This is a genomic window from Mycobacterium sp. GA-2829, assembly GCF_001499965.1.
Classification (GTDB): domain Bacteria; phylum Actinomycetota; class Actinomycetes; order Mycobacteriales; family Mycobacteriaceae; genus Mycobacterium.
Map to the genome: position 1 here is coordinate 286,753 of NZ_LQIT01000001.1, position 57,500 is coordinate 344,252.

General features: G+C 69.5%; 52 protein-coding genes, 1 tRNA gene and 1 pseudogene (2 of these 54 only partly in view). 41 read left to right on the top strand and 13 right to left on the bottom strand.

Translation table 11 applies throughout. The annotated features are described in order from the left end of the window. The 8 genes in view from hisD to hisI are tightly spaced (at most 31 nt apart) and all read left to right on the top strand, a layout consistent with a single transcriptional unit that may run on beyond the window. A protein-coding gene (gene hisD, locus AU194_RS01315) for a histidinol dehydrogenase (RefSeq protein WP_197417484.1) crosses the window boundary here: on the top strand, positions 1 to 615 show its end. Its footprint begins 708 nt before the window's first position; 615 of the gene's 1,323 nt are visible here — the last part of the coding sequence; its start codon lies off the left edge, out of view; the stop codon is at positions 613 to 615. Then, positions 612 to 1,745, top strand: a complete 1,134-nt coding sequence (locus AU194_RS01320; RefSeq protein ID WP_059087397.1) for a histidinol-phosphate transaminase — start codon at positions 612 to 614, stop codon at positions 1,743 to 1,745. The genes hisD and AU194_RS01320 overlap by 4 nt, the downstream gene beginning before the upstream one ends. Further along, a complete protein-coding gene (gene hisB, locus AU194_RS01325; RefSeq protein WP_059087398.1) occupies positions 1,742 to 2,368 on the top strand; it encodes an imidazoleglycerol-phosphate dehydratase HisB in 627 nt (208 codons plus the stop codon). The genes AU194_RS01320 and hisB overlap by 4 nt, the downstream gene beginning before the upstream one ends. Next, positions 2,365 to 2,982, top strand: coding sequence for an imidazole glycerol phosphate synthase subunit HisH (gene hisH / locus AU194_RS01330; RefSeq protein WP_059087399.1), 618 nt, complete (start codon positions 2,365 to 2,367; stop codon positions 2,980 to 2,982). Before hisB ends, hisH begins: the two co-directional genes overlap by 4 nt. A gap of 31 nt (positions 2,983 to 3,013) precedes the next feature. Then, on the top strand, positions 3,014 to 3,757 hold the full coding sequence (gene priA, locus AU194_RS01335) for a bifunctional 1-(5-phosphoribosyl)-5-((5-phosphoribosylamino)methylideneamino)imidazole-4-carboxamide isomerase/phosphoribosylanthranilate isomerase PriA (RefSeq protein ID WP_059087521.1): 744 nt from the start codon (positions 3,014 to 3,016) through the stop codon (positions 3,755 to 3,757). Positions 3,758 to 3,764: 7 nt separating this feature from the next. Beyond that, entirely contained in the window at positions 3,765 to 4,580 is an 816-nt protein-coding gene (locus AU194_RS01340; RefSeq protein ID WP_059087400.1) for an inositol monophosphatase, read from the top strand. A gap of 2 nt (positions 4,581 to 4,582) precedes the next feature. Beyond that, positions 4,583 to 5,368: an imidazole glycerol phosphate synthase subunit HisF gene (gene hisF, locus AU194_RS01345; protein ID WP_059087401.1), complete on the top strand. Its 786-nt coding sequence runs from the start codon at positions 4,583 to 4,585 to the stop codon at positions 5,366 to 5,368. Continuing rightward, entirely contained in the window at positions 5,365 to 5,712 is a 348-nt protein-coding gene (gene hisI / locus AU194_RS01350; protein WP_059087402.1) for a phosphoribosyl-AMP cyclohydrolase, read from the top strand. Before hisF ends, hisI begins: the two co-directional genes overlap by 4 nt. Here the strand turns inward: hisI and AU194_RS01355 are convergent. Then, a complete protein-coding gene (locus AU194_RS01355) occupies positions 5,709 to 6,173 on the bottom strand; it encodes a peroxiredoxin (protein WP_059087403.1) in 465 nt (154 codons plus the stop codon). The two genes, hisI and AU194_RS01355, sit on opposite strands and share 4 nt — an antisense overlap. A gap of 62 nt (positions 6,174 to 6,235) precedes the next feature. Between AU194_RS01355 and AU194_RS01360 the strand changes: the two genes are divergently transcribed. From AU194_RS01360 to AU194_RS01420, 13 genes are all read left to right on the top strand, one after another. After that, entirely contained in the window at positions 6,236 to 7,774 is a 1,539-nt protein-coding gene (locus AU194_RS01360) for an anthranilate synthase component I (RefSeq protein WP_059087404.1), read from the top strand. Next, positions 7,771 to 8,373, top strand: a complete 603-nt coding sequence (locus AU194_RS01365) for a TIGR02234 family membrane protein (protein ID WP_059087405.1) — start codon at positions 7,771 to 7,773, stop codon at positions 8,371 to 8,373. Before AU194_RS01360 ends, AU194_RS01365 begins: the two co-directional genes overlap by 4 nt. 83 nt (positions 8,374 to 8,456) lie before the next feature. Continuing rightward, complete coding sequence (trpC, locus tag AU194_RS01370) at positions 8,457 to 9,272, top strand: indole-3-glycerol phosphate synthase TrpC (protein WP_059087406.1); 816 nt, start codon at positions 8,457 to 8,459, stop codon at positions 9,270 to 9,272. Positions 9,273 to 9,274: 2 nt separating this feature from the next. Beyond that, positions 9,275 to 10,537 carry a tryptophan synthase subunit beta gene (gene trpB / locus AU194_RS01375; RefSeq protein WP_059087407.1) on the top strand — a complete coding sequence of 421 codons (1,263 nt, stop codon included), beginning with the start codon at positions 9,275 to 9,277 and terminating at the stop codon, positions 10,535 to 10,537. Then, positions 10,534 to 11,322, top strand: a complete 789-nt coding sequence (gene trpA / locus AU194_RS01380) for a tryptophan synthase subunit alpha (RefSeq protein WP_059087408.1) — start codon at positions 10,534 to 10,536, stop codon at positions 11,320 to 11,322. Before trpB ends, trpA begins: the two co-directional genes overlap by 4 nt. Then, positions 11,319 to 14,036 (top strand): prolipoprotein diacylglyceryl transferase, encoded by a 2,718-nt coding sequence (lgt, locus tag AU194_RS01385; RefSeq protein WP_059087409.1) that lies wholly within the window; start codon positions 11,319 to 11,321, stop codon positions 14,034 to 14,036. The genes trpA and lgt overlap by 4 nt, the downstream gene beginning before the upstream one ends. Positions 14,037 to 14,093: 57 nt before the next feature. Then, the gene (locus tag AU194_RS01390; RefSeq protein WP_059087410.1) at positions 14,094 to 15,536 is read left to right on the top strand and encodes an HNH endonuclease signature motif containing protein; all 1,443 of its coding nucleotides are present in this window, start codon (positions 14,094 to 14,096) and stop codon (positions 15,534 to 15,536) included. Positions 15,537 to 15,573: 37 nt separating this feature from the next. Continuing rightward, a complete protein-coding gene (locus AU194_RS01395; RefSeq protein ID WP_059087522.1) occupies positions 15,574 to 15,966 on the top strand; it encodes an NINE protein in 393 nt (130 codons plus the stop codon). Then, on the top strand, positions 15,956 to 16,375 hold the full coding sequence (locus AU194_RS01400; RefSeq protein WP_059087411.1) for a DUF2752 domain-containing protein: 420 nt from the start codon (positions 15,956 to 15,958) through the stop codon (positions 16,373 to 16,375). Before AU194_RS01395 ends, AU194_RS01400 begins: the two co-directional genes overlap by 11 nt. A gap of 84 nt (positions 16,376 to 16,459) precedes the next feature. Continuing rightward, positions 16,460 to 21,016, top strand: coding sequence for a glutamate synthase large subunit (gltB, locus tag AU194_RS01405; protein WP_059087523.1), 4,557 nt, complete (start codon positions 16,460 to 16,462; stop codon positions 21,014 to 21,016). Further along, a complete protein-coding gene (locus AU194_RS01410; RefSeq protein ID WP_059087412.1) occupies positions 21,009 to 22,517 on the top strand; it encodes a glutamate synthase subunit beta in 1,509 nt (502 codons plus the stop codon). Before gltB ends, AU194_RS01410 begins: the two co-directional genes overlap by 8 nt. Positions 22,518 to 22,568: 51 nt before the next feature. Further along, the gene (gene pyk / locus AU194_RS01415; protein ID WP_059087413.1) at positions 22,569 to 23,987 is read left to right on the top strand and encodes a pyruvate kinase; all 1,419 of its coding nucleotides are present in this window, start codon (positions 22,569 to 22,571) and stop codon (positions 23,985 to 23,987) included. Between the two features lie 11 nt (positions 23,988 to 23,998). Next, entirely contained in the window at positions 23,999 to 24,862 is an 864-nt protein-coding gene (locus AU194_RS01420; protein ID WP_059087414.1) for an acyl-CoA thioesterase II, read from the top strand. Here AU194_RS01420 and AU194_RS01425 read toward each other — a convergent pair. The 6 genes from AU194_RS01425 to AU194_RS01450 all read right to left on the bottom strand — a co-directional run bounded on the left by AU194_RS01425 (position 24,859) and on the right by AU194_RS01450 (position 31,619). After that, positions 24,859 to 25,374: a DUF4190 domain-containing protein gene (locus AU194_RS01425; RefSeq protein WP_059087415.1), complete on the bottom strand. Its 516-nt coding sequence runs from the start codon at positions 25,372 to 25,374 to the stop codon at positions 24,859 to 24,861. The two genes, AU194_RS01420 and AU194_RS01425, sit on opposite strands and share 4 nt — an antisense overlap. Positions 25,375 to 25,385: 11 nt before the next feature. Further along, on the bottom strand, positions 25,386 to 26,840 hold the full coding sequence (locus tag AU194_RS01430; RefSeq protein WP_059087524.1) for an ATP-binding cassette domain-containing protein: 1,455 nt from the start codon (positions 26,838 to 26,840) through the stop codon (positions 25,386 to 25,388). Positions 26,841 to 26,856: 16 nt separating this feature from the next. Next, entirely contained in the window at positions 26,857 to 28,419 is a 1,563-nt protein-coding gene (gene cydD, locus AU194_RS01435; RefSeq protein WP_059087525.1) for a thiol reductant ABC exporter subunit CydD, read from the bottom strand. A 23-nt stretch (positions 28,420 to 28,442) separates the two neighbouring features. Then, a complete protein-coding gene (gene cydB / locus AU194_RS01440; RefSeq protein ID WP_059087416.1) occupies positions 28,443 to 29,495 on the bottom strand; it encodes a cytochrome d ubiquinol oxidase subunit II in 1,053 nt (350 codons plus the stop codon). Positions 29,496 to 29,509: 14 nt separating this feature from the next. Beyond that, positions 29,510 to 30,979, bottom strand: coding sequence for a cytochrome ubiquinol oxidase subunit I (locus AU194_RS01445; RefSeq protein WP_059087417.1), 1,470 nt, complete (start codon positions 30,977 to 30,979; stop codon positions 29,510 to 29,512). A 79-nt stretch (positions 30,980 to 31,058) separates the two neighbouring features. Continuing rightward, positions 31,059 to 31,619 (bottom strand): HdeD family acid-resistance protein, encoded by a 561-nt coding sequence (locus AU194_RS01450; protein ID WP_059087418.1) that lies wholly within the window; start codon positions 31,617 to 31,619, stop codon positions 31,059 to 31,061. A 190-nt stretch (positions 31,620 to 31,809) separates the two neighbouring features. Between AU194_RS01450 and AU194_RS01455 the strand changes: the two genes are divergently transcribed. The 9 genes from AU194_RS01455 to AU194_RS01495 are packed head-to-tail and all read left to right on the top strand — an operon-like array spanning position 31,810 to position 40,536. Further along, positions 31,810 to 32,691, top strand: a complete 882-nt coding sequence (locus AU194_RS01455) for an ABC transporter substrate-binding protein (protein WP_059087419.1) — start codon at positions 31,810 to 31,812, stop codon at positions 32,689 to 32,691. Positions 32,692 to 32,695: 4 nt separating this feature from the next. Then, positions 32,696 to 33,631 carry an amino acid ABC transporter permease gene (locus AU194_RS01460; RefSeq protein ID WP_059087420.1) on the top strand — a complete coding sequence of 312 codons (936 nt, stop codon included), beginning with the start codon at positions 32,696 to 32,698 and terminating at the stop codon, positions 33,629 to 33,631. A gap of 5 nt (positions 33,632 to 33,636) precedes the next feature. Beyond that, on the top strand, positions 33,637 to 34,389 hold the full coding sequence (locus AU194_RS01465; RefSeq protein ID WP_059087526.1) for an amino acid ABC transporter ATP-binding protein: 753 nt from the start codon (positions 33,637 to 33,639) through the stop codon (positions 34,387 to 34,389). After that, entirely contained in the window at positions 34,390 to 35,529 is a 1,140-nt protein-coding gene (macS, locus tag AU194_RS01470) for a MacS family sensor histidine kinase (RefSeq protein ID WP_059087421.1), read from the top strand. Continuing rightward, positions 35,522 to 36,178, top strand: a complete 657-nt coding sequence (locus tag AU194_RS01475) for a response regulator transcription factor (protein ID WP_059087422.1) — start codon at positions 35,522 to 35,524, stop codon at positions 36,176 to 36,178. Before macS ends, AU194_RS01475 begins: the two co-directional genes overlap by 8 nt. Before the next feature lie 57 nt (positions 36,179 to 36,235). Beyond that, positions 36,236 to 37,924 (top strand): DUF2339 domain-containing protein, encoded by a 1,689-nt coding sequence (locus tag AU194_RS01480; protein ID WP_059087423.1) that lies wholly within the window; start codon positions 36,236 to 36,238, stop codon positions 37,922 to 37,924. A gap of 54 nt (positions 37,925 to 37,978) precedes the next feature. Further along, entirely contained in the window at positions 37,979 to 38,467 is a 489-nt protein-coding gene (locus AU194_RS01485; protein ID WP_059087424.1) for a Dps family protein, read from the top strand. 28 nt (positions 38,468 to 38,495) lie between these two features. Further along, on the top strand, positions 38,496 to 38,957 hold the full coding sequence (locus AU194_RS01490) for an SRPBCC family protein (RefSeq protein WP_059087425.1): 462 nt from the start codon (positions 38,496 to 38,498) through the stop codon (positions 38,955 to 38,957). Continuing rightward, positions 38,947 to 40,536, top strand: coding sequence for an NAD(P)/FAD-dependent oxidoreductase (locus AU194_RS01495; protein WP_059087426.1), 1,590 nt, complete (start codon positions 38,947 to 38,949; stop codon positions 40,534 to 40,536). The genes AU194_RS01490 and AU194_RS01495 overlap by 11 nt, the downstream gene beginning before the upstream one ends. Here AU194_RS01495 and AU194_RS01500 read toward each other — a convergent pair. Both AU194_RS01500 and AU194_RS01505 read right to left on the bottom strand, forming a co-directional pair. After that, complete coding sequence (locus AU194_RS01500; protein WP_059087427.1) at positions 40,502 to 41,782, bottom strand: adenylate/guanylate cyclase domain-containing protein; 1,281 nt, start codon at positions 41,780 to 41,782, stop codon at positions 40,502 to 40,504. The genes AU194_RS01495 and AU194_RS01500 overlap by 35 nt on opposite strands. 26 nt (positions 41,783 to 41,808) lie before the next feature. Next, positions 41,809 to 43,308 (bottom strand): PucR family transcriptional regulator ligand-binding domain-containing protein, encoded by a 1,500-nt coding sequence (locus AU194_RS01505; protein WP_059087428.1) that lies wholly within the window; start codon positions 43,306 to 43,308, stop codon positions 41,809 to 41,811. Positions 43,309 to 43,390: 82 nt separating this feature from the next. Between AU194_RS01505 and speB the strand changes: the two genes are divergently transcribed. The 4 genes and pseudogenes from speB (at position 43,391) to AU194_RS01525 (ending at position 48,719) form a co-directional block, all read left to right on the top strand. Further along, positions 43,391 to 44,332: an agmatinase gene (speB, locus tag AU194_RS01510; RefSeq protein WP_059087429.1), complete on the top strand. Its 942-nt coding sequence runs from the start codon at positions 43,391 to 43,393 to the stop codon at positions 44,330 to 44,332. Further along, positions 44,329 to 45,894 (top strand): thiamine pyrophosphate-binding protein, encoded by a 1,566-nt coding sequence (locus AU194_RS01515; RefSeq protein WP_059087430.1) that lies wholly within the window; start codon positions 44,329 to 44,331, stop codon positions 45,892 to 45,894. The genes speB and AU194_RS01515 overlap by 4 nt, the downstream gene beginning before the upstream one ends. Positions 45,895 to 45,904: 10 nt before the next feature. Beyond that, positions 45,905 to 47,344 carry a sodium:solute symporter gene (locus AU194_RS01520; RefSeq protein WP_059087431.1) on the top strand — a complete coding sequence of 480 codons (1,440 nt, stop codon included), beginning with the start codon at positions 45,905 to 45,907 and terminating at the stop codon, positions 47,342 to 47,344. A gap of 28 nt (positions 47,345 to 47,372) precedes the next feature. Further along, a pseudogene (locus AU194_RS01525) lies at positions 47,373 to 48,719 on the top strand (lipase family protein). A gap of 3 nt (positions 48,720 to 48,722) precedes the next feature. On the opposite strand, the gene AU194_RS01530 reads toward AU194_RS01525, so the two are convergent. Next, a tRNA-Leu gene (locus AU194_RS01530) sits at positions 48,723 to 48,799 on the bottom strand. A gap of 80 nt (positions 48,800 to 48,879) precedes the next feature. Between AU194_RS01530 and AU194_RS01535 the strand changes: the two genes are divergently transcribed. The 6 genes from AU194_RS01535 to AU194_RS01560 all read left to right on the top strand — a co-directional run bounded on the left by AU194_RS01535 (position 48,880) and on the right by AU194_RS01560 (position 54,814). Beyond that, positions 48,880 to 49,503 carry an ANTAR domain-containing response regulator gene (locus tag AU194_RS01535; RefSeq protein WP_157575845.1) on the top strand — a complete coding sequence of 208 codons (624 nt, stop codon included), beginning with the start codon at positions 48,880 to 48,882 and terminating at the stop codon, positions 49,501 to 49,503. Positions 49,504 to 49,635: 132 nt separating this feature from the next. Further along, positions 49,636 to 50,847: a branched-chain amino acid ABC transporter substrate-binding protein gene (locus AU194_RS01540; RefSeq protein ID WP_059087433.1), complete on the top strand. Its 1,212-nt coding sequence runs from the start codon at positions 49,636 to 49,638 to the stop codon at positions 50,845 to 50,847. A gap of 89 nt (positions 50,848 to 50,936) precedes the next feature. Next, entirely contained in the window at positions 50,937 to 51,974 is a 1,038-nt protein-coding gene (locus tag AU194_RS01545) for a branched-chain amino acid ABC transporter permease (RefSeq protein ID WP_059087434.1), read from the top strand. Positions 51,975 to 52,126: 152 nt separating this feature from the next. Then, positions 52,127 to 53,263 carry a branched-chain amino acid ABC transporter permease gene (locus AU194_RS01550; protein ID WP_157575852.1) on the top strand — a complete coding sequence of 379 codons (1,137 nt, stop codon included), beginning with the start codon at positions 52,127 to 52,129 and terminating at the stop codon, positions 53,261 to 53,263. Continuing rightward, positions 53,260 to 54,087 (top strand): ABC transporter ATP-binding protein, encoded by an 828-nt coding sequence (locus AU194_RS01555; RefSeq protein WP_059087435.1) that lies wholly within the window; start codon positions 53,260 to 53,262, stop codon positions 54,085 to 54,087. Before AU194_RS01550 ends, AU194_RS01555 begins: the two co-directional genes overlap by 4 nt. Next, positions 54,071 to 54,814, top strand: coding sequence for an ABC transporter ATP-binding protein (locus tag AU194_RS01560; RefSeq protein WP_059087436.1), 744 nt, complete (start codon positions 54,071 to 54,073; stop codon positions 54,812 to 54,814). Before AU194_RS01555 ends, AU194_RS01560 begins: the two co-directional genes overlap by 17 nt. Positions 54,815 to 54,833: 19 nt before the next feature. Here AU194_RS01560 and AU194_RS01565 read toward each other — a convergent pair whose 3' ends face one another. From AU194_RS01565 to AU194_RS01575, 3 genes are read right to left on the bottom strand one after another with little or no spacing between them, the layout of a single operon-like run. Next, positions 54,834 to 56,030, bottom strand: coding sequence for a lipid-transfer protein (locus AU194_RS01565; RefSeq protein WP_197417478.1), 1,197 nt, complete (start codon positions 56,028 to 56,030; stop codon positions 54,834 to 54,836). Then, positions 56,023 to 56,466 carry a Zn-ribbon domain-containing OB-fold protein gene (locus AU194_RS01570; protein ID WP_059087438.1) on the bottom strand — a complete coding sequence of 148 codons (444 nt, stop codon included), beginning with the start codon at positions 56,464 to 56,466 and terminating at the stop codon, positions 56,023 to 56,025. The genes AU194_RS01565 and AU194_RS01570 overlap by 8 nt, the downstream gene beginning before the upstream one ends. Before the next feature lie 46 nt (positions 56,467 to 56,512). Next, positions 56,513 to 57,184 (bottom strand): alpha/beta fold hydrolase, encoded by a 672-nt coding sequence (locus tag AU194_RS01575; RefSeq protein WP_059087528.1) that lies wholly within the window; start codon positions 57,182 to 57,184, stop codon positions 56,513 to 56,515. Between the two features lie 70 nt (positions 57,185 to 57,254). Between AU194_RS01575 and AU194_RS01580 the strand changes: the two genes are divergently transcribed. After that, positions 57,255 to 57,500, top strand: partial view of a LysR family transcriptional regulator gene (locus AU194_RS01580; RefSeq protein WP_059087439.1) — the 5' portion only. 645 nt of this gene lie beyond the right edge of the window; the window shows 246 of its 891 coding nt (coding positions 1-246); its start codon is at positions 57,255 to 57,257; its stop codon lies beyond the right edge, outside the window.

Here is a 57,500-nt window from a genome sequence, read left to right on the forward strand (position 1 = left end):
GTCGGCATCGACGCCGAGGCGGGGCCCACCGAGATCGCCATCCTCGCCGACCACACCGCCGATCCGGTGCACGTCGCGGCCGATCTGATCAGCCAGGCCGAACACGACGAGATGGCCGCCAGCGTGCTCGTCACCACCAGCACCGACCTCGCCGACGCCACCGACATCGAACTGCGGCGGCAGCTGGAGACCACGGTGCACCGCGAGCGGGTCAGCGCCGCGCTGACCGGTCAGCAGTCGGCGATCGTGCTGGTCGACGACCTCGACGCCGGCGTGCGGGTCGTCAACGCCTACGCGGCCGAACACCTCGAGATCCAGACCGCCGACGCCGCCGCCGTCGCGGGCCGGATCCGGTCGGCCGGTGCGATCTTCGTCGGCCCGTACGCCCCGGTCAGCCTCGGCGACTACTGCGCCGGCTCCAACCACGTGTTGCCGACCGCAGGCTGCGCGCGGCACTCCAGCGGGCTGTCGGTGCAGACCTTCCTGCGCGGCATCCACGTCGTCGACTACACCGAGGCGGCGCTCAAGGACGTCTCGGGTCACGTGATCACGCTGGCCAACGCCGAGAACCTGCCCGCGCACGGCGAAGCGGTGCGCCGGAGGTTCGAAAGGTGACCGTCGGAGGAAACATCACGCTCGCCGATCTGCCGCTGCGCGAGGACCTGCGCGGCAAATCGCCCTACGGCGCACCGCAACTACAGGTGCCGGTGCGGCTGAACACCAACGAGAACCCGCACCCGCCCAGCCGGGCGCTCGTCGACGACGTCACCCGCTCGGTGGCCGAGGCCGCCGCCGAACTGCACCGCTATCCCGACCGCGACGCCGTCGCGCTGCGGGCCGACCTCGCCGAGTACCTGAACCTGCGGACCGGTGTCGAGTTGACGGTCGAGAACCTCTGGGCGGCAAACGGTTCCAACGAGGTGCTGCAGCAGCTGCTGCAGGCGTTCGGAGGGCCCGGCCGCAGCGCGATCGGGTTCGTGCCGTCCTACTCGATGCACCCGATCATCGCCGACGCCACCCGCACCGAATGGCTGCAGGCGTTGCGCGCCGACGACTTCGGCCTCGACGTCGACATCGCCGTGCGGGAGATCGAGACGCACCGACCGGATCTGGTGTTCGTCACCAGCCCCAACAACCCGTCGGGACAGAGCGTTCCGCTCGACGATCTGCGGCGGTTGCTCGACGTGATGACCACCGGCGTGTTGATCCTCGACGAGGCCTACGGCGAGTTCTCCTCGCAGCCCAGCGGTGTCGCACTGATCGACGAGTACCCGACCAAGCTGGTGGTGAGCCGCACCATGAGCAAGGCGTTCGCGTTCGCGGGCGGGCGGCTCGGCTACCTGGTCGCCGCACCCGCGGTCATCGACGCGATGCTGCTGGTGCGGTTGCCCTACCACCTGTCGGTGCTGACCCAGGCCGCCGCCCGTGCCGCACTGCGCCACGCCGACGACACCCTGGCCAGCGTCGCCACCCTGGTCGCCGAACGCGAACGCGTCGCGAACACGTTGAGCCAGTTGGGTTTCCGCGTGGTGCCCAGCGATGCCAACTTCATCCTGTTCGGGGAGTTCGCGGACGCGCCCGCCACCTGGCAGCGCTACCTGGATGAGGGTGTGCTCATCCGCGACGTGGGCATCCCCGGATACCTGCGCACCACCATCGGGTTGGCCGAGGAGAACGACGCCCTGCTGGCGGCCTCCTCGCGACTCGTCGAGACCGAACTCGCCGCAAGATTAGGAGCCTCATGACCGACATGCTGACCGGCACCCGCCGTGCCCGCGTCGAACGCAGGACCAAGGAGTCCGACATCGTCGTCGAGCTCGATCTCGACGGCACCGGGATCGTCGACATCCGCACCGGCGTCCCGTTCTTCGACCACATGCTCACCTCGCTGGGCAGCCACGCCAGCTTCGACCTCACTGTGCACGCCACCGGCGACATCGAGATCGAGGGCCACCACACCGTCGAGGACACCGCGATCGTGCTGGGGCAGGCGCTCGGTCAGGCGCTCGGCGACAAGAAGGGCATCCGCCGCTTCGGCGACGCGTTCATCCCGATGGACGAGACCCTCGCCCACGCCGCCGTCGACGTGTCGGGGCGCCCGTACTTCGTGCACACCGGCGAACCGGACTACATGGTCGAGTTCACCATCGCGGGCTCGAGCGCGCCGTACCACACGGTGATCAACCGGCACGTGTTCGAGTCGCTGGCGTTCAACGCGCGCATCGCACTGCACGTGCGCACCATCTACGGCCGCGATCCGCACCACATCACCGAGGCGCAGTACAAGGCGGTGGCTCGCGCGCTGCGCCAGGCCGTCGAACTCGACCCGCGGGTGAGTGGTGTGCCGTCCACGAAAGGCTCGTTGTGAGCAAGAGAGTTGTCGTCCTCGACTACGGGTCGGGGAATCTGCGCTCGGCGCAGCGCGCGGTCGAGCGCACCGGAGCCGACGTCGAGGTCACCGCGGACGCCGATACCGCGCTGAACGCCGACGGGCTCGTGGTGCCGGGCGTCGGGGCGTTCGAGGCGTGTATGGCCGGGCTGCGGGAGATCGGCGGCGACAAGATCATCGCCGAACGGGTCGCCGCGGGCCGGCCGGTGCTCGGGGTGTGCGTAGGGATGCAGATCCTGTTTTCCCGCGGCGTCGAGTTCGGGACCGAAACCACCGGCTGCGGTCAGTGGCCCGGGTCGGTGGTGCGTCTGGACGCACCGGTGATCCCGCACATGGGCTGGAACGTCGTCGACGCCCCGGCCGAGACCACGCTGTTCCGGGGTCTGGACCCCGACACCCGCTTCTACTTCGTGCACTCGTACGCCGCGCAGAAGTGGGAGGGCAATCCGGACGCCCGTTTGACCTGGGCGACCCACCACGTGCCGTTCCTCGCCGCCGTCGAGGACGGACCGCTGTCGGCCACCCAATTCCACCCGGAGAAGAGCGGTGACGCCGGTGCGACGCTGCTGCGCAATTGGGTCGAGGGGCTCTGATCTAAGGTTGTCCGCCGTGTCCGAGAATTCCGTGTCTGAAAAGCCGTTGATCCTGCTGCCCGCCGTCGATGTCGTCGAGGGCCGTGCCGTCCGCCTGGTCCAGGGCAAGGCGGGCAGCGAGACCGAGTACGGGTCCGCGCTCGACGCCGCGCTCGGCTGGCAGCGCGACGGCGCGGAGTGGATTCACCTCGTCGACCTCGACGCCGCCTTCGGCCGGGGGTCCAACCGCGAACTGCTCGCCGACGTCGTCGGCCGGCTCGACGTGGCCGTGGAACTGTCCGGCGGTATCCGCGACGACGAATCGCTGGCGGCCGCACTGGCCACCGGATGCGCGCGGGTCAACATCGGCACCGCCGCGCTGGAGGATCCGCAGTGGTGCGCGCGGGCGATCGCCGAACACGGTGACCGGGTCGCGGTCGGGCTCGACGTGCTCATCGAGGGCGACAGGCAGCGCCTGCGCGGACGCGGTTGGGAGACCGACGGCGGTGACCTGTGGGAGGTGCTCGAACGCCTGGATTCCGAGGGCTGTTCGCGCTACGTCGTGACCGACGTGACGAAAGACGGCACGCTGGGCGGTCCGAACCTCGACCTGCTGGGCAGCGTCGCCGACCGCACCGATGCCCCGGTGATCGCCTCCGGCGGTGTGTCCAGCCTCGACGACCTGCGCGCGATCGGCACGTTGACCGGCCGCGGGGTCGAGGGCGCGATCGTCGGGAAAGCGTTGTACGCCGGGCGGTTCACGCTGCCCGAGGCGTTGACCGCGGTGGGGCAGTAGGGCGTCGATGGCACTGGACGGGACCGACCTGCAGGGTCTGGTCGACGCGGCCGCGGCGATCCTGGACACCGCGTCCGAACCCTTCATCAGCGGCCACCGCGCCGATTCCGCGGTGCAGAAGAAGGGCAACGACTTCGCCACCGAGGTGGACCTGAAGATCGAACGCCAGGTCGTCGAGGCGCTCACCTCGGCCACCGGTATCGAGGTGCACGGCGAGGAGTACGGCGGGGCCGACATCGACTCACCGATGGTGTGGGTGCTCGACCCGATCGACGGCACGTTCAACTACGCCGCCGGATTGCCCACCGCGGCGATCCTGCTGGGGCTGCTGCGCGACGGTGAGCCGGTCGCGGGGTTGACCTGGCTGCCGTTCATGAACCAGCGGTACACCGCCGTCGTCGGAAACCCGTTGTACGTCAACGGCGTTGCCCAACCCACGCTGGAGACCGGTGCACTGTCGGACTGTGTGATCGGCACGGGCACGTTCAACATCGACTCCCGCGGCCGGTTCCCCGGCCGCTGGCGGGTGGCGCTACTGGAGAACCTGAGCAGGCACTGCAACCGGATGCGGATGCACGGCGCGACCGGGCTGGACCTGGCCTACACCGCCGCCGGGGTGCTCGGCGCGTCGATCAGCTTCGGCCACCACATCTGGGACCACGCCGCCGGTGTCGCGCTGGTGCGGGCCGCGGGGGGAGTGGTCACCGACCTGAGCGGGGCGGAGTGGACGCCGAAGTCGAAGTCGGTGCTCGCCGCGTCGCCGCAGGTACACGGGGAGATGCTCGAGATCGTCGCGTCCGTCGGGGCGCCGGAGGAGTTCTGAACATGGCTGCCGACAGGGGACTCGCCGTCCGGGTGATCCCGTGCCTCGACGTCGACGCGGGCCGCGTGGTCAAGGGTGTGAACTTCGAGAACCTGCGTGACGCAGGCGATCCCGTAGAACTCGCCGCGGTCTACGACGCCGAGGGCGCCGACGAGCTGACGTTCCTCGACGTCACCGCGTCGTCGTCGGGCCGGTCCACGATGCTCGACGTGGTGCGCCGCACCGCCGAACAGGTCTTCATCCCGCTGACGGTGGGTGGCGGCGTGCGCGCGGTCGCCGACGTCGACGCGCTGCTGCGCGCCGGTGCGGACAAGGTGTCGGTGAACACCGCCGCGATCGCCCGGCCGGAACTGCTGGCCGAACTGGCCCGCCAATTCGGATCGCAGTGCATCGTGCTGTCGGTGGACGCCAGGACGGTGCCCGAGGGCCAGCCGCCGACCCCGTCGGGCTGGGAGGTCACCACGCACGGCGGCCGCCGCGGCACCGGGATCGACGCCGTCGAATGGGCAACGCGCGGAGCCGAACTCGGCGTCGGCGAGATCCTGCTCAACTCCATGGACTTCGACGGCACCAAGGCCGGATTCGACCTGCCGATGCTGCGCGCGGTGCGCGCCGCGGTCGGTGTGCCGGTGATCGCCAGCGGCGGGGCCGGTGCGGTCGAGCACTTCGCGCCCGCGGTGCACGCGGGCGCCGATGCGGTGTTGGCGGCCAGCGTCTTCCACTTCAAGGAGCTGACGATCGGCGAGGTCAAGGCGGCGATGGCGGCGGAAGGGATCACTGTCAGATGAGTCTCGATCCGGCGATCGCGTCACGGCTCAAGCGCAACGCCGACGGCCTGTTCGCCGCCGTCGCTCAGGAACGCGGCACCGGTCAGGTGCTGATGGTGGCGTGGATGGACGACATCGCGCTGGACCGCACCCTGCGCACCCGCAAGGCCACCTACTGGTCGCGCTCGCGCGGTGAGCACTGGGTCAAGGGCGAGACCTCGGGCCACACCCAGTACGTGCACTCGGTGCGGTTGGACTGCGACGGCGACACCGTGCTGCTCGAGGTGGACCAGACCGGCGCGGCCTGCCACACCGGTGAGCACACCTGCTTCGACGCCGATGTGCTGCTGGCCCCGGAGGCCTAGGCGGACTGGCGCTGCCGCAGCACCGTCAGCGCCTTGTCGGCGTGTGCCTCCATGTTGAGCTCACTGGAGATCACCTCGAGCACCGTGCGGTCGGTGTCGATGACGAACGTGGTCCGCTTGACCGGCATCAGCTTGCCCAGCAGGCCGCGCTTCACGCCGAACCGCTGCGCGACGGCGCCGTCGGCATCCGAGAGCAACGGGTAGTCGAACCGCTGCGTGTCGGCGAATCGGGCCTGTTTGTCGACGGCGTCGGTGCTGATCCCGACCCGCACGGCGCCGACGGCGGCGAACTCGGCGGCCAGGTCCCGGAAGTGGCACGCCTCCTTGGTGCAACCCGGGGTCATCGCCGCCGGATAGAAGAACAACACCACCGGTCCGTCGGCCAGCAGCGCCGACAACGTGCGCACCTCACCCGTCTGATCGGGCAGTTGGAAATCCTCGACTCGATCACCGCGTTTCATGAGGCGTGACGCTACGCCTCCTCGTGGCTCGCCGGCGGGCGCCGGTCTGGGAGAATCGTGGGGTGCAGACGACTACCGCCCCCGGCGCCTCGCTCGCGACGACGACCTCCCGCGAGGATTTCCGGGCGCTGGCCGCCGAGCACCGGGTGGTGCCGGTGGTTCGCAAGGTGCTCGCCGACAGTGAGACGCCGCTGTCGGCGTACCGCAAGCTCGCCGCCAACCGGCCCGGCACCTTCCTGCTGGAATCCGCCGAGAACGGCCGGTCCTGGTCGCGGTGGTCGTTCATCGGTGCGGGCGCACCGTCGGCGCTGACCGTCCGCGACGGCGAGGCGGTGTGGCTCGGGGTGACGCCGCAGGACGCGCCGACCGGGGGCGACCCGCTGACCGCGCTGCACACGACGTTGTCGCTGCTGGAGACCGCCCCGCTGCCGGGGTTGCCGCCACTGTCCAGCGGGCTCGTCGGCTTCTTCGCCTACGACATGGTCCGCCGGTTGGAGCGACTGCCCTCGCTGGCCACCGACGATCTCGGCCTGCCGGACATGCTGCTGCTGCTGGCCACCGACATCGCCGCCGTCGACCACCACGAGGGCACGATCACGTTGATCGCCAACGCGGTGAACTGGAACGGCACCGACGAGAACGTCGACGGGGCCTACGACGACGCCGTCGCGCGCCTGGACGTGATGACGGCGGCGCTGGGCCAGTCGCTGCCGTCGGCGGTCGCCACGTTCTCCCGGCCCGCGCCGGAGCACCGCTCGCAGCGCACGGTCGAGGAGTACACCGCGATCGTCGACAAGCTGGTCGGCGACATCGAGGCCGGTGAGGCCTTCCAGGTGGTGCCGTCGCAGCGGTTCGAGATGGACACCGCCGCTGATCCGCTTGATGTCTACCGGATGCTGCGGGTCACCAATCCGAGCCCGTACATGTACCTGCTCAACGTGCCGGACGCCGTCGGCGGGCTGGACTTCTCCATCGTCGGGTCGAGTCCGGAGGCGCTGGTGACCGTCGCCGACGGCAAGGCGACCACCCACCCGATCGCGGGAACCCGGTGGCGCGGTGACACCGAGGAGGAAGACGTCCTGCTCGAGAAGGAGCTGCTCGCCGACGAGAAGGAGCGCGCCGAGCACCTGATGCTGGTCGACCTGGGCCGCAACGATCTGGGCCGGGTGTGCGAACCGGGCACCGTCCGCGTCGAGGACTACAGCCACATCGAGCGCTACAGCCACGTCATGCACCTGGTGTCGACGGTGACCGGCCGGCTCGCCGAGGGCAAGACCGCACTGGACGCGGTGACGGCGTGTTTCCCGGCGGGCACGCTCTCGGGTGCCCCGAAGGTGCGGGCGATGGAGCTCATCGAGGAGGTGGAGCTCACCCGCCGCGGCCTCTACGGCGGGGTGCTGGGCTACCTCGACTTCGCGGGTAACGCCGACTTCGCGATCGCGATCCGCACCGCGCTGATGCGCAAGGGCACCGCCTACGTGCAGGCCGGCGGCGTCGTCGTCGCCGACTCCAACGGCCCCTACGAGTACAACGAGTCCGCGAACAAGGCCCGCGCCGTGCTGGCCGCGATCGCCGCGGCCGAGACGCTGAGCGAACCATGACCCGCATCGCCCAGCTCGTCCTGGTCCTCGGTGCCGCGGTGCTGTGGGTGGCGTCGCGGCTGACCTGGGTCGACGTGCACTCCTTCGACGGGCTGGGGCAGCCGAAGACCTCGACCCTGACGGGCTCCCAGTGGGCGGCGGCGCTGATCCCGCTCGCGCTGTTGGTGCTTGCGGCGGCCGTCGCGGTGCTCGCGGTGCGGGGCTGGGCGCTGCGGATCCTGGCGGTGCTGGTGGCCGCGGCGAGCGCGGGGATGGCGTATCTGGGGATCACGCTGTGGGTGACCGTCGATGTCGCCCCCCGCGCGGCCAACCTGGCCGAGGTCTCGATCATCGACCTGACCGGCACCGAGCGGCACTACACCGGAGCGGTGCTGACGCTGGTCGCCGCGGTACTGGTGCTTGCGGGCGCGGTGCTGCTGATGAGGTCGGCGGTGCGCGGGCGCGCCGCAGCCACCGCCGGCAGGTATGTCGCTCCCGCGGCACGTCGCGCCACCGCGGTCAAGCAGGAGGAAGAGGGGGAGCCGATGTCCGAACGCATGCTGTGGGACGCCCTCGACGAGGGGCACGATCCCACCGACCACGACACGAAGGGGCGGTGACGGGTGATGCAGCGACGGCGACTACCCTTCGTGGAGAACGATCCGGCAGCTGCCGGCGAAGTACCAGAGGGGGAGCGACGGCTATGACGGCCACCGTGCTCGACTCCATCATCGAAGGAGTCCGCGCTGACGTCGCAGCCCGTGAGGCCGTCGTCAGCCTCGCCGAGATCAAGGAACGCGCGCAGGCCGCCAAGCCTCCGCTCGACGTGTTCGCGGCGCTACGAGAAGACGGCATCGGCGTCATCGCCGAGGTCAAACGCGCCAGCCCGTCGAAGGGTGAACTCGCCTCGATCGGTGATCCCGCCGACCTGGCCCGCGCCTACGAGGACGGCGGCGCCCGCGTCATCAGCGTGCTGACCGAGGAGCGCCGGTTCCACGGATCGCTCGCCGACCTCGACGCCGTCCGTGCCGCGGTGTCCATCCCGGTGCTGCGCAAGGACTTCATCGTCCGGCCGTACCAGATCCACGAGGCCCGCGCCCACGGCGCCGACATGCTGCTGCTGATCGTGGCCGCCCTCGAGCAGCCCGCGCTGGAGTCGCTGCTGGAGCGCACCGAATCGCTCGGGATGACCGCGCTGGTCGAGGTGCACACCGAGGCCGAGGCCGACCGTGCGTTGCAGGCCGGAGCCCGCGTCATCGGCGTCAACGCCCGCAACCTCAAGACCCTCGAGGTGGATCGGAACTGCTTCGCGCGGATCGCGCCGGGGTTGCCGTCGAACGTGATCCGCGTGGCGGAGTCCGGGGTGCGCGGACCCGCCGACCTGCTGGCCTACGCCGGTGCGGGCGCCGATGCGGTGCTCGTCGGGGAAGGCGTCGTCACCGCCCGTGATCCCCGCAGCGCGGTGGCCGATCTGGTGACCGCCGGGACCCATCCTTCCTGCCCGAAACCGTCCCGGTAGTCGTGGCCGAGCTCCTCGATTCGGACCTGCCGCGCTCGAGCGCGGGGGTCGCCGAACCCACCAGTCACGACCCCGACGCCCGCGGTCACTTCGGCCCGTACGGCGGACGCCTCGTCGCCGAGGCGTTGATGGCGGTCATCGAAGAGGTCACCGCGGCATACGAAAAGGCGCGCGGCGACCAGACGTTCCTCGACGAACTCGACCGGCTGCAGAAGCACTACAGCGGGCGCCCGTCACCGCTGTACGAGGCCACCCGCCTCAGTGAGCACGCCGGCGGCGCCCGGCTGTTCCTCAAGCGAGAAGACCTGAATCACACCGGATCTCACAAGATCAACAACGTGCTGGGGCAGGCGCTGCTGGCGCGGCAGATGGGCAAGACCCGGGTCATCGCCGAGACGGGCGCGGGTCAGCACGGTGTTGCGACGGCCACCGCGTGCGCGCTGCTCGGTCTGGACTGCGTGATCTACATGGGCGCCGTCGACACCGCGCGGCAGGCGCTGAACGTCGCCCGGATGCGGCTGCTCGGCGCAGAGGTGGTGTCGGTCGAGGCGGGTTCGAAGACGCTGAAGGATGCGATCAACGAGGCGTTCCGCGACTGGGTCACCAACGCCGACGAGACCTACTACTGTTTCGGCACGGCCGCGGGACCGCATCCGTTCCCGTTGATGGTGCGCGACTTCCAGCGCGTCATCGGGCTCGAGGCGCGGGCCCAGATCCAGGCACAGGCCGGTCGGCTGCCCGATGCCGTGACGGCGTGCGTCGGCGGCGGATCCAATGCGATCGGCGTCTTCCACGCGTTCATCGACGATCCGGGTGTCCGGCTGGTCGGCTACGAGGCGGCCGGTGACGGCGTCGAAACCGGAAGGCACGCCGCGACTTTCACCGGCGGCACGCCCGGCGCGTTCCAGGGGTCGTTCTCCTACCTGCTGCAGGACGAGGACGGTCAGACCGTCGAATCGCATTCGATCTCAGCGGGTCTGGACTATCCGGGTGTCGGGCCCGAGCACGCGCTGCTCAAGGACGTCGGGCGGGCCGAGTACCGGCCGATCACCGACACCGAGGCGATGGACGCGTTCTCGCTGCTGTGCCGCACCGAGGGCATCATCCCGGCCATCGAGTCCGCGCACGCGGTCGCCGGTGCGCTCGAGCTCGGCAAGGAACTCGGTCCGGGTGCAGTGATCGTGGTCAATCTGTCGGGACGCGGCGACAAGGACGTCGAAACCGCGGCGAAGTGGTTCGGTCTGCTGGACAAAGGCGGTTCATGAGTCGGTTGGGTGATTTGTTCGACGCTTGTCGCGCGGAGCAGCGGGCGGCGCTGATCGGATACCTGCCGACCGGGTTCCCCGATGTGCCATCTTCGATCGAGGCGATGACGACGCTGGTCGAATCCGGTTCCGACATCATCGAAGTCGGCATTCCGTACTCCGATCCGGGGATGGACGGACCGGTCATCGCGGCGGCCACGGAGGTGGCATTGCAGGGCGGTGTGCGGGTCCGAGACACGCTCGCCGCCGTCGAGGCGATCAGCAACGCCGGGGGCCGCGCCGTCGTGATGACGTACTGGAATCCCGTGCTGCGGTGGGGGATCGACGCGTTCGCTCGCGATCTCGCGGCCGCGGGCGGTCTGGGACTGATCACGCCCGACCTGATCCCCGAAGAGGCCGACGAGTGGATGGCCGCGTCCGAGGCGCACGATCTGGATCGGATCTTCCTGGTCGCGCCGTCGTCGACCCCAGAGCGGCTGGCCAAGACCGTTGAGGCAACCCGCGGATTCGTCTACGCCGCATCGACGATGGGCGTCACCGGCGCCCGCGACGCAGTCTCCAGTGCGGCGCCCGAACTCGTGGCGCGCGTCAAGGAGGTGTCCGACATCCCGGTCGGAGTCGGCCTCGGCGTGCGGTCGCGGGAACAGGCCGCGCAGATCGGTGCGTACGCCGACGGGGTGATCGTCGGGTCGGCGCTGGTGTCGGCGCTCAAGGATGGTCTGCCCGCGGTGCGCGCGCTGACCGAGGAACTAGCTGAGGGAGTGCGCCAGAGGGTGACGGCGTGACCTCGACGCTGGCGTACCTTCCGAGCCCGCCCCAGGGCGTCTGGCAGTTGGGCCCGTTCCCGCTGCGGGCGTATGCGATCTGCATCATCGTCGGCATCATCGTGGCGCTGGTGCTGGGCGACCGTCGCTGGGCAGCGCGCGGTGGCGAGCGTGGCGTCATCTACGACATCGCGTTGTGGGCGGTGCCGTTCGGGTTGATCGGTGGTCGGCTGTACCACGTCATCACCGACTGGCGGACCTACTTCGGGCCTGATGGCGCGGGTCCGATCGCCGCGTTCCGGATCTGGGAAGGCGGCCTCGGCATCTGGGGCGCGGTCGCACTCGGTGCCGTTGGCGCGTGGATCGCGTGCCGACGGCGCAATATCCCGCTGCCCGCGTTCGGTGACGCCATCGCGCCGGGAATCATTCTGGCGCAGGCGATCGGCCGGCTCGGGAACTACTTCAACCAGGAGCTCTACGGCGGCCCGACGACGCTGCCGTGGGGTCTGGAGATCTACGAGCGGCTCGACGCCAACGGCCGCCCCAACGAACTCATCGGGGTGTCGACCGGGCGGGTGCTCGAAGTCGTCCACCCCACGTTCCTGTACGAACTGCTGTGGAACGTCCTGGTTTTCGCACTGCTGATCTGGGCGGACCGGCGCTTCAAGCTCGGTCACGGGCGGCTGTTCGCGCTGTATGTCGCGGGCTACTGCCTGGGTCGCTTCTGGATCGAGCTGATGCGCACCGATATGGCGACGCACATCGCGGGGATCCGGATCAACTCATTCACGTCGATGTTCGTGTTCATCGGGGCCATCGTGTATCTGATGGCGGCTCCGCGCGGCCGGGAGGATCCGGCGACGCTGCGGGGCGATGTCGATGAAGAGGTCGAGGCCGCGGCCGTCTCGCCCGACGATTTCGAGGCCGATGCCGTCGAACCCGTTGCCGATGAGGACGACGACGCCTCGACTGCAGAATTGCTCAAGGAGGTCGCGGCCGCGACGACCGGTGTGGGCATAGCGGCCAAGGTCGCGGGCGATGACGACGCTGACGAGCCTGCGGAGGAGCCTGCGGAGGCCGTCGTCGAGGCTGAACAGCTGGCTGAGGATGTGGAGTCGGCGTCGTCGGGGGACATTGCTGAGGCGGTGGCGTTCGCCGAAGCGGGTGAGGCTGCGGAGGAGTTGTCGCCGGAGGAGGTGCACGAGGCCGCGGTTGCGCAGGCCGTGGCGGGGGCGGACGAGTCCGAGGAGCCTGTGGAGGCCGTCGTCGAGGCTGAACAGTTGGCTGAGGATGTGGAGTCGGCGTCGTCGGGGGACATTGCTGAGGCGGTGGCGTTCGCCGAAGCGGGTGAGGCTGCGGAGGAGTTGTCGCCGGAGGAGGTGCACGAGGCCGCGGTTGCGCAGGCCGTGGCGGACGCGGACGAGTCCGAGGAGCGTGTGGAGGCCGTCGTCGAGGCTGAACAGTTGGCTGAGGATGTGGAGTCGGCGTCGTCGGGGGACATTGCTGAGGCGGTGGCGTTCGCCGAAGCGGGTGAGGCTGCGGAGGAGTTGTCGCCGGAGGAGGTGCACGAGGCCGCGGTTGCGCAGGCCGTGGAAGCTGGTGCTGGCGCCGGCACCGCGGAGGAGGGGCTTGGCTCAACGCCGAGTGTGAAACGTCGTCGAATTTTCGGCCGTTTGCTCGCAAAGGGTTCACACTCGGCGGAGCCACAGCCGCAGGCAGCCGGTGAGTCCCAAGCCGAGGCCGCCCCGTCGACCGTGGGTGCGGTTGAGGGTGAGGATGCGGTCGCGGCTGAGGAGTCTGCCGCGGAGGCGCACGCGGCTGCCGTCGAGCGTGCTGAGGAAGCTGAGGCTGTTGCGGATGAGGCCGCTGCCGACGAAGCCGTGGGTGAGGCCGCCGATCGCGAGCCGTTGACGACGAGCAGTGCAGCGGATGAAGCCGCTGATGCGGCGCCGTCGACTGTGGGTGCGGTCGAGGGTGAGGAAGCGGTCGCGGCTGAGGAGTCTGTCGAGGAGGCGCACGAGGCTGCCCTCGAGCGTGCTGAGGAAGCTGAGGCCGTGGAGGCCGCTGCCGAAGGCGAAGCCGTCATAGCGGTTCCGTCGACTGTGGGTGCGGTCGAGGGCGAGGACGCCGTTGCGGCTGAGGAGTCTGCCGTGGAGGCGCACGAAGCCGCGGTTGAGCGTGCTGAAGAAGCTGAGGCCGTGGGGGCCGCTGCCGAGGACGAAGCCGACATAGCGGCGCCGTCGACTGTTGGTGCGGTCGAGGGTGAGGATGCGGTCGCGGCTGAGGAGTCTGCCGCGGAGGCCCACGAGGCTGCGGTTGAGCGTGCTGAGGAAGCTGAGGCCGTGGGGGCCGCTGCCGAAGGCGAAGCCGTCATAGCGGCGCCGTCGACTGTTGGTGCGGTCGAGGGTGAGGACGCCGTTGCGGCTGAGGAGTCTGCCGTCGAGCGGGCCGAGGAAGCAGAGACCGCTGCCGACGAGCCCGAACCAGAGGACCTCGAAGCTGCCCAGGAGCGCGCGGACGAGGCAGAGTCCGTCGCCGAAGAGATCGCCGTGGCCGACGCCACGGGCGAGTTCGCCGACGAGGAACCCGTCGAAACCGAAACCGAATCCGACACCCAGGAAGAGACCGAGCCCGGAGACGACGCCGACGCAGGGGCCGACTCGGCCGCCTACCGGATCGTCACCGCGCCCGAACCCAGCCAACAGCGTCGCCGGTGGTGGCGTCGCCGCAACTAACCTGCGCCGACGTCCGACGGCTCATTCGTGTCAGACCCCCCAATTACAATCGAACACATGATCGAGGAGTCCGGAACGGCCGCCCGGTCCCTCGTGGACCGCGTCACCGCCTCGGCTCGCGCGTCCAACCAGGCGACGGCCCGCATGCTGGTCGCCATCGGCGATCTCTACCACCTCCGTCTCCGCGAGCTCGGCGACAAGGCGTACGCCGCGAGTGACACCTTCGACACGGTCACGGCCGAAGTCTCGGCGGCGCTGACCATCACCAAGGGGCTCGCCAAGAGCCACCTGCGCCATGCCCTTGCGCTCCAGGAACGCCTCCCGCAGGTTGGCGCAGTGTTCGTCGCGGGCGACATCGACTACTTCACCTTCCAGACGATCGTCACCCGCACCCTCCTGATCATCGACCGCGAAATCATGCAATGCGTCGACGGCCAGGTGGCGGCATGCATCCGGCGGTGGACCAAGCTATCCCAGAAGAAGATCGCCGCCCAGGTCGATCGGATCATCTCCCGCATCGATGCCGACGCGGTGCGCAGACGCCAGGAGGCCGCCGCGGATCGCGAGGTCTGGATCTCTGACCGCAAGGACGGGACGTCTCAGCTCGGCGGACAACTGAGCACTCCCATTGCGCATGCCTTCGACCAGCGCCTCGACGAGTTGGCGAAGACTGTGTGTGAATACGATCCGCGCACCCCCGACCAGCGCCGCGCCGACGCGGTCGAGGCGATGTCGGCCGGGGCCGATCGCATGTCCTGCCGTTGCGATCGGTCTGACTGCACGGCCGGGGGCCGGACCGCCGGCAATGGAGTCATCCACATGATCGCCGATCAAGCCACCGTCGAGGGGCGGGGCACCAACGAGGGTTCGCTGATCGACGGTGACGGCGTGCTGCCTCCGGAAGTCATTGCCGAACAGGCGAAGTCGTCAAAGATCCGCCCGCTCCACATCCCCACCAACGATCCGCCGGAACCGCATTACGCACCCTCTCGCGCACTGGCCGATTTCGTCCGGTGCCGCGACCTGACGTGCCGCTTCCCGGGATGCGACCGGCCGGCGATGTTCACCGACATCGACCACACCGTGCCGTGGCCGTGCGGTCCCACGCAGGCGTCCAACCTCAAATGCCTCTGCCGCACTCACCATCTGATCAAGACCTTCGGCGGCTGGAAGGACCAGCAGCTGCCCGACGGCACCGTGATCTGGGTGAGCCCGACGGGGGACACCTACGTGACGCTGCCGGGGAGCGCGTTGCTGTTCCCGCACCTGTGCGCACCGACCGCGCGCAGCAAGCCGAGGAAGGTGGCCGACGGCTCCGGCGGCGCCCGGCTCGCCAAGATGCCGCAACGCCGTCGCACCCGTGCGCAGAACCGGGCCGCGGCGATCACCCGGGAACGGGCCCAGAACCGGGCTGCGCGGGAATGCAAGCCCGACGACGCGTATGCCTTCCTCACCGGCAGCGGTTCGGAAGCTCCCGACGACGACCCGCCTCCGTTCTGACGCCGCGGACGGCGGGGCTTCTGGCATGCTGAATCACATGACCGATCCCTCGCAGTTCGGCAACAACCCCGACGGCACTCCGCCTCCGCCGCCCAGTGGCTACCCGCCGTCGTACCCGCCACCCCCGGGGAACTACCCGCCGCCCTACTACGATCCGTCGGCGCCGTACGGCCGGCATCCGATGACCGGAGAGCCCTACTCCGACAAGTCGAAGGTCGTTGCGGGCCTTCTGCAGCTCGTGGGGCTGCTCGGAATCGTCGGCATCGGCCGCATGTACCTCGGGCAGGTCGGCCTCGGTGTCGCCCAGCTCGTGGTCGGACTGGTCACCTGCGGCATCGGTGCGGTCATCTGGGGGATCGTCGACGCGGTCCTCATCTTCACCGACAAGGTCCGAGACCCGAACGGTCTCCCGCTCCGCGATGGCACCTGACGCGCCTGCCCCACCAACCCGCCGCGCGCCGCTCTACGTCACGCTCGGCACCGGCGCACTGTTCGCAACTGCGCTGGCCTACATCGGCACCGTCGACCCGCACCGGCCGGGCTTCTTCGCCCCACCCTGTCCGTTCAAACACATGACGGGATGGGACTGCCCGGGGTGCGGCGGCCTGCGCATGACCCATGACCTCCTGCACGGCGACCTCGCGGCCGCACTCACCGACAACGCCTTCATCCTCATCGGCCTGCCGCTGTTGGCGTTGTGGGTCTTCGTCCGACGACGCCAACACAAACCGGCCATGCCGATGCCCGCGATCGTCGTCATCGCAGTGGCCACAGTCACGTGGACGGTAGTCCGCAACCTCCCCGGATTTCCGCTGGTCCCGACGCTGCTGCCCGGGTAGGCCCCGACCTGGGCTGATACACTAGAACCTCGGGCCGTCGCAGTCCCGGTAGCGAATTCTTCCGGAACTGCGGAGGTGTACTCCATGCTCTACTCGGCCACGCCCGCCGCCCAGGGGCTCTACGACCCCGAACACGAGAAAGACTCGTGCGGTGTCGCCATGATCGCCGACATCCAGGGCAGGCGGTCACATTCGATCGTCGCCGACGGGCTGGTCGCACTCGAACACCTCGACCACCGCGGCGCGGCTGGCGCCGAGACCAACAGCGGCGACGGCGCCGGAATCCTGTTGCAACTGCCCGTCGAACTGTTCCGCGAGGTCCTCGACTTCGACCTCCCGCAGCCCACCGCCGACGGATGCAACACCTTCGCCGCGGGCATCTGCTTCCTCCCGCAGGACCGGACCGCCCGCAGCGAGGCCACCCGGCGTATCGAGGCGCTGGCCGCCGAGGAGAACCTCGACGTGCTCGGCTGGCGGGCCGTGCCCGTCGACCCCATCGGCGCCGACATCGGCTCGACCGCGCTCAACTGCATGCCCTACATGGCCCAACTGTTCGTCGCCGCACCGGAAGTCGACGGCCCCCGCCCCGGCGGCCTCGACCTCGACCGGCTGGTCTACCCGCTGCGCAAGCGCGCGGAGAACCCCGCCGACGTCTACTTCCCGTCGCTGTCCAGTCGCACCATCGCCTACAAGGGCATGCTCACCACTGTGCAGCTCCCGCTGTACTTCAGCGATCTGCGCGACGCCCGCTGCACCAGCGCCATCGCGATCGTCCACAGCCGCTTCTCCACCAACACGTTCCCGTCCTGGCCGCTGGCGCACCCGTTCCGTTTCGTCGCCCACAACGGCGAGATCAACACCGTCCGCGGCAACCGCAACCGCATGCACGCCCGCGAAGCCATGCTCGAGAGCGCCAACATCCCCGGCGACCTCAGCAGGCTCTCGCCGATCTGCACGGCCGACGCCTCCGACTCCGCGAGCTTCGACGAAGTCCTCGAACTGCTCCACCTCTCCGGCCGCAGCCTGCCCCACGCGGTGCTCATGATGATCCCCGAGGCGTGGGAGAACAACGCCTCGATGGACCCCGACGAGCGCGCCTTCTGGCAGTTCCACGCCTCCCTGATGGAACCGTGGGACGGTCCGGCCTGCGTCACCTTCACCGACGGCACGCTGGTCGGAGCGGTGTTGGACCGCAACGGTTTACGCCCCGGCCGCTGGTGGCGCACCCTCGACGACCGCATCATCCTCGCCAGCGAGGCCGGTGTGCTCGACGTGGCCCCCGACCAGATCGTCGCCAAGGGCCGCCTGCAGCCGGGCAAGATGCTGCTCATCGACACCGCGGCGGGCCGCATCGTCAGCGACGACGAGCTCAAACTCGAACTTTCGCGCGCCGAGGCCTACCGCGAATGGCTGCACGCCGGCCTGCTCGAACTCGCCACCCTGCCCGACCGCGCGCGGGTGCAGCCCAACCACGAATCGGTCGTCCGACGCCAGATCGCCTTCGGGTACACCGAAGAGGAACTGCGCATCCTGCTGACCCCGATGGCCGCCTCCGGCGCCGAACCCCTCGGCTCCATGGGCACCGACACCCCGCCGGCGGTGCTCTCCGACCGGTCCCGGCCGCTCTACGACTACTTCGTCGAACTCTTCGCCCAGGTCACCAACCCGCCGCTGGACGCGATCCGCGAAGAAGTGGTGACCAGCATGTCCCGCGTCATGGGTCCCGAGCAGAACCTGCTCGAACCGACCGCGGCCTCCTGTCGGCAGATCCTGCTGAAGTGGCCGGTGCTCGACAACGACGAACTCAACAAGATCGTCCACATCAACGCCGACGGGGAACACCCCGGCCTCAAGGCGACGGTCCTCAAGGCCCTGTACTACGTCGAACGCGGCGGCGAAGGTCTGGCTGAGGCCATCGACGACCTCCGGACCCGCGCCAGCGAGGCGATCGCGAAAGGCTCTCACACACTGGTCATCTCGGACCGCGACTCCGACCACACCCGCGCACCGATCCCGTCGCTGCTCGCCGTCTCCGCGGTCCACCACCACCTCGTGCGCACCAAACAACGCACCAAGGTGGCCCTGGTCGTGGAATCCGGCGACGCCCGCGAGGTGCACCACATCGCGATGCTCATCGGTTTCGGCGCCGCCGCGGTCAACCCGTATCTGGCCTTCGAATCGATCGAGGACCTGATCCGCGAGGGCGAACTCACCGGCATCGAACCCGCCGCCGCGGTCCGCAACTACCTCAAGGCCCTCGGCAAGGGCGTGACCAAGGTGATGAGCAAGATGGGCATCTCCACGGTCGCCTCCTACACCGCCGCGCAGGCGTTCGAGGCGGTCGGCATCGACCGCGACGTGATCGACGAGTACTTCACCGGGACGCCCACCCAGTTGGGCGGTATCGGCCTCGACGTCATCGCCGAGGAGGTCAGACTCCGGCACCGCCGCGCCTACCCCGAGAACCCGACCGAACGGGTGCACCGCAGGCTCGAGGTCGGCGGCGAGTACGCGTTCCGCCGCGAAGGCGAACTTCACCTGTTCACCCCCGAAGTCGTGTTCCTGCTCCAACATTCGACGCGCACCGGCCGCGAGGACGTCTTCCGCAAGTACTCCGCCGAGGTCGACCGGCTCTCCCGCGAAGGCGGCACCCTGCGCGGGCTCTTCGACTTCAAGAAAGACGGTCGGCCACCCGTGCCTCTCGACGAGGTGGAGCCCGCGAGCGAGATCGTCAAACGCTTCAACACCGGGGCGATGAGCTACGGCTCCATCAGCGCCGAGGCCCACGAGACCATGGCCATCGCGATGAACAACCTCGGCGGCCGGTCGAACAGCGGTGAGGGCGGCGAGGATGTCGACCGCCTCTACGACCCGCAGCGCCGCAGCGCGGTCAAACAGGTCGCCAGCGGTCGGTTCGGCGTCACCAGCGACTACCTGGTCAACGCCACCGACATCCAGATCAAGATGGCCCAGGGCGCCAAACCCGGTGAGGGCGGCCAACTCCCGGGCTACAAGGTGTACCCCAACATCGCCAAGACCCGGCACTCCACACCCGGCGTGGGGCTCATCTCGCCGCCGCCGCACCACGACATCTACTCCATCGAGGACCTCGCCCAGCTCATCCACGACCTCAAGAACGCCAACGACCAGGCCCGCGTTCACGTCAAACTGGTCAGCAGCGTCGGCGTGGGGACCGTCGCGGCCGGCGTCTCCAAGGCGCACGCCGACGTGGTGCTGATCTCCGGACACGACGGCGGCACCGGCGCCGCCCCGCTGACCAGCCTCAAACACGCCGGGGCGCCGTGGGAGATCGGGCTGGCCGACGCGCAGCAGACGTTGGTGCTCAACGGGCTTCGCGACCGCATCACCGTGCAGTGCGACGGCGGCATGCGCACCGCCCGCGACGTGATGGTCGCGATGCTGCTCGGCGCCGAGGAGTTCGGCTTCGCGACGGCGCCGCTCGTGGTCGCCGGCTGCATCATGATGCGGGTCTGCCACCTCGACACCTGCCCGGTCGGCGTCGCCACGCAGAACCCGGAACTGCGTGCCCGGTTCAACGGTAAGCCCGAATTCGTCGAGAACTTCTTCCGCTTCATCGCCGAGGACATCCGCCGCCATCTCGCCGAACTCGGCTTCCGCAGCGTCGACGAGGCCGTCGGCCACGCCGAACTCCTCGACACCGCAGGCGGAGTGGAGCACTGGAAGAGCAAGGGGCTGGACCTCACGCCCGTCTTCGCCGTCCACACCGACGCGCACAGCGGAAAACCCCAGCGCCGCAAGCTCAAAGACCAGTACCACGCGCTGGATCAGGCACTCGACCAGACCCTGATCCAGCTGTCCGAGGGCGCCCTGGAAGACGCCCACCCTGTCACGTTGGAACTGCCGGTGCGCAACGTCAACCGCACCGTGGGCACCATGCTCGGCGCCGAGGTCACCCGCCGCTACGGCGCCACCGGACTGCCCGACGACACGATCCGCGTCAAACTCACCGGTTCGGCGGGCCAGTCGATCGGCGCGTTCCTGCCGCCCGGCATCACCATCGAGCTGACCGGTGACGCCAACGATTATGTCGGCAAAGGCCTTTCGGGCGGCCGCGTCATCGTCAAACCCGACGACGACGTGCTGTTCCTGCCGGAGGACAACGTCATCGCCGGCAACACCCTGCTCTACGGGGCCACCTCCGGGGAGGTCTTCCTACGGGGCCGGGTGGGGGAGCGGTTCTGCGCCCGCAACTCCGGGGCGCTGGCCGTCGTCGAAGGCGTCGGCGACCACGCCTGCGAGTACATGACCGGCGGCCGCGTCGTCGTGCTCGGCCGCACCGGGCGCAACATGGCCGCGGGCATGTCGGGCGGTATCGCCTACGTGCTCGGGCTCAACCCGGCCAAGGTCAACACCGCGATGGTGGAGCTGCAGCGGCTTGACCCCGAAGATTTGACCTGGCTGCACGACGTGGTCACCCGGCACGCCCGCCACACCGGCAGCACCGTGGCCACCTCGGTGCTCTCGGACTGGCCGCGCCGCAGCGCCCAGTTCACGAAAGTCATGCCCCGCGACTACCAGCGCGTCCTCGAGGCCACCCGGATGGCCAAGGCCGAGGGACGCGACGTCGACACCGCGATCATGGAGGCCAGCCGTGGCTGATCCCACCGGATTTCTGAAGGTACCGAAGATCGAGGCCGCCAAGCGGCCCGTCGACGAACGCGTCGGCGACTGGCGCGAGGTGTACGAGCGCCAACCGCTGCCCCAACGCGCCGAGGAGGTCTCCCAGCAGGCCCGCCGCTGCATGGACTGCGGAATCCCGTTCTGCCACTCCGGATCCGCGGGCTGCCCGCTGGGCAACCTGATCCCGGAGTGGAACGATCTGGTGCGCCGCGGCCGCTGGGACGCCGCCAGCGAACGCCTGCACGCCACCAACAACTTCCCGGAGTTCACCGGTCGGCTGTGCCCGGCGCCGTGCGAGGCGGCGTGTGTGCTCTCGATCAGCGAGGACCACACCGGCGGCAGCGTCACGATCAAGCGCATCGAGAACACCATCGCCGACCAGGCCTGGGCGCTCGGGCTGGTCGAACCGCAACCCGCGTCGATCCGCACCGGTAAGCGGGTCGCGGTGGTCGGCTCGGGGCCCGCGGGATTGGCTGCGGCACAACAGCTCACGCGTGCCGGACACGACGTGACGGTCTTCGAGCGCGACAACCGCATCGGCGGCCTCATGCGTTACGGCATCCCCGAGTACAAGCTCGAGAAGAAGACCCTCGACCAGCGGCTGGCGCAGATGCGGGCCGAGGGCACCCGGTTCGTCACCGACACCGAGGTCGGCGTCGACGTCAGCGTCGAGCAGCTGCGGGAACGCTACGACGCGGTCGTGCTCGCCGTCGGTGCGCTGCGCGCCCGCGACAACGACGTCGAAGGCCGCGACCTCGAGGGTGTGCACCTGGCGATGGAGCACCTGGTGCCCGCCAACCGAGAATGCGAGGGCGACGGCCCGTCGCCGTTGTCCGCCCGCGACAAACACGTCGTGATCATCGGCGGCGGTGACACCGGCGCGGACTGTCTGGGCACCGCGCACCGGCAGGGTGCGGCGTCGGTCACCCAGCTCGACTACAACCCCGAACCGCCCGAAACGCGCGACGACACCCGTACGCCGTGGCCGACGTGGCCGCTGGTGCTGCGCACCCGCCTGTCCCCGGCGCACGCCGAGGGTGGGCACCGCCGCTACCAGGTGGCCGTGCAGCGCTTCCTCGGCGACGAGCGCGGGCACCTACGGGCGATGGAGATCGCCGAGGTTAAGGTCGAACGCGATGCCCATGGCCGCAGGCAGATCGTCCCGGTGGGCGAGACCCTCGAGATCCCGTGCGACATGGCGCTGCTCGCGATCGGCTTCGAGGGCGTCGAGCACATGCCGCTGCTCGACGGCCTCGGCCTGCAGTTGAACAACCGCGGTGCCCTGCCCTGCGGCAGCGACTGGCAGACCGACGCGCCCGGCGTGTTCGTCTGCGGTGACGCACATCGCGGTGCCTCGTTGATCGTGTGGGCGATCGCCGAAGGCCGCAGCGCCGCCCACGCCGTCGACGCCTATCTGATGGGGGAGTCGGACCTGCCCGCACCGGTGCGACCGGGCGCGCTTCCGCTCGCCGTCGTCTGAAGCACCGTCTGAATCGTCATCTGAATCGATCAACGACTACGATGAGTCAACGTGAATAGACGCGGGAAGATCGTCTGTACCCTCGGTCCGGCCACCGGCTCCGAAGAGGCAGTCCGAAAGCTGGTCGAGGCCGGAATGGATGTCGCCCGGCTCAACTTCAGCCACGGCGACTACCCCGACCACGAAGCGAACTACAAGCGCGTCCGTGCGGCCTCCGACCGCACGGGACACGCCGTCGGCATCCTCGCCGACCTGCAGGGCCCGAAGATCCGGCTGGGCCGTTTCGCCGACGGCCCGACGGAGTGGAAGGACGGCGAGACCGTCCGCATCACGGTCGACGACATCGAGGGCACCCACGACCGGGTGTCGACCACCTACAAGCGGCTCGCCGAGGACGCCACCGCCGGGGACCGCGTGCTGGTCGACGACGGCAACGTCGCGCTGGTGGTCACCGCGATCGAGGGCACCGACGTGATCTGTGAGGTCACCGAAGGCGGGCGGGTCAGCAACAACAAGGGCATGTCTCTGCCGGGGATGAACGTCTCCGCGCCCGCGCTGTCGGAGAAAGACATCGAGGACCTCGAATTCGCGCTGCGTCTGGGCGTCGACCTGATCGCGCTGTCGTTCGTGCGTTCACCCGCCGACATCGAACTCGTCCACGAGGTGATGGACCGGGTCGGCCGCCGCGTGCCCGTCATCGCCAAACTCGAAAAGCCTGAGGCGATCGACAACCTCGAGGCGATCGTGCTGGCGTTCGACGCGATCATGGTCGCCCGCGGTGACCTCGGCGTCGAACTGCCGCTGGAAGAGGTGCCGCTGGTGCAGAAACGCGCCATCCAGATGGCGCGCGAGAACGCCAAACCGGTCATCGTCGCCACGCAGATGCTCGAGTCCATGATCGAGAACTCCCGGCCCACCCGCGCGGAGGCCTCCGACGTCGCCAACGCGGTGCTCGACGGCGCCGACGCGGTGATGCTGTCGGGGGAGACGTCGGTCGGCAAGTACCCGCTCGAGGCGGTGCGCACGATGGCGCGCATCATCACCGCCGTCGAGGAGAACTCCGTCGTCGTCCCGCCGCTGACCCACGTGCCCCGCACCAAGCGCGGCGTGATCTCTTACGCCGCCCGCGATATCGGGGAACGGCTGGACGCCAAGGCGCTCGTCGCGTTCACCCAGTCCGGTGACACGGTGCGCCGCCTGGCGCGGTTGCACACCCCGCTGCCGGTGCTGGCGTTCACCGCACTGCCCGAGGTGCGCAGCCAGCTCGCCTTGACCTGGGGCACAGAGACTTTCATCGTGCCGCAGATCGGCACCACCGACGGCATGATCCGGCAGGTCGACAAGTCGCTGCTGGAACTGGGCCGCTACAAGCGCGGCGACCTGGTGGTCATCGTCGCGGGTGCGCCGCCCGGCACAGTAGGCTCCACGAATCTGATCCACGTGCACCGGATCGGGGAGGACGACGTCTAGGAGGACGGGTTTTGAGTTCCAGCGACTTCGAGGAGCTGCTGGCTCTCCTGGACCTCCGCGCGGCGGACGGCGACACGTTCATCGGATCGCATCCGAGCAAGAACCCGGTACGCACGTTCGGCGGCCAGATGATGGCGCAGGCGTTCGTCGCGGCCAGTCGCACCGTGGATCACCGTATCTCGCCGAGCGCGCTGTCGGCGCACTTCATCAACGGGGGTGACCCGGCCAGGGATCTCGAGTTCCGGGTGACCCGGCTGCGCGACGAACGGCGGTTCGCCAACCGCCGGATCGACGTGTGCCAGGGCGACGACCTGTTGACCACGGTGCTGGTGTCCTACATGAACGGTGGCCGCGGCCTCGAACACGGCGTCGCCGCGCCCGAGGTCCCCGGACCCGAGGAACTGCCCAAGATCGGTGAACTGCTCCGCGGGTACGAGGACACCGTCCCGCAGTTCGCGAACGCGTTGCGCCCCATCGAATGGCGCTACACCAACGACCCGGCGTGGGTGATGCGCGACAAGGGCGGCCGGCTCGACCACAACCGGGTGTGGCTCAAGACCGAGGGTGCGATGCCCGAGGATCCGGTGCTGCACACCGCGGCGCTGGTCTACTCGTCGGACACCACGGTGCTGGACTCGATCATCACCACCCACGGTCTGTCGTGGGGATACGACCGTATCTTCGCGGTGACGATGAACCATTCGCTGTGGTTCCACCGCCCGGTGCGCTTCGACGAGTGGGTGCTGTACTCGACGGCCTCACCGGCGGCCGCCGAATCCCGCGGGCTGGGCGCCGGTCACTTCTTCGACCGGTCCGGTGCGCTGCTCGCGACGGTCACCTCCGACGCGATCGTGAAGTACTTCCCCGGCCGTTAGGGCGACGGCGTCAGCGTCACGCTGAACTGGTCCTCGATCTTGCGCTGGAACTGGTCCTGGCACTGCTGCTGCGCCTCGGTGTCGTTACCGGCCTGCTGCAGGCACTCGAACAGATCGCCCGCGCCGACCTCCCGCGCGAACATGACCGTCAGCGCGATCGCGACGATAGACACGATGACCCCGAGTACGCCGAGCACGATGCCCGCCATCGCCACACCGCCGTTGGTGGCCTCACCGCGTTTGGCCCGGCCGCGTCCGATGACACCGAGGATCACCGCGACGATGCCGAGGACGAGGCCGCCGAACACCGACAGCAGGCCGATGATCGCGACGACCAGCGAGGCGATGCCGAGTCCGTTCTTCGGGGCGCTCTGCTGCGGGTAGCCGTAGCCGTACTGTCCCGGCGGCGGGGGATAGCCGCCCGGGTACGGGCCGTACTGGTACGGCTGCTGCTGCGGCGGGTACGGGGGCGGCGGCGTCGACGGCGGCGGGGTCTGCTCGGACTCGCTCATAGGAGGTGACGTTACCCGGTGGCGGCCAGATTCAGGCGTAGACAGTCAACGTCGTCGCCGGGCAGGTGGTGGGTGGCCACCACGACGGTGCGGTCGGCGGGGAAAAGCGCACCGGGAGTGAGGAGTTCGGTGAGCATGCGGGCGCCGTCGGCGGCGTCGAGGTGTTCGGTCGGCTCGTCGAGCAGGACGACAGGGAACGCCGAGACGAGCGCGCGGGCCAGCAGCAGCCTCCTGCGCTGACCGGCCGACACCGCCGCGGCGCCCCCGACGAGCATCGTCGACAACCCGTGGGGCAGTTCGTCGAGCCACCGTCCCAGCCCGACCGCGGCGAGTGCGCGGCGCAGTTCGTCGTCGTCGGCGTCGCCGCGGGCGACCAGCAGGTTGTCCCGGACCGTCGTGGAGAACAGATGGGCGTCCTCGGCGAAAAACGCCCGCTCGTCGTCGTTCTGGGCCATGGCCATCAGCAGTGTGGTCTTACCCGATCCGCTCGGCCCGGTCACGGCCAGCCGGTCACCGGGGTACAGCGGTACCGGTGTGGCGACGGGTCGGCGCCGGTCCTGCGGCGCCGGACGGGTCAGGTCGACCAATCGGCGCGCGGCGATCCGCGACCGCGTCAGCTGTACCGCCGCGGCGGGCAGCGCCGCCGTCGCCTCGAACGCCGACAGCGGCAGCAGCATCAGGATCGCCAGCGTCGTCGGCGCCACCGCACCGGACAGCGCGATGCCCGCGACCACCGCGCCCACCACGCTCACCCCGGTCGCCAGCCCGGGGACGGCGCCCGCCAGCGCCGCGGGAGCCGACGCGCGATCGGCAGCCTCCCCCCAATCCCGCTGCCGCCTTTGCGCTTCGGCGACGACGCCGGCCAGCCGACCGCTCACCCGCAGTTCGGCGGCGTGGTCGAGCGCGAGCATCGCCGCGACGTCACGGTCGGCGTGGTGGCCCGCCGCGGCGGTCTCGGCCGCGGTGACCGCCCGTGCGGCCATCGCGGGCGCGGCGACCCCGGCCACCGCCAGGCAGACCGCGAGCATCAACGCCGCGGCCGGGGAGATCACCGCGAGCACCCCCACCGCGGCGACCGACAGCACCGCGGCCACCGCGATCGGCAGCAGTGCGCGGACGATGACGTCGGCGAGATCGTCGACCGACGCACCGACACGGGCGACGAGCTCGCCGCCGGGCAGCCGCATCGACACCTCCTGTGGCGCCTCGGCGAGCGCGCGGTACAACCCGGTGCGGGCCTCACCGGCGGCGCGCAACGCGGTGTCGTGCGCGGCGAGCCGCTGGCAGTAGCCGAGGATGCCGCGCGAGATACCCAGCGCCCGCACCGCGACCGCGGCCACGCTCAGGTCGAGCACCGGTGGCATCTGCCAGGCGCGGGTGATCAGCCACGCGGCCACACCGGCCAGCGCCAGCGCACTGCCCAACGACAACACGCCGACGACGACCGCGAGGACGAACCGGCCCATGCGGGGCCGCAGCAGGTCACCGAACAAGGAGCTCACCCCCCATGCGTACGACGTCGTGGCCTGCGGCCAGCACGGTGTCGCGGTGCCCGACCACCAGCACCGTCGCCCCGGCACGCGCGCGGGCGGTGATTGCCGACAGCACCCGGGCCTCCAGCGCGGCGTCGAGGTGGGCGGTCGGCTCGTCGAGCAGCAGCACCGCGGCCTCCGAGCCCAGCACCCGGGCCAGCCCGAGACGCTGCCGCTGGCCGAGCGACAACCCCACCCCGTCGCGGCCCAGGACGGTGTCCAGGCCGTCGGGCAGCCCGCGCAGCACCTCGTCGAAACCGGCGTCCGCGCAGGCGGTGTCGAGGTCGGCCAGCGGGCCGAACAGTTCGAGGTTGGCGCGGACGGTGCCCGGAATCAGCACCGGCCGGTGCGGCAGCCACGCGATCTGAGACCACCAGTCGGGTAGTGCGAGGTCGCCGACGTCGACCCCGTCGACGGTGACCCGGCCGGTCCGTGGTGCGTCGAGGCCCAGGATGGTCTGCAGCAGTGTGGACTTTCCGCAGCCGTTGGGTCCGGTCAACACCGTCACCCGCCCCGGCCGCAGATCGGCAGCGACCTCGTCGATGTGGATGACCGCACCGCGCGCGGTGACCGCCCGGCTGCCCGAGCGGATCCCGGTGTCCGATTCCAGGAGTGCGAACGCCCGGTCGGCGGCGGCCTTGCCGTCCTGGGCGGCGTGAAACTCCACGCCCACGCGGCGCAACGGCCAGAACGCCTCGGGTGCCAGCAGCAGCGCCGCCAGGCCGGTGAACAGCGTCATCTCCCCGAACACCAACCGCAGCCCCACACTGACCGCGACCAGCGCGACGCCCAGCGTCGCCAGCAGTTCCAGCACGAGCGCGGACAGGAACGCCACCCGCAGCGTCGCCATCGCCGAACGCCGGTGCGCGGCAGACAGTTCCGCGATGCGCTGCGCGGATCCGGCGGCGCGGCCCAGCGCGGCCAGCGTGGGGATACCGGCGACGAGGTCGAGCAGCCGGGACTGCAGCGTCGTCATCGCCGCCAACGCGGCCGCCGACCGATCCCGGGTGACCAGCCCGATGAGGATCATGAAGATCGGGATCAGCGGCAGCGCGATCACCACGATGGCCGCCGAGCGCCAGTCCACCACCGCGATCGCCAGAACCGCTGCGGGCGTGAGGATTCCGGCGAGGAACACGGCGGGCAGGTATCCGGTGAAGAACGGGCGCAGGCCGTCGAGGCCGCGGGTGACGACGGTCGCGGCGTCCTCCCGCACCGCCGCCAGCCGGCGCGGCGGCAGCGCGGTCACCGTCTGCAGGACGTTCGCCGACAACTCGGCGATCACCGCGGTGGCGCCCCGCTGCGACAACCGGCCCTGCAGCCACTGGGCCGCGAAGCGTAGCGTCCACAGCGCCGCCAGCAGCGCGAGCATCGGGTACCAGGCCGCGAGTGTCCGTGTGGCCGGATCGGTGATCACCCCGGCGACCACCCACGCCAGCGTGACCGCCGAGGCGATGGTGGCCGCGCTGATCACCACCCCGCAGGCCACCGACGCGGCGAGGAACCGCCGCATCGCCGGTGACCCGCGCCAGAGGTTCACACCGGCCGCCGCAGGAGCCCGGTCGGCGCGGGGATGCGTTCGGCGGAGATCCGCTTGCTGAACACCCAGTACGTCCAACCCTGGTATGCGATCACCAGCGGCGCGAAGATCAGCGCCGCCCAGCTCATGATCGTCAGCGTGTACGGCGAGGACGACGCGTTCTGGATCGTCAGACCCCACTCGGGGTTCAGCGTCGACGGGATCAGCTCGGGGTAGAGCGATCCGAACAGCAGCGTCACCACCGCCGCGACCACGACCGCGGTGTAGGTGAACGCCCAACCCTCCCCGGCGCGGCTCCACACCCGCACCACCGCGGCCAGCTGCGCGACGACCGCGACGCCCAGTACCCACCACGTCCAGCTCTTGCCGTAGGACAGCTGGGTCCACACGCCGAACCCGGCGACGAGCACGGTGACGGGCAGGGCCAGCGCCCCGGCGAACCGGAGGGCGTCATCCCGAACGGCCCCTTCGGTTTTCAGCGCCGTAAACACCGCGCCGTGCAGCAGGAACAGGCCGCAGGTGGCCGCCCCGCCGAGCAGGGTGTAGGCGTTGAGCAGATCGCCGAACGTCAGGTGGATCTGTTTGTCGGCGTCGACCGGCAGACCGCGCACCAGCGCGGCGAACGCCACCCCCCACAGCACGGCGGGCACCCACGAGCCGACCGCGATCCCGAGGTCGGCCCAGCGCCGCCAGCCCGGATCGTCGATCTTGCCGCGCCATTCGATCGCCACCACGCGCAGGATCATCGCGAACAGGATCGCCAGCAGCGGCAGGTACAGCCCGGAGAACATGGTGGCGTACATGTCGGGGAACGCCGCGAACATCGCCCCGCCCGCGGTGATGAGCCAGACCTCGTTACCGTCCCAGACCGGGCCGATCGTGTTGAGCGCGGTGCGCCGGTGCATCTCGGCGGCATCCTCGCCGCGGTCGCGGGCGGCTCGGCCGAAGAAGCTCATCAGCATCCCGACCCCGAAGTCGAAACCCTCGAGGACGAAGAAGCCGAGGAATAGCACGGCCAGCAGGATGAACCAGAGTTCCTGGAGTCCCATCGTCGGTCATCCCCTCAGTACGCGAAGGACAGCGGTGCGACCTCGTCGTCACCGGGTGGAGCGGGGGGAGTGGGTTCGCAGTCGTGGTCCTGCGGGCCCTCGGCGACATAGCGCCGCAGCAGCCAGAACCAGACGACGGCGAGCACGCCGTAGACCAGCGTCAGGGTCACCAGCGAGGTGACGACCATGCCGACCGCGTGCCCGGACACCCCGTCCGCGACGGTGAGGCGGATGCTCTCGTCACCGTCGAGGTTGGGTACCACCACCCACGGTTGCCTGCCCATCTCGGTGAACACCCATCCGGCGCTGTTGGCGAGGAACGGGGTCGGCAGGGTCAGCAGCGCGAAGCGGGCCAGCCAGCGCTGGTCGGCGACGCGCCCACGGCGGGTCAGCCACAGCGCCGCCAGCGCGAACAGCACCGGCACCGCCATGAACCCGATCATCGCGCGGAACGACCAGTAGGTGACGAACAGATTGGGCCGGTAGTCGCCGGGGCCGAACCGCTGCTCGTACTGCGCCTGCAGATCCTGCACACCCTCGAGGTGCACACCGCTGACCTTGCCCTCGGCCAGGAACGGCAGCACGTAGGGCACGTCGATGAGGTGCACGACGCTGTCGCAGTTGTTGTGCGTGCCGACGGTCAGCACCGAGAACTGCGGGTCGGTCGCGCTGTGGCACAACGACTCTGCGGACGCCATCTTCATCGGCTGCTGTTCGAACATGAGCTTGCCCTGCACGTCCCCGGTGAGGAACAGCGCGCCCGCGGAGGCGATCGCGACCACGCAGCCGAGGATGGTGGCCGGCCGGAACAACGCGGCCGCGGTGTGCTTCTCGGCCGGCGTCTGCGCGCGGCGGTGTGCCCGCACCATCCACCATGCGCACACGCACGCGACGAACGTGCCCGCGGTCAGGAACGCCCCGGCGACCGCGTGGCTGAATGCGGCGAGTGCGGTGTTGTTGGTGAACAGCGCGACGATGCTGGTGAGTTCGGCCCGGCCGGTCTCCGGGTTGAACCGCGCGCCCACCGGATGCTGCATGAACGAGTTCGCCGCGATGATGAAGAACGCCGACAGATTGACCGCGATCGCGACGATCCAGATGCACGCGAGGTGCACGAGCCGGGGCAGGCGCGTCCAACCGAAGATCCACAGCCCGATGAAGGTGGACTCGAAGAAGAACGCGGCGAGGCCCTCCATCGCCAGCGGGGCGCCGAACACGTCGCCGACGAAGCGGGAGTACTCGCTCCAGTTCATGCCGAACTGGAATTCCTGCACGATCCCGGTCGCGACGCCGATCGCGAAGTTGATCAGGAACAGCTTGCCGAAGAACCGGGTCAGGCGGTACCAGATTGGGTTGTCGGTGACCACCCACACCGTCTGCATGACCGCGATCAGCGGCGCGAGGCCGATGGTCAGCGGAACGAAGATGAAGTGGTAGACGGTGGTGATTCCGAACTGCCACCGTGACACGTCCAAGGCGTCCATCTGACCAACTCTCGAGTGCGCTACACCTGTCTACGACGAAGTGTAGTAGTGCCGAGAGCCGTTGGAGCAGGGACTTTGGTCACTCTTTGAGGGCGGCGGACTCCTTGCGGATCCGGATGCCCGCGATCACCTCGGTGATGCCGATGACGACGAGGATGACGCCGGTGACCTGGGTGAGGGCGACGAGACCTTCCAGCGGCGCGACGAACATGATGAGTCCGGCGATGACGCTGAGGACGCCGACGATGATCTCCCAGATCCGCCCCGGCAGCGACTTGTCGCCGAACGCCGACATCGCGGTGGCGACGCCGCGGAAGATGAAGCCGACGCCGATCCAGATCGCCAGCAGGTCGATCGATTCGGAGAGGTTGAGGAAGCACAGCACCGCGAGGACGACGGCGGCGGCGCCGCCGATGAACAGCAGTGCCCGCGAACCGAACGACGACCGCAGGCTGAACGCGAGGACGAGCTGCGCGATGCCCGTCACGAGCAGGTAGGCGCCGAAGAAGATCGCGGTCACCAGGATGGCCGCGCCGGGGCGCAGGAAGATGAGCACACCGAGCAGCACCGCGAGCACGCCGGATACCACCGTGTAGAGCCACAGATTCCGCAACATGCTTGGGGCAGCGGTATTTTGCATGCGCGCAGTGTGGCACGGCCCCGAGTGCCGGATGCCGATTTTGCGCAGTACCGCTGTGATGTCGGTGCCGGGTCGTTAATGTTCCGTTACCGGAAGTGCATGAGGCGACCGCAATGGTTAACGTCTTCGGTTCGACAGGCCGGGGACCAGCCCGAGGCAAGAGGAAGAGGCAACTGTGTCAGGTGGGAAGATGTGGCGCCTCGCAGCGATGTTCGCTGTGAGCGGCGCGATGGTGTTGTCCGGGTGCGCCAGTGGCGGCGAATCGGGCGGATCGGACACCGAGACGGCCGCGGCCGGCGCCAAGGTCGACGAGATCGCCAACACGGTCCCCGAGGACATCAAGTCGTCGGGCAAGCTGATCATCGGCGTCAACATCCCGTATGCGCCCAACGAGTTCAAGGACCCCAGCGGCAAGATCGTCGGCTTCGACGTCGACCTGATGAACGCGGTCGCGGGGACGCTGGGGCTGACGCCCGAATACCGCGAGGCCGACTTCGCCAAGATCATCCCGTCGGTGCAGGGCGGCACCTTCAATGTCGGCATGTCGTCGTTCACCGACACCAAGGAGCGGGAGAAGTCGGTCGACTTCGTCACCTACTTCTCGGCGGGCACCCAGTGGGCGCAGCGACCGGACAACCCGATCAACCCCAACGACGCCTGCGGTAAGAAGGTCGCCGTCCAGGCGACCACCTTCCAGGAGACCGACGAGCTGCCCGCCAAGAGCAAGGCCTGCGTCGACGCCGGGAAGCCCGCCATCGCGATCACGCCGTTCGACGGCCAGGACGCCGCGACCAACGCCGTGGTGCTCGGTCAGGTCGACGCGATGTCGGCGGATTCGCCGGTGACCGCGTACGCGATCAAGCAGAGCAACGGGAAACTGGAGGCCGCCGGAGAGATCTTCGACGCCGCCCCCTACGGTTGGCCGGTGGCCAAGGGTTCCCCGCTCGCGCAGTCGCTGCAGCAGGCGCTCGAGCACCTCATCGAAGAGGGCCAGTACGAGGAGATCGCCAAGAACTGGGGTGTCGAGGCAGGCATGATCGACAAACCGGTCATCAACGGGGCGATCAGCTGACCCGATGACAGCTGTCGACACGTCGTCACCCGCCGCCGCCGGCCCGGCGCCGATCGACGCGGTACCCCTGCGGCATCCGTGGCGGTGGGTGACGGCGGTCGTCATCCTCATCCTGGTCGGGTTGTTCCTCTACGGCGCGGCCACCAACGACGCCTTCCGGTGGGGGACCTACTGGGAGTACCTGTTCAACGAACGGGTGCTCACCGTCGGCGTCGTCAACACCCTGCAGCTGACCGTCTACTCGATGGTGCTGGCGCTGGTGCTCGGGGTGTTGCTCGCCGTCATGCGGCTGTCGCCGAACCCGGTGTTCAAGGCGGTGTCGTGGGCATATCTGTGGATTTTCCGCGGGACACCGGTCTACGTGCAGCTGGTGTTCTGGGGGCTGCTGCCGACGATCTACCAGAACGTGCAGCTCGGCGTGCCGTTCGGACCGTCGCTGCTGCACATCGATCTGCAATCGCTGTCGTTCCCGTTCATCCTGGCCATCCTGGGGCTGGCGCTCAACGAGTCCGCGTACATGGCCGAGATCATCCGCGCGGGCATCACCTCGGTGCCCGAAGGGCAGATGGAGGCCTCGACCGCACTGGGCATGTCGTGGGGACTGGCGATGCGGCGCACGGTGCTCCCGCAGGCGATGCGGGTCATCATCCCGCCCACCGGCAACGAGGTGATCAGCATGCTGAAGACCACGTCGCTGGTCACCGGTGTGCCGTTCGCGCTCGACCTCTACGGCATCACGTCCCGCGAGATCGCGTCGCGCATCTTCGAACCGGTGCCGCTGCTGATGGTCGCCGCCACCTGGTACCTGGTCATCACCAGCGTGCTGATGGTCGGCCAGTACTACCTGGAGCGGTACTACGCGCGCGGCGCCTCCCGCAAGCTCACGACGCGGCAGCTCGAGGCGTTGGCCAAGGCGCAGTTGGGAGAGCCGCACCCGTGACCCCGATGGTCAAGGCCGAGCAGGTCTGCAAGAGTTTCGGTGCCCTGGACGTCCTCAAGGGTGTGACGCTGGAAGTCGGCAAGGGTGAGGTGCTCTGCATCGTCGGGCCGTCCGGATCGGGCAAGTCGACGTTCCTGCGCTGCATCAACCACCTCGAACAGGTCAACGCAGGCCGCCTCTACGTCGACGGCGAACTGGTCGGCTACCGCGAACGCGGCAACAAGCTGTACGAGCTGTCGCCGCGCGATGCGGCCCGGCAGCGTCGCGACGTCGGCATGGTGTTCCAGCACTTCAACCTGTTCCCGCACCGCACCGCGCTGCAGAACGTGATCGAGGCGCCGATCCAGGTCAAGCGCATCAAGAAACAGGAGGCGTTGGCGCGGGCCAGAGACCTGCTCGACCAGGTGGGGTTGTCCGCCAAGGCCGATGCCTACCCCGCGCAGCTGTCCGGCGGTCAGCAGCAGCGGGTGGCGATCGCCCGTGCGCTGGCGATGAACCCGAAGCTGATGCTGTTCGACGAGCCCACCTCTGCGCTGGACCCCGAACTGGTCGGCGAGGTGCTCACGGTGATGAAGAAGCTGGCCTCGGAGGGGATGACGATGCTGGTGGTCACCCACGAGATGGGGTTCGCCCGCGAGGTCGCCGACAAGCTCGTGTTCATGGACGGCGGCGTGATCGTCGAAGCCGGTGATCCTCGCGAGATGATGAGCAACCCGCAGCACGAGCGCACGAAAGCCTTTCTGTCCAAGGTGATGTAGATGTCGCAGCGGGTCGACCCGGCCACACCGCTGTGGCGGGCGGCGCAGGTCTTCCGGCTGTTGAGCTGCCTGTACGCGCTGGGCTTCCAGATCGCGGTCAACGACGATCTCGAACACGGCGCGGTCGGGTGGCTGCTGTTCGCGGTGCTGATCGGTTGGAGCGCGGCGTGTGCGGTGGCCTATCTGCGGGGCTTCGGACGGACCGCCGGCTGGGTGGTCGCCGAGATCGTCGTCGTGGTGGCGTTGATGATGTCCACCGGTTTCATCGCCGACGAGCAGTGGGTGGCCGACAACCAGTCCTGGCCGACGACGTTGTGGGCGACGAACGCGGTGATCTCGGCGGCCATCCTGCGTGGTCCGGTGGCCGGGATGATCGCCGGCCTCGTGGTGCTGTCGGCGTACGCGCTGCTCAAGGGCCACGTCAGCATCAACGTCTTCCAGAGCGCCACGATCGTCATCGAATTCGCGGTCGGGCTGGTGGTGGGGATGGCCGCCCAGACCGCCCGCCGCGCACACGCCGAACTCGAACGCGCCACCCGGCTGGCCGCCGCGCTCGAGGAACGGGAGCGGTTGTCCCGGCAGGTGCACGACGGGGCGATCCAGGTGCTGGCGCTGGTCGCCCGGCGCGGACGCGAGATCGGCGGTGAGGCAACGCAACTGGCCGACCTCGCCGGTGAGCAGGAACGTGCGCTGCGCCGGCTGATCAGCGCCGCAGACCCCACCGGCGCGGCGGGCGCCCGTGCCGACATCGGGGCGATGCTGCGCCGTCGCGCGTCCGACCGGGTGACGGTCAGCCTGCCGCCGGACCCGGTCCTGCTCGACGCCGACGTCGCCGCCGAACTCCACGCCGCCGCGGTCAACGCGCTCGAGAACGTGGCCGCGCACGCGGGGCCCACGGCGCGCGCCTATGTGCTGGTGGAGGATCTCGGGGACGCGGTCACGGTCAGCGTGCGCGACGACGGGGTGGGCATCCCGGAGGGGCGCCTGGCCGAAGCAGCCGCGGAGGGAAGGATGGGTGTGGCGAAATCGATTGTGGGACGGATCAAATCGTTGGGCGGCGTGGCCGAGGTCTACACCGAACCCGGCCGCGGGACGGAGTGGGAGCTGACCGTGCCGCGCGATCGTGCCAGCCATGGCTGACGGGCCGCCCACCACCGTGATGGTCGTCGACGACCATCCGATCTGGCGGGACGCGGTGGCCCGCGACCTCGACGACGACGGCTTCTCGGTGGTCGCCACCGCCGACGGGGTGGCCTCCGCGCGCCGCCGGGCGGCTGCGGTGCAGCCCGCGGTCGTGGTGATGGACATGCGGTTGACCGACGGCGACGGCGCGCAGGCCACCGCCGAGGTGCTCGCCGTCTCGCCCGGATCGCGGGTGCTGGTGCTGTCGGCGTCGGACGAACGCGACGACGTCCTCGAGGCCGTCAAGGCGGGCGCCACCGGCTACCTGGTGAAGAGCGCTTCGAAAGCCGAACTGGCCGAAGCGGTTCGGGCCACCGCCGAGGGACGCGCGGTGTTCACCCCCGGCTTGGCCGGCCTGGTGCTGGGGGAGTACCGCCGCATCGCGCAGGGACCAGGCACCAGTCCGGCGACACCCACCCTCACCGAACGCGAGACCGACGTGCTGCGCTACGTCGCGAAGGGGCTGACGGCCAAGCAGATCGCCGCCCGGCTGTCGTTGAGCCACCGCACCGTCGAGAACCACGTACAGGCCACGTTCCGGAAGTTACAGGTGGCCAACCGGGTCGAGGCGGCGCGCTACGCGATCGAACACGGCCTCGACGAATAGCGAAGTCGGGTAGTCCTACTCATCCGCGCGGGGGGTGTCCCCGCCGACGATGAGGACATGACCGAACCGCACCGTGCCGTCATCGCCCGGCTGTCGACCGATTTCGCCGCCCTCTCCCGGCAGCTGACCCAGGTGTCCGCCGACCTGACCGAGCTGGACCGATTGCTGGCTGCCCGGCCACCCGCGCCCGCCCCCGCGCCCGTGCCGGTGTGGCAGCCGATGCCGCCTCCGCCGCCTCCGCCGCCGGCACCGCCGGTGCCGAAGGAACCCAGGGAACGATCCGAGGGGTGGATCGGCAAGGCGCTGGCAGTGGCCGGCGTCGCGGTCACGTTGATCGGCGTCGTGCTGCTGCTGGTGCTGGCCGCCCAGGCCGGGATCCTGCGGCCAGAGGTCCGCGTCGCGGCCGGGGCGCTCCTGTCGGGCGCACTGGTCGCCGCGGGGTGCCGGCTCAACCGCGCCGACGGCGGCCGGGTCGGCGGGATCGCGCTGACGGCCACCGGCATCGCCGCGGCATACTTCGACGTCATCGCGGTCACCACGATCTACGAGTGGGTCGCCGCACCCGTCGGCCTGGTGCTGGCCGCGGCCGTCGGCGGAGGCGGTCTGATGCTGGCGCGCCGCTGGAACTCCGAACACCTCGGCCTGCTGGTCCTGGTCCCACTGGTGGCGCTGGCCCCGATCGTCACCGACGGCGTGACGCTGCTGCTGGTGTCGTACATGCTCGCGCTCTCGGCCGCGACGCTGCCCGTCCATCTCGACAAGGACTGGATCTGGCTGCACGCCGCGCGGACGGCCGCGGTCACACTGCCCCTGGTCACCGCGCTGGCGGGGACCGCGATCGGAGGCGACCACGATCTCGCCCTCGCCGCGGCATGCGGGATTGCGGCACTGCTGGCGCTGGCCGGTGCGCTGCTCGTGCTACCCCTTTCGACACATCCGGTCGCGGTCGCGCTGCTCTCCGTGGCGGGCGTGGCGCCGGTGCTGTGCGTCCCGCTGGCGATCGACCGGGTGGTGGCCGCGCTGATGATCGGGGCGCTGGCCGCGGCCCTGCTGGCCGTCCTGCCCATCGTGTCCGGCGTGGTGCGGCAGATCTACGCGGCGCTGTCGGCGGTGAGCGCGCTGATCGCGGTCAACGTGGCCTTCGACGGTGAGATCGCCGCGCCGCTGCTGCTGGCCATGGCGGCCGTGGTGGCCCTCGCCGGCGGGCGCGACCGGGTGGCGCGCTGGTCTGCGGTCGGGTTCGCGGTGGTCGGCGGCGGACTGTATCTCGCCTACGCCCCGCCCGAGGTCCTCGTCCGCGCGGTCGAGTTCAGCGGTCCCGATTCGGTGTCGGTACTGGTGTCGAGTGTGCTGGCCGTCGCGGCCGCCGCGGCGATCTCCCACAGTCTCACCGGCCCGTGGCGGTGGGCGGGTGCCGCCGCCGTGGCCACGTACGCGACCACGGTGTTAACGGTGACCGCCGGGGTGCTGATCGGCGGCACGGGCGGAGGCTTCTTCGCCGGGCACGTCGTCGCCACCATCTGCTGGACCGGCGCGGCGGCCGCCCTGCTCGGTCACGCGGCCCGTCGCCTGAAGGGGCTGGGCCTGGCGCTCGTCGCGGCCGCGATGGCCAAGCTGTTCCTGTTCGACCTGGGGACGCTGGACGGGTTCTTCCGGGTCGCGGTGTTCCTCGTGGTCGGTCTGGTCTTGCTGGGCATGGGTGCCGGCTACGCCAGGATGCTCACCACACAGGACCGCGCGGTATGAGCCCTATCACAGCTAATCTGGAACTATTCCAGATTGGGGGACGTTGTACAGAGCATGAACACGAACCGTCGCACCGAAGCAGAAGTACAGGGTTTCACCGCATCGCCGGAGCTCGCTGCCAACCTGCAGCGGGTTCTCGTCGACCTCATCGAACTGCACCTGCAGGGTAAGCAGGCGCACTGGAACGTGGTCGGCACCAACTTCCGTGACCTCCACCTGCAACTCGACGAGGTGGTCGACTTCGCCCGCGAGGGCAGCGACACCATCGCCGAGCGCATGCGGGCGCTCGACGCGGTTCCGGACGGCCGCTCCGACGTCGTCGCGGCGACCACCAGCCTGCCGGAATTCCCCGCCTACGAGCGCAGCACCGGTGAGGTCGTCGACCTGATCACCGCACGCGTCTACGCCGCGGTCGACACCATGCGCACCGTCCACGACGCCGTCGACGCCGAGGACCCGAGCACCGCCGACATGCTGCATCAGCTGATCGACGGCCTCGAGAAGCTGGCCTGGTTGATCAAATCGGAGAACCGGAAGGTCTAAACCGGTCCATCGCGGGTACCCGTCCGTCGTGACTGTGACCCGAGATATCGCCGCCTCGCGCCAGCGTGTGTGGGACGTGATCGCCGACGGCTGGACGTACTCGCAATGGGTGGTGGGCAACAGCCGGATGCGGGCCGTGGACCCCCAGTGGCCCGCGCCCGGCTCCACCATCCACCACTCGATCGGCGTGTGGCCGGTGCTGCTCAACGACGAGACCGTCGTCGAGGAGAGCACCCCACCGGAGCGGCTGGTGCTGCACGCCAAGGGCCGACCCTTTGGCGGTGCCCGAATCATCTTGGAACTGAGCGACATACCGGACGGCTGCCGCATCTCGATGCAGGAGTTCCCCATCTCGGGCATCGGCAAGTTCATGCCCGAACGGCTCTCCGACGCCGCTGTCTGGCCGCGCAACAACGAGACGCTGGCCCGGCTGGCCTTCCTCGCCGAACGCCGGGACGACAGTGACGTCAGGGGTGTTGATGGCAGCTGACGCCGACGCCGTCGTCATCGGCGCCGGCCACAACGGTCTGGTCGCCGCCGCCCTGATGGCGGACGCCGGATGGGACGTCGTGGTCCTCGAGGCCCAGGCCGAACCGGGAGGTGCGGTGCGCAGCGCCGAGCGCATCCCCGGGTACACCAGCGACCTCTACAGCGCGTTCTATCCGCTGTCGGTCGCCTCGCCGGTGCTGTCCGGACTGCACCTGGAGGACCACGGGCTGCGCTGGACGCACGCCCCGGCGGTGGTGGGTCATCCGCGTTCGGCCGACGACGACGACGCTCCGGTCATCTACCGCGACATCGACCGCACCGCAGCCGAACTCGGCCGCCACCACCCCGCCGACGAGGAGAACTGGCTGCGGCTGTTCGAGCTGTGGCAGCAGGTGCGCGACCCACTGCTCAAGAGCCTGTTCTCCCCGTTCCCGCCGGTGCGCGGCGCTGCGGGACTGCTACGCACGCTCGGTACCGCCGAAGCGCTGCGGTTCCTGCACCGGCTGGTACTGCCCGTCGGAGAGATGGGCCGCCAGCTGTTCGCCGGGGATGCGGCACGGCTGCTGCTGCTCGGCAACGCCCTGCACGCCGACGTCCCGGTCGACGCCCCCGGCAGCGGGATCATGGGCCTGATGCTGATCATGATGGCGCAGGACGGCGGCTGGCCGGTCCCGGTCGGCGGCGCCGGACAGCTCGCCGCCGCGCTGGTCAACCGGGCCCGGTCCGCCGGCGCGGAGATCCACTGTTCGCAACCTGTCACCGAGGTGATCGTGCGCGGCGGCCGGGCCGTCGGGGTCCGTACCGCCGAGGGACGCACCATCACCGCACGCCGCGCCGTGGTGGCCGACGTGTCCGCGCCCGCGCTCTACCGCGAGCTGTTGCCGCCGTCGGCCGTACCGGCGCGGGTGCTCGACGACCTCGAACACTTCACCTGGGACACACCGGTGTTGAAGATCAACTACGGGCTGGACGCCCCGATCCCGTGGCGGTCGAAGAACCTCAACGAGGTCGGCACCGTCCACCTCGGCGCAGACGCCGACGGGTTGGTGCGCTGGATGGCCGACCTCAACACCCGCACCGTGCCCGAACATCCGTTCATGCTGTTCGGTCAGATGACCACCGCGGACCCGACGCGGTCCCCGGAAGGCACCGAAAGCGCCTGGGCCTACACCCATCTGCCGCGCGACGTCACCGACGACGCGTCGGCCGAGCAGCTGTCCGAGGCGGTGGACCGGGTGCTCGAAGAGCACGCGCCCGGCTTCACCGACCGGGTCGTCGGCAAGTTCATCCAGCGCCCCTCGGATCTGACCGCCTCGGACGCCAACCTCGTCGGCGGTGCGGTCAACGGCGGCACCGCCCAACTGCAGCAGCAGCTGATCTTCCGGCCGACGCCGGGGTTCGGTCGCGCGGAGACCCCGGTCGAGGGGCTCTACCTCGGCAGCGCGGGCGCGCATCCCGGCGGCGGTGTGCACGGCGTGTGCGGGCGCAACGCCGCCGTGGCCGCGCTGGCCAGCGACGGGCTCACCGGCTGGCCGCGCCGCAAGGTCAACCAGTTGGTGATGTCGCTGCTCGTGCGGTGACGGGAACCTCGACGGCCGCGCGGACCGCGTCGTCGTCGCGCCTGCCGACGAGGTACCAGGTGTGGATGACACCCTTGCCCTTGACGTCCACGTCGCCGCGCTCCTCGAACAGGAACGCGTGCGTGAGTCGCTCGTACATGTTGTGCGGTAACTGGATTCGGCCCTCGATGTCAGTGGTCTCCATGCGGGCGGCCACGTTGACCGCATCGCCCCACACGTCGTAGAAGAACTTCCGCGAGCCGACCACGCCCGCGACCACCGGTCCGCACGCCAACCCGATGCGCAGCGGCACCGCACGGCCGAGTGGATCCCGCAGGTCGGCGACGGCCTCGGCCATGTCCAGCGCCAGGCACGCCAGCGCCTCGACGTGATCCGGGCGCGGCCGCGGCACCCCGCTGACCACCATGTAGCTGTCGCCGCTGGTCTTGATCTTCTCCAGGCCGTGGCGGTCCACCAGCGCGTCGAGGTCGGTGTAGAGCCGGTCGAGGAAGCGCACCAGATCACCGGGGGAGGTGTCGCTGGCCCGTTTGGTGTAACCGGCGATGTCGGCGAACAGGATCGAGGCATCGTCGTAACCGTCGGCGATGACGGCGTGCGCGGGATCCTTGAGACGCTGCGCGACCGATGCGGGCAGGATGTTGGCGAGCAGCCGCTCCGACCGCTGGTACTCATCCTCCATCGCCCGCTCCGCGCGGTCGGTCTCCCGCAGCGCGTACCAGACCGTCGCGAACACCATCAGGGTCGCCGACACCGCGGACAGGATGAAGCCGACGGTCATCATCCCCTGCGGCCCCAGGTCACGGTCGCCGGGCACCGTCAGTTCGATCACGATGCAGGCGGCGAGGCCGACGCCGACGATCACCCCCGACATGACGATGCGTTCGATGCCGAGCACGAGCACCACCAGCGACGCCGCCACGAGGTAGTAGAACTGCAGTCCGGAGTCGGTGCCGACGGAGAAGCAGATGAACGTCACCGACAGGTAGGCGAAGACGAAGAAGGTCAGCGGCGCGATCAGCTCGCCGAAACGGTAGAGCAGCGGGGTGGCCATGAAGATCGCGGCGAACGCGAGGTTCAGTACGCCCACCCACCAGCCGGGGCCGCCCATCGCGACCTGGAGGGAGCCGAACGCCGCGGACACCGCCGCCGCGATCCACGTCGCGATGGTGAGCACCCGCAGTCTGCGCACCACGGCCTCGGCGTAGTGCCGGGTACGGGCGGGCATGCGGTGCTGAAGTGTCACCATCGTCGCAGCGTATCGCCGATGACCCGCTACTCGGCCGACATTCGCGCCGCCTCTCGGGCCCGCAATGCCAGCCACAGTTCGAACCTGTCGGACGCATCGTCCATCCGGCGCCCGCTGAGCCGCTCGACGGTGTCGATCCGGTTGCGCACGGTGTGCCGGTGCACCCGCAGCGCCGCCGCGGCCGCCGCCCACTGCCCGTTGTGTTCGAGGAACAGCGACAGCGTGCGCAACAGTTCGGCCGCACGTTCTGCGGCGTCGAGCGGTCCGAGCACCGCATCGGCGTACCCACGCAGCGATTCGGCGTCGGCGCTGCCCAGCAGCACCCGACTGCTGGCCACGTCGGCGGCCAGGACGTGGCTGCCCTGCCTGCGGCCGACCGCCAGCACCGAGCGGGCCTGCCGCAGCGAGACGGCCAGCGCGCCCGCACGCACCGCCATCCCGATCCCCGCGGCCCGTCCCGCGGCCAGCGAGCGGAGCGCACCGGCCAGGTCGGTCTCGAGCGGGACCGCCACCTCGACCACACCGGCGACCTGACGGACCAGCGCATCGGGCAGCGTCACCAGCAGATCGGCCGCCAGATCGTCGGCGTCCCGCGGTGCGTCGACCGCGGCGACGCGGAGATCGGCGTCGGCGACACCGACCGACAGCAGCCACCGCGCGGCCACGACGTCGTCGACGGTCCCGCGGGCCAGCCGGTCGAGCACCTGCGCCCGCGCCCGGCGCTGGGCGGTGTTCATCCCGAGCCTGCGTTCCAGTTCCAGTGACAGCAGCGACACCAGATCGCCGGAGATCTGTTGTGCGGCAGGGGACTTCGCCGGTCCGTCGACCAGCAGCCAGCCGCGCAGCCTGCGCGCCCCGATGGCGTGGATCTCGCGCTGGCGGCCGGCGCGGATGTCGACGGCGGCCGCGGCGAGCCCCTGATCGCGTACCGATTCGATGAGCGGTGCCAGCTTTGTCACGAGTTCGCCTGCCCCCGAGCCGGACTCGGCGAGCACCCGGCCCAGCAGGTCGAGGACGACGCCGGTGCGGCCGGTGGCGTCGTGGTGTGCGGTGAGGATGCCGTGCAACCCGCCCGGGGTGACCGCCGCCGCGGTCAACGCCCGCTGGGTCTGCAGTGCCCATTCCAGTTCGCGGCGTTCAGCGCGGGCGCGCGCGGCGAACACCGCCTTGGTCACCGCGATGAACGGCACCGGATCGGGCACCGTCAGCAGCGGCATCCCGATCTCGTCGGCGGCCACGACGAGCCGTTCCGGGGCGTGCTGGTGCGGGAGGTCGGCGCCCAACCCGAGTCCGACCGCCCGTACCCCCGCCGCGTCGAGGTCATGCAGATAGGCGCGGCAGCCGTCGGCGGTGTCGGGGAGCAGCAGTCCGATGGTGAGCAGCAGTTCGCCGCCCTGCAGCCAGGACCCGGGGCGGGCGAGTTCCGAGACCGCCGCGGCGTCCACCTCGCGGTGCGCGTTGTCCGCGCCGGCCACCAGCCGCAACCCGAGGTCGGGGTCGGCGACGAGTTCGGTGACCGTCGGCATGGACGAATTGTCCAACACGGATCGGCGTGATTGGCCAAGAAGTCACTGTTGCTGTGACGTGGATCGCGGCGACGCTTGATCGATGACACCTCCCATCGGACCCGTCGACGCCACGAAGGTGCCGCGCTTCGCGGGCCCCGCCACGTTCGCCCGCCTGCCCCGCCTCGACGAGGTGACCCGCGCCGACGTCGCCGTCGTCGGCGTCCCGTTCGACTCCGGCGTGTCCTACCGGCCCGGCGCCCGGTTCGGCCCGGGGCACGTCCGCGCCTCCTCGAAGCTGCTGCGGCCCTACCACCCGCCGCTCGATGTCTCGCCGTTCGCCACCCAGCAGGTCGCCGACGCCGGGGACATCGCGGCCAACCCGTTCGACATCGCCGAGGCGATCGCCGCCATCGAACGCGGGGCCGACGAATTGCGCACCGGCGGAACGAAACTCGTCACCCTTGGCGGTGACCACACCATCGCGCTGCCGCTCCTGCGCTCCCTGCACCGCGAGCACGGACCCATCGCGGTGCTGCACTTCGACGCCCACCTCGACACCTGGGACACCTACTTCGGGGCGCCGTTCACCCACGGCACACCGTTCCGCCGGGCCAGCGAGGAAGGGCTGCTCGACCCGTCGCACTGCCTGCACGTGGGTATCCGCGGACCGCTGTACGCACCCACCGACCTGTCCGACGACCGCGTCCTCGGATTCCAGGTGATCGGATCCGACGATTTCCAGCTCGACGGCCTGGCCACGGTCATCGAGCGGATGCGCGCCCGCATCGGGGAGGCGCCGGTCTACGTGTCGGTGGACATCGACGTGCTCGACCCGGCACACGCCCCTGGCACCGGCACCCCGGAGGCCGGCGGGATGACCAGCCGCGAACTGCTGCACTGCCTGCGCAGCCTGGTCGGGGTCAACGTCGTCGGGGCCGACATCGTCGAGGTCGCCCCCGCCTACGATCACGCCGAGATCACCGGGATCGCGGCCGCACACGTCGCCTACGAGCTGATCTCGGTGCTGGGACGCAACCGGTGAACCACCGCAACGGCGGGGCCGCGGTGGTCGAATCGCTGGCCGCGCACGGCGTGGACACGGTGTTCGGGATCCCCGGCACCCACAACCTCGAGATCTACCGGCACCTGCAGGCGCAGGCGATCCGCGCCGTCACGCCCCGTCACGAACAGGGCGCCGGATACGCCGCCGAGGCGTACGCGCGGGTCAGCGGACGCCCCGGCGTGGTGGTGACCACCAGCGGACCCGGGCTCACCAACGTGATGACCGCGGCCGCGACGGCGTACGCGGAATCGCAGCCCATGCTCATCGTGTCGCCCGGGATGCCCACCGGCACCGAGGGGCGCGACCTCGGGCAGCTGCACGAGGCCAAGGACACCAGCGCCGCGATGGGCCACCTGGTGGCCTGGAGCAGGCGGGTGCGCAGCGCCGACGAGGCCGCCGAGGCGGTCACCGCGGCGTTCACCGGCTTCACCGGCGTGCGGCCGCGACCGGTCCACATCGAGATCCCCGTCGACGTGCTGACCGAGGGCTGGTCCGGGCAGCCGCGGCAGGCCGAGACGCGCCCCGCGCCGGCCACCGATGTCACCGGGGCCGCGAAAACGCTTGCCGCCGCGCAGAATCCGCTCATCATCGCCGGCGGTGGCGCCGTCGGCGCGCAGCGGGAGATCACCGCGCTGGCCGAGAAGCTGGGCGCCCCGGTCGCGACCACCGTCAACGGCAAAGGCGTGGTCGACGAGGGCCATCCGCTGTCGGCGGGCGCCTCGATCCGGCTGCGGGCACTGCAGAAGGCGGCCGCGGACAGCGACGCCCTGCTGGTGATCGGCAGCGAGCTGGGGGATTCGGACCTGTGGGAGGGGCAGATCCGCGGGCGCACCGTGATCCGCTGCGACATCGACGCCGCCCAGTTGGACAAGAACTGCCCCGCCGATCACCGGCTGCTCGGCGACGCCGCCGCCACCGTCGGCGCGCTGCACACCGCGGTGACAGCGAGCCGGCCCGACGGCACCGCCCGCGCCGCCGCACTGCGCACGGCGTGCCGGGACGAGGCGGCGCACGACGCCGGACCGTACACCGAGATCAACGCGGCCGTCCGCGCCGCGCTGCCCGCCGACGGGGTGCTCACCGGCGACAGCTCGCAGGTGACCTACTTCGGATCGGTGCACTTCTTCGACATGCCCGCACCGCGCCGGTTCTGCTACTCACCGGGTTACGCGACGCTGGGCTACGGCCTGCCCGCGGCGTTGGGCGCGGCACTGGGGCGGCCGGGACACCCGGTCGCGACGCTGCTCGGCGACGGCGCGCTGATGCTCTGCGTGCAGGAACTCATGACCCTGGTCGAACTCGGGATACCGGTGCCGGTCGTGGTCGTCGACAACGGCGGCTACCGCGAGATCCGCGACCAGGAGGCCGCCCGCGGCATCGACCCGATCGGAGTCGATCTGCGCACACCGGATTTCGCCGCCCTCGCGACGGCCATGGGCGCCCACGGCGTCCGCACCACCTCCACCGCCGACCTCACCGAGCTGGTCGCCCGCGCGTTCGGCGCCGACCGCCCCACCGTCATCGATTTCGACATCCGCTAGGAGCCACCACATGGACATCGCGATAGTCGTCGTATACCTCATCGGCATGATCGCCTTCGGCTTCTGGGGAAAGCGCCGCGCCACAACGCAATCGGACTTCCTGGTCGCCGGGCGGCGGCTCGGACCGCTGCTGTACTCGGGCACCATGGCCGCGATCGTGCTCGGCGGCGCGTCCACGATCGGCGGGGTCGGGCTCGGATACGAGTACGGAATCTCGGGGATGTGGCTGGTGATCGCCATCGGCCTCGGCATCCTCGCGTTGAGCCTGCTGTTCGCCGGGCGCATCCAGCGGCTGCGGGTCTACACCGTCAGCCAGATGCTCGAACTGCGTTACGGGCCAGGATCATCGGTGATCTCCGGGGTCGTCATGTGGGGGTACACGCTGATGCTGTCGGTGACCTCGACGATCGCGTACTCGACGATCTTCGGGGCGCTGTTCGACATCGGGAAGGTGCCGGCGATCCTGCTGGGCGGCGGCGTCGTGATCATCTACTCGACGCTGGGCGGCATGTGGTCGATCACGCTGACCGACTTCGTGCAGTTCCTCATCAAGACGATCGGCATCTTCTTCATCCTGCTGCCGGTCGCGCTGGTCAAGACCGGCGGGTGGGGCGGGCTGGCCGACAAGCTGCCCGCCGACGCCACGTCGTTCACCGCGATCGGCGGCGACACGATCCTCACCTACTTCGTCATCTACACCTTCGGTCTGCTCATCGGGCAGGACATCTGGCAGCGGGTGTTCACCGCGCGCAGCCCGGGGGTGGCGCGCTGGGCCGGCGCCGGGGCGGGCGTCTACTGCCTGCTCTACGCGGTGGCGGGGGCGGTGATCGGGATGGCGGCCAAGGTGCTGCTGCCTGCGCTGGAATCGCGTGACGACGCGTTCGCCGAATTCGTCGAGATGCAGTTGCCGCCGGTGCTGGCCGGCCTCGTGTTGGCCGCGGCGCTCGCGGCGGTGATGTCGACCTCCAGCGGTGCGCTGATCGCGACGGCGACGGTGTTCAGCCAGGACATCGTGGCCCGACTGCGGGGACACGACGTCGAATCCGGCAGCGAACACGACCACATCCGCAACAACCGGCTCTACGTGGCGGGCTTCGGGGTGGTCATGGTGGCGATCGCATGCGTGCTGCAGGACGTGGTCGCGGCGCTGACCGTCGCCTACGACATCCTCGTCGGCGGTCTGCTGGTGCCGATCCTCGGCGGGCTGGTGTGGCGGCGCGGCACCAACGTCGGCGCGGTGGCGGCGATGGCCGTCGGCACCCTGGCGACGCTGGTGACGATGTTCGTGGTCGGCGACATCTACGCCAACGAGCCGATCTACGTCGGGTTGGCGTCGGCTCTGGTGGTGTTCGTGGCGGGCAGCCTGTTCACGAAGCCGACCGATGCCGAGGTGCTCGCCGAATGGGACCGCCGCAGCCGAGGGGAGTCGCGCGAACTCGCCTACGAGTGATGGGGCGTGCGGGCGGGTACAGACGATCATGGATCCGAGCAGCGGGGCTGCCGCCGATCACCGGGAACCGTTCGAGCCGGCCGCCCACGAACCGCTACGGCACGGGGCTCGCCCACTGTTGCCGGGCGACGATCCCTTCTATCAGCCGCTCGCCGGCTACGAGGACACCGAACCCCGGCACCGTACCCCGTTCGCGCGACGTGCAATTGGCGTTCCTCGGGCTGATCCCGCAACGGTTCACCGCGACGCAGCTGCTGTACCGGACCACCGATCTGGCAGGCAACCCGTTGACCACGGTGACGACCGTGCTGGTCCCGGCCGCGCGCACCGAGGCGTGCCCGATCGTGTCGTATCAATGTGCCATCGACGCGGTGGCGGGCCGTTGCTTCCCGTCCTACGCGCTGCGCCGCCGTGCCAAGGCGCGGGCGCGCTGGCACAGTTCGAACTCCTGCTCATCGCCGCGGTGCTCGCCGAAGGATGGGCCGTGTGCGTGCCCGACCACGGCGGGCCCCACGGCGTTTTCGGGGCGCCGTTCGAACCGGGGCATTGTGTGCTCGACGGTCTGCGCGCCGCCCTCGACTTCGAACCGCTGCAACTGTCGCGGACAGCGCCGATCGGGCTGTGGGGCTACTCCGGCGGGGGACTGGCGACCGCGTGGGCCGCCGAGATGTACGACCGCTACGCCCCAGAGCTCAACGTCGTCGCCGCCCTACTGGGGTCACCGGTCGGCGACCTCGGCAACACCTACCACCGTCTCAACGGCAAGTTCCTCTCCGGACTGCCGGTGATGGTGGTCGCCGCACTGCGGCACAGCTATCCGGATTTCCGCGAGGCCATCGAACGCCACCTGACCGACGAGGGCAGGGCGACCCTCGACAGGCTGGCGAGAATGACCACGGCGCACGCGGTGATGCGGCTCGCCAAGAAGGACATGGCGACCATGCTGACCGCACCGCTCGACGAGATCCTCGAACTGCCGGAGGTCCAGCACGTCTTCGACAACATCCGGCTCGGCATCGCCGCGCCGACCATGCCGGTGCTGATCATCCAGGCCGTGCACGACCGCATCATCTCGGTCGGCGACATCGACCAGCTCGCGCAGACGTACGCCCGCGGCGGCACCGACGTCACCTATCACCGGGACCGGTTCTGCGAGCACATCCTCCTGCATCCACTGTCGGCGCCGATGTCGTTGCGGTGGCTGCGCGACCGGTTCGATGGCTTACCTGTCGACGAACGCCGTACCAGGACCACCTGGCCCACGTTGTTGAACCCGTCGACCTATCGGGGGATGGCCCGGCTCGCGGTGGTCAGCGGCAAGGTGCTCGCGGGTCGAGGTGTCGAACGCCGCCCGCTTTCCGAGCTGGATCGGTGACTGTGGTGCCCCTGGTGAGATTCGAACTCACACTGTACGGGTTTTGAATCCGTTTCCTCTGCCAGTTGGGATACAGGGGCGGTCGCCGGTGTGCGGTCTCCCACCATAGTGGATGGCCCCGAGGTCGCTGATCGCCCGGGTAACCGCCACAATGACATCCATGACCGGCACATCGACAGACGCGCCAACGCCGCGCCGCGTACTCATCGCCGAGGACGAGGCACTCATCCGGATGGATCTGGCAGAGATGCTGCGCGACGAGGGCTACGACATCGTCGGCGAGGCCGGTGACGGGCAGGAGGCGGTCGAACTCGCCGAGGCGCTCAAGCCCGACCTCATCATCATGGACGTGAAGATGCCGCGCCGGGACGGCATCGACGCCGCAGCGGAGATCGCGAGCAAACGTATCGCCCCCATCGTCATCCTCACCGCGTTCAGTCAACGCGAACTCGTCGAGAAGGCCCGCGACGCCGGGGCGATGGCCTATCTGGTCAAACCGTTCAACGTCAACGACCTGATCCCCGCCATCGAGGTGGCCGTCAGCCGCTTCAGCGAGATCCACGCGCTCGAGGCCGAGGTGGCTACGCTCTCCGACCGGCTCGAGACACGCAAACTCGTCGAACGGGCGAAGGGGCTGCTACAGGCCAACCACGGCATGACCGAGCCGGAGGCCTTCAAGTGGATCCAACGCGCCGCGATGGACCGCCGGACCACCATGAAACGGGTCGCCGAGGTCGTGCTGGAAACACTGGACACCCCCAAGAGCGAGCCGACCGCGGGCTAGGCGCGCCACGCCTTTTGCAACAACACGCGATATGGCCAGGTGTTGGCTATGTTCTACCGGAAGCGTCAGCGCCCTGAGGCCGTCCGGCCGCGGGAGTCGATGCCGATGACAACATCGACCAGGAGGTGAAACGTGCGCGGTCGCGTGGCACGGAACGCATTCGCTTTCGGAAGTGCGGGGCTGTTGGCGCTCGCGCTCGGCGCCTGCAGTCAGTCGACGCCCGAACAGGAAGCGGCGCAGACGGATCTGAAGATCGTCGAGCAGGTGCAGATCGACGAGAGCGGCGCGGAGGTGAAGGCCGCCGAGGGCGCCGCCCCCGCCGACCCCGCCGGTGACGGCAAGGCCACCTGCCCGCCGCTGTCCATCGCGATGGCCGGTGCGCTCAACGGCCCGGACGCCGCGTTGGGTATCAACATCAAGAACGGCATCCAACTCGCCGTCGACAAGCACAACGCCGCCAACCCCGGCTGCCAGGTGCAGCTCAAGACCTTCGACACCGAGGGCGACCCGCAGAAGGCCAGCGCGATCGCCCCGCAGATCGTCGACGACCAGTACACGATCGGCCTCGTCGGCCCCGCCTTCTCGGGTGAGACCAATGCGACGGGCGACGTGTTCAACCAGGCCGGCCTGGTCGCGGCCACCGCATCGGCCACCAACGTCACGCTGTCGGAGAAGGGCTGGCGGACGTTCTTCCGCGGTCTGGCCAACGACGGTGTGCAGGGCCCGTCGGTCGCGAACTACCTCAAGAACACGCTCGGCCACCAGAAGGTGTGCGTGATCGACGACAGCACCGACTACGGCCTTGGCCTCGCCCAGGCGGTCCGCGAGACCCTCGGGCCCGTCGCCGACCCGGGCTGCAACATCTCGGTCAAGAAGGGCGACAAGGACTTCTCGGCCGCCGTCACCCAGATCAAGGGTGTGAGCCCGCAGTCGGTGTTCTTCAGCGGCTACTACGCCGAGGCCGCACCGCTGGTGCAGCAGCTCAAGGACGGCGGCGTCGAGGCGACGTTCGTCAGCGCCGACGGCACCAAGGATCCCGAGTTCGTCAAGCAGGCGGGCGGGGCATCGAAGGACGCCCTGCTGTCGTGCCCGTGCGGCCCGGCGACCGGCGGCTTCGCCGAGGAGTACACCCAGAAGTTCGGCCAGGAGCCGGGCACCTACAGCACCGAGGGCTACGACCTGGGGACGATCCTGCTCAAGGGCATCGACTCCGGGGCGATCACACGCCAGGCGCTGCTGGACTACGTGCGCAACTACGACGGACAAGGCGTGGCGCGCAAGTACCAGTGGACGCCCGAAGGGGAACTCACGACCACGCTGATCTGGATGTACAAGGTCCAGTGATCGACTAGACGGAACGCGTCCGAGCCACCCGGTTCGGGCGCGTTCCGTTTCTCACCGCCACCCACCGTGCCGAGGAGTCCCCGCCACCGATGATCGCCGAGTGCGTCGACCAGTACGCCTGTCTGGCGGCGAATATCAGCTTCAACCTCGAGGGGCTGCGAAACGGCTTTTGGCAGTTGACGATCGACGGTCTGTCGTGGGGTGCGATCTACGCGCTGGTCGCGGTCGGCTACACGTTGGTCTTCGGTGTGCTGCGGCTGATCAACTTCGCGCACTCCGAGATCTTCATGCTCGGCATGTTCGGCGCGTACTTCTGCCTGGACTTCATCCTCGGCTTCACCCCGTCGGGCAACGCGTACAACAAGGGCGTCGCGCTGACGGTGCTCTATCTCGCGATCGCGATGCTGTTCGCGATGCTCGTATCGGGTTCGGCGGCAGTAGGACTGGAAGCGGTGGCCTACCGGCCGCTGCGCAAACGCGGCGCCAGACCGCTGACCTTCCTCATCACCGCGATCGGCATGTCGTTCGTGCTGCAGGAGTTCGTGCACTTCATCCTGCCGAAGATCATCAAGGGCTACGGCGGCAGCAACGCCCAGCAGCCGATCATCCTGGTACAGCCCAAGACCCAGTTCGAGGTGTTCGGCGCCTCGGTCTCCAACGTGACGCTGGTGATCATCGGCGCGGCACTGGTGTTCGCGCTGCTGACCGACATCGCCATCAACCGCACGAAGTTCGGCCGCGGCATCCGCGCCGTCGCCCAGGACCCCAACACCGCGACGCTGATGGGGGTGTCCCGCGAGCGAGTGATCATGCTGACGTTCATGATCGGCGGCCTGCTGGCCGGGGCCGCGGCGCTGCTCTACACGCTCAAGGTGCCGCAGGGCATCATCTACTCCGGCGGCTTCCTGCTCGGCATCAAGGCGTTCTCCGCGGCGGTGCTCGGTGGCATCGGGAACCTGCGCGGCGCCCTGCTCGGTGGCCTCATCCTCGGCATCATGGAGAACTACGGACAGGCGGTGTTCGGCACGCAGTGGCGTGACGTCGTGGCGTTCGTCCTGCTCGTCCTGGTCCTGCTGATCCGTCCCACCGGGATACTCGGTGAGAGCCTCGGGAAGGCACGGGTATGAGCAATCGTCTGACCAGGGCGCTCGAACTCCGGTTCCGGACGCTCGGGCGAACCCTCGAACCGCTGGTGGAGCGCACCCGGCCCGTCTGGGAGCCCATCGTCCGTGCCGTGCTCCTGGTGTGGCGGTGGATCACCCGCGCCTATCACCGGACCATGACGTGGTGGGACGGCCTGTCGCGGCTCCAGAAGTGGGTCGTCGGGATCGTGCTGTTCCTCGCGATCGGACTGCTGCCGATCTTCACGCCGTCCTGGCTCGACACGCCCGGCATCAGCTTCGGTGGCACCATGGCCCAGTTCGCGATGGTCGCGATCATCGCGATCGGCCTCAACGTCGTTGTCGGACAGGCCGGTCTGCTCGACCTCGGCTACGTCGGGTTCTACGCGGTCGGCGCGTACACCGTCGCGTTGCTGACCAGCCCGAGCAGCCCGTGGAACAAGGCGGGCGACGGCGGCTGGTTCGCCACGGACTGGGCGTGGCTGGCCTGCGTGCCGCTGGCGATGGCGGTGACGGCGCTGGCCGGGCTGATCCTCGGCACCCCGACGCTGCGACTGCGGGGCGACTACCTGGCCATCGTCACGCTCGGATTCGGCGAGATCATCCGCCTGCTCGCCGACAACCTCTCCGACGTCACCAACGGCCCGCGCGGGCTCAACGAGGTCGAGTATCCGCGGCTGGGGGAGAGCGAACGGCTGGCCGACGGCGTGTTCTCCAAGGGGAATTCGGGCGGTGACGCGAACTACGGCACCTGGTGGTTCTGGCTCGGGCTCGTGCTGATCGTCGGCATCCTGCTGTTGGTCGGCAACCTGGAACGCAGCCGGGTCGGCCGGGCGTGGATCGCGGTCCGCGAGGACGAGGACGCCGCGGAAGTGATGGGGGTCAACACCTTCCGCTTCAAACTGTGGGCGTTCGTGATCGGCGCCGCGATCGGCGGGCTGTCCGGGGCGCTGTACGCCGGCCAGGTGCAGTACGTGGCGCCGGTGACGTTCAACATCATCAACTCGATGCTGTTCCTGTGCGCGGTGGTGCTCGGCGGACAGGGCAACAAACTCGGTGTCATCTTCGGCGCGTTCATCATCGTGTACCTGCCCAACCGGCTGCTGGGCGTGCACTTCCTGGGCATCAACCTCGGTGATCTGAAGTACCTGTTCTTCGGGATGGCGCTGGTGGTGCTGATGATCTTCCGGCCGCAGGGGCTGTTCCCCGCGCGTGCCCAACTCCTGGCCTACGGCAAGGCCGCGCGGGACATGTTGCGGCGGGCGCCCGGTGAGAAGGAGGAGGTGACGCGATGAGCATCGAGGAGCTTTCCGGTGTGCACCGCGAGATCGAGGCCGCCGAGGGCGAGACGCTGCTGGCCACCCACGAGCTGACCGTGAAGTTCGGCGGGCTGACCGCACTGGACAAGGTGACCTTCGACATCCGGCGCGGTGAGATCCTCGGCCTGATCGGACCGAACGGCGCGGGCAAGACGACCTGCTTCAACGCCATCACCGGTGTCTACCGGCCGAGTTCGGGGTCGGTGACCTTCGACGGGAAACCCCTCGGCCGGATCAAACGCCACCAGATCACCCGCCGCGGTATCGCCAGGACGTTCCAGAACATCCGGCTTTTCGGGGAGATGACCGCACTCGAGAACGTCATGGTGGGAACCGATGCGCGGCACCGCACGTCGGTGCCGGGGGCGTTGATCCGCACGCCCCGGCACCGCCGCGAGGAGAAGTCGGCGATCGAGAGATCCGCTGCACTCCTCCATTTCGTCGGCATCGCCCACCGCGGTGAGGAGAAGGCCAAGAACCTGTCCTACGGCGATCAGCGACGCCTCGAGATCGCCCGCGCGCTGGCCACCGAGCCCAAGCTGCTGTGCCTCGACGAGCCCGCCGCCGGGTTCAACCCCGCCGAGAAGGCCGCGCTCATCGACCTGATCCGCAAGATCCGCGACGACGGCTACACGGTGCTGCTCATCGAACACGACATGCGGCTGGTGATGGGCGTGACCGACCGGATCGTGGTGCTGGAGTTCGGCCGCAAGATCGCCGACGGGCTGCCCGCCGAGATCCGCGAGGACCCGAAGGTCATCGCCGCCTACCTGGGAGTGCCTGATGACGAAATCGGTTGAGCAGCGCCGAGTTCTGCTCGAGGTGCGCGACGCCGTCGTGCACTACGGCCGGATCCGCGCCCTGCATGGTGTGTCGCTGAAGGTCCACGAGGGCGAACTGGTCACGCTGCTGGGCTCCAACGGTGCGGGTAAGACCACGATGATGCGCGCGATTTCGGGGTTGCGCCCGCTCACGTCGGGGTCGGTGTGGTTCGACGGACAGGACGTGTCACGGGTCAAGGCGCACCGGCGGGTGGCCGACGGGCTGATCCAGGCGCCCGAGGGTCGCGGCGTGTTCCCCGGGATGACGGTCACCGACAACCTCGAAATGGGTTGCTACGCACGGAGGTTCGACACCAAGGCGGAGCATCGCGAGCGGCTGGACTGGGTGTTCGAGACCTTCCCGCGGCTCGCCGAACGCCGTACCCAGGTTGGCGGCACCCTGTCCGGCGGCGAACAGCAGATGCTCGCGATCGGACGCGCGCTGATGGCCAGGCCCAAGGTGCTGCTGCTCGACGAACCCTCGATGGGCCTTGCGCCGATGGTGATCTCGCAGATCTTCAAGATCATCGCCGAGATCAACGCGCAGGGCACCACGGTGCTGCTGGTCGAGCAGAACGCCCAGCAGGCGCTGTCCCGCTCGGACCGTGCCTACATCCTCGAGACCGGGGAGATCACCCGCACGGGCGACGCACGGGAACTGTTGCACGACGACAGCATTCGCTCGGCCTACCTCGGCGTCGCGTAGACCTGAAGGTGCGCCGAAGCTAGCGCGCGACGATCACCGACGAGCCGTGGCCGAACAGCCCCTGGTTCGCGGTCACGCCCACCTTTGCGCCCTCCACCTGCCTGCCGGTGGCCTGACCCTTGAGCTGCCAACTCAGTTCGCAGACCTGGGCGATCGCCTGGGCGGGGATGGCCTCACCGAAGGACGCCAATCCGCCGGACGGGTTGACCGGGATCCGGCCGCCGATGCTCGTCGCGCCGCTGCGCAACAGCTGTTCGGCTTCACCCCTGGCGCACAGGCCCAAGTGCTCGTACCAGTCGAGTTCCAGCGCGGTAGACAGGTCGTAGACCTCGGCCAGGGACAGATCCTCCGGACCGATCCCGGCTTCGGCGTAGGCCGCGTCGAGGATCTGGTCCTTGAACACCCGCTCCGGTGCGGGCACCACGGCCGTCGAATCGGTGGCGATGTCGGGCAGTTCGGGAAGATGCTGCGGATACTGCGGGGTCTGCAGGCTCACTGCGCGCACCGACGGCACGCCCTCGACCGAGCCGAGGTGCTTCTCGGTGAACGCCTTGCTCGCCACGATGACCGCGGCCGCACCGTCGGATGTCGCGCAGATGTCCAGCAGCCGTAGGGGATCCGACACGACGGGGCTGGCCAGCACGTCCTCGACGGAGGCTTCCTTGCGGTAGCGCGCGTTGGGGTTGTCCAGGCCGTGGCGGGCGTTCTTGACCTTCACCTGCGCGAAGTCCTCGAGGGTCGCGCCGTAGAGGTCCATGCGGCGGCGGGCCAGCAGCGCGAAGTACACGGTGTTGGTCGCGCCGATCAGATGGAAGCGCTGCCAGTCGGGATCGTTCTTGCGTTCCCCGCCGACCGGGGCGAAGAAGCCCTTCGGCGTGGTGTCCGCGCCGATGACCAGCGCGACGTCGCAGAAGCCGGCCAGGATCTGCGCGCGGGCGCTCTGCAGCGCCTGCGAACCGCTCGCGCATGCGGCGTAACTCGACGTCACGGGTACGCCGTTCCAGCCGAGTTTCTGCGCGAACGTCGAGCCGGCGACGAAGCCGGGGTAGCCGTTGCGGATGGTGTCGGCGCCGGCGACCAGTTGGATCTGACGCCAGTCCAGGCCGGCTTCGGCCAGGGCGGCGCGGGCGGCGACGACACCGTATTCGGTGAAGTCGCGGCCCCACTTACCCCACGGGTGCATACCCGCACCGAGGATGTACACCGGCTCAGGCATCAGCGATCCTCCACGCGTGCACGATGCGTTCGGTCCCGTCGTCGTCGGTGTAGAGCGGCATCGTGGTCAGTTCCATCTCCATGCCGACCTTCAGATCGGCGGCCAACGTGCCCTCGACCACCTTGCCCAGCACGATCAGGCCCTCGTCGGCCAGTTCGACGGCGGCGACGGCGAACGGCTCGAACGGATCCGGGGACGGATACGGCGGCGGCGGGGCGTACCGGTTCTCGGTGTAGCTCCACAACGTCCCGCGCCGCGACAGCGGAACCTGCGCAAGGTCGTCGCCGTCGCAGGCGGGGTTGGGGCAGTTGTTGGCCCGCGGAGGAAAGACGTAGGTCCCGCACTGGTGGCACTTGCCGCCGATCAGATAGGCCCCACCGGACCCGTCCGTGGCGAACCAGCCGTCGATCGCCGGTTGCGTAGGAGGTGCTGACACGCGGTCAGCGTACCCAGAGGACGGGCAAAACTGAAACGTGTTCCAGTCAGCGGGCGGCGGCATCGAGCAGGATGCGCAGCAGATCGTCGGGGTTGTCGCGCATGAGGTTGTGCTTGCCATCGAGTTCGTGGCAGTGCCACGCGGGATCGTCGCGGACCCGCTCGTAGGACCGCAGCAGCGGGGACTCCCCGGGCCAGTCCAGGGCGTAGACGTAGTCGCGGCGCCGCACCCTGCTCAGGGCGCCGCCCAGTTCGATGGGCTGAAGCAGCGAGGCGAGCGGATGCGCCGAGGCGCGGTCGTCGAAGAACGGCAGCGGCGGGACGCCGTAGCCGGTGCGGTCGACACCGAGATACCACTGCCGCTCGTCGTCGTTGACCAGATCCCAACAGGATTCGCCGTCGCGGGGGACGAGCGCGTCCAGGTACACCAGCGCGTCGACACGGTCGGGCATCCGGTCGGCCACCGCGGTGATGACCATGCCGCCGTAGCTGTGCCCGACCAGGACGAGATCGTCGTCGGGGACGGCGGCGAGCGCCGCACACATGTCGGTGATGTGGGTGTCGAGGTTGACGCCGCCGTGGGCCAGGTGGGCACGTTCGGCGACGCCGGTGAGCGTGTAGGCCAGGGCGCGGTGGCCGCGGTCGCGCAACGCGTCGACGAGGTCGTCGAAGCACCACGCGCCGTGGCAGGCGCCGGGTACGAGGATGAAGGTGGACATGTCTCCACCGTGCAAGAGCATCCACTATAAGTCCAAGATGGATTTGTGAACCAAACTATTGTGATCAGTTATGGAACTGCGTCAGCTCGAGTACTTCGTCGCGGTCGCCGACGAGGCCAACTTCACCCGCGCCGCGCAGCGGGTGCACGTCGCTCAGCCCGCGGTGAGCGCCCAGATCGCCCGCCTCGAACGTGAACTCGGTCAACCGCTGCTCGACCGGACACGGCGGCAGGTACGACTCACCGCGGCGGGTACTGCACTGCTGCCGTACGCGAGGGTGGCGCTGGGCGCGGTCGCCGACGCGCGCGCCGCCGTC

Excerpts from the sequence above, each read along its gene's own strand:
- hisB (WP_059087398.1), top strand. The coding sequence starts at position 1,742 with ATGACCGACATGCTGACCGGCACCCGCCGTGCCCGCGTCGAACGCAGG.
- AU194_RS01340 (WP_059087400.1), top strand. The coding sequence starts at position 3,765 with ATGGCACTGGACGGGACCGACCTGCAGGGTCTGGTCGACGCGGCCGCG.
- hisF (WP_059087401.1), top strand. The coding sequence starts at position 4,583 with ATGGCTGCCGACAGGGGACTCGCCGTCCGGGTGATCCCGTGCCTCGAC.
- hisI (WP_059087402.1), top strand. The coding sequence starts at position 5,365 with ATGAGTCTCGATCCGGCGATCGCGTCACGGCTCAAGCGCAACGCCGAC.
- AU194_RS01355 (WP_059087403.1), bottom strand. The coding sequence starts at position 6,173 with ATGAAACGCGGTGATCGAGTCGAGGATTTCCAACTGCCCGATCAGACG.
- AU194_RS01365 (WP_059087405.1), top strand. The coding sequence starts at position 7,771 with ATGACCCGCATCGCCCAGCTCGTCCTGGTCCTCGGTGCCGCGGTGCTG.
- trpC (WP_059087406.1), top strand. The coding sequence starts at position 8,457 with ATGACGGCCACCGTGCTCGACTCCATCATCGAAGGAGTCCGCGCTGAC.
- trpA (WP_059087408.1), top strand. The coding sequence starts at position 10,534 with ATGAGTCGGTTGGGTGATTTGTTCGACGCTTGTCGCGCGGAGCAGCGG.
- AU194_RS01390 (WP_059087410.1), top strand. The coding sequence starts at position 14,094 with ATGATCGAGGAGTCCGGAACGGCCGCCCGGTCCCTCGTGGACCGCGTC.
- AU194_RS01395 (WP_059087522.1), top strand. The coding sequence starts at position 15,574 with ATGACCGATCCCTCGCAGTTCGGCAACAACCCCGACGGCACTCCGCCT.
- AU194_RS01400 (WP_059087411.1), top strand. The coding sequence starts at position 15,956 with ATGGCACCTGACGCGCCTGCCCCACCAACCCGCCGCGCGCCGCTCTAC.
- gltB (WP_059087523.1), top strand. The coding sequence starts at position 16,460 with ATGCTCTACTCGGCCACGCCCGCCGCCCAGGGGCTCTACGACCCCGAA.
- AU194_RS01425 (WP_059087415.1), bottom strand. The coding sequence starts at position 25,374 with ATGAGCGAGTCCGAGCAGACCCCGCCGCCGTCGACGCCGCCGCCCCCG.
- AU194_RS01430 (WP_059087524.1), bottom strand. The coding sequence starts at position 26,840 with ATGGGCCGGTTCGTCCTCGCGGTCGTCGTCGGCGTGTTGTCGTTGGGC.
- cydD (WP_059087525.1), bottom strand. The coding sequence starts at position 28,419 with ATGCGGCGGTTCCTCGCCGCGTCGGTGGCCTGCGGGGTGGTGATCAGC.
- cydB (WP_059087416.1), bottom strand. The coding sequence starts at position 29,495 with ATGGGACTCCAGGAACTCTGGTTCATCCTGCTGGCCGTGCTATTCCTC.
- AU194_RS01445 (WP_059087417.1), bottom strand. The coding sequence starts at position 30,979 with ATGGACGCCTTGGACGTGTCACGGTGGCAGTTCGGAATCACCACCGTC.
- AU194_RS01450 (WP_059087418.1), bottom strand. The coding sequence starts at position 31,619 with ATGCAAAATACCGCTGCCCCAAGCATGTTGCGGAATCTGTGGCTCTAC.
- AU194_RS01455 (WP_059087419.1), top strand. The coding sequence starts at position 31,810 with ATGTGGCGCCTCGCAGCGATGTTCGCTGTGAGCGGCGCGATGGTGTTG.
- AU194_RS01460 (WP_059087420.1), top strand. The coding sequence starts at position 32,696 with ATGACAGCTGTCGACACGTCGTCACCCGCCGCCGCCGGCCCGGCGCCG.
- AU194_RS01465 (WP_059087526.1), top strand. The coding sequence starts at position 33,637 with ATGGTCAAGGCCGAGCAGGTCTGCAAGAGTTTCGGTGCCCTGGACGTC.
- macS (WP_059087421.1), top strand. The coding sequence starts at position 34,390 with ATGTCGCAGCGGGTCGACCCGGCCACACCGCTGTGGCGGGCGGCGCAG.
- AU194_RS01475 (WP_059087422.1), top strand. The coding sequence starts at position 35,522 with ATGGCTGACGGGCCGCCCACCACCGTGATGGTCGTCGACGACCATCCG.
- AU194_RS01480 (WP_059087423.1), top strand. The coding sequence starts at position 36,236 with ATGACCGAACCGCACCGTGCCGTCATCGCCCGGCTGTCGACCGATTTC.
- AU194_RS01485 (WP_059087424.1), top strand. The coding sequence starts at position 37,979 with ATGAACACGAACCGTCGCACCGAAGCAGAAGTACAGGGTTTCACCGCA.
- AU194_RS01495 (WP_059087426.1), top strand. The coding sequence starts at position 38,947 with ATGGCAGCTGACGCCGACGCCGTCGTCATCGGCGCCGGCCACAACGGT.
- AU194_RS01500 (WP_059087427.1), bottom strand. The coding sequence starts at position 41,782 with ATGGTGACACTTCAGCACCGCATGCCCGCCCGTACCCGGCACTACGCC.
- AU194_RS01505 (WP_059087428.1), bottom strand. The coding sequence starts at position 43,308 with ATGCCGACGGTCACCGAACTCGTCGCCGACCCCGACCTCGGGTTGCGG.
- speB (WP_059087429.1), top strand. The coding sequence starts at position 43,391 with ATGACACCTCCCATCGGACCCGTCGACGCCACGAAGGTGCCGCGCTTC.
- AU194_RS01520 (WP_059087431.1), top strand. The coding sequence starts at position 45,905 with ATGGACATCGCGATAGTCGTCGTATACCTCATCGGCATGATCGCCTTC.
- AU194_RS01535 (WP_157575845.1), top strand. The coding sequence starts at position 48,880 with ATGACCGGCACATCGACAGACGCGCCAACGCCGCGCCGCGTACTCATC.
- AU194_RS01545 (WP_059087434.1), top strand. The coding sequence starts at position 50,937 with ATGATCGCCGAGTGCGTCGACCAGTACGCCTGTCTGGCGGCGAATATC.
- AU194_RS01550 (WP_157575852.1), top strand. The coding sequence starts at position 52,127 with ATGACGTGGTGGGACGGCCTGTCGCGGCTCCAGAAGTGGGTCGTCGGG.
- AU194_RS01555 (WP_059087435.1), top strand. The coding sequence starts at position 53,260 with ATGAGCATCGAGGAGCTTTCCGGTGTGCACCGCGAGATCGAGGCCGCC.
- AU194_RS01560 (WP_059087436.1), top strand. The coding sequence starts at position 54,071 with ATGACGAAATCGGTTGAGCAGCGCCGAGTTCTGCTCGAGGTGCGCGAC.
- AU194_RS01565 (WP_197417478.1), bottom strand. The coding sequence starts at position 56,030 with ATGCCTGAGCCGGTGTACATCCTCGGTGCGGGTATGCACCCGTGGGGT.
- AU194_RS01575 (WP_059087528.1), bottom strand. The coding sequence starts at position 57,184 with ATGTCCACCTTCATCCTCGTACCCGGCGCCTGCCACGGCGCGTGGTGC.